Genomic DNA, 47,168 nt, shown 5'->3' with positions numbered 1-47,168 from the left:
AGGACAATGCTCATTTCATTAAAAACCCCCATATTTTTACCTATCTGCACAGGCAGCAATCGCTCAGAAGAACGCATAATTTGAGCTGTGTCACAGGGCAGATAAATGTCCTGAAACATAAACGGACCTGATTTGGTCAGGTCATAGTCCAAGCGTAAATTAGGACTCCTGGAACTTCGGAGATAATCTGAGGTTTCAGGGGTCTTTTTTGTTGCGGCAGTGAGAAACTATGCAAAAATCGACAAAATAGCCCCTTCTGGTTGGAAAAAAGGAAAAAGCTTGTGCTATAATAGGAAAAACAGCTTGTAAATGTAATGCCAGAATTTCCAAAGCAGGGAGATTCTGGCATTTAAAGACAAGGCAGGAATTGCAGATGGAGTTTGACATCCTTGGATTGATAACATACAATAAGAAAATGTGTAACGATTTATGCCAAAAATATATAGGTTTTGACAGGCAATTATACATGACGTAAAATCAAAAGATAAGGATAAATAGATATGGCACAGGTATCGTTTCAGGATGCAGGCGGCAGACTGTATAGTGAAATGCAGAAATGTATAATTTATATACAGAATCATCCGGATCAGGATATTACCATGGAAGATCTGGCAGGAAGAATGGCATATGCTCCGATACAGCTTTCTTACCTGTTTGATCTGTTTTTTGAAAAAAGTTTAGAAGAATGGGATATAGAGAAGATCAGAGCCTATCAGGGAAAAGGCAAAATACCATATGAACGAGTCATAGATAAGGAAAATACAGAAATTTGTTTTGTTCGAAGAAGAGAACAGAAAATAGTGGCAGAGTCCATCCTGTCCGAAACAGAAAAATCCCAAAAAGGTTCCTTTTTAGAGACAGCCATGGAAAAGGTTGAAGAACATGCCAAAGACAACTGGAGAAAGAGAACCAGTACAGAAGAGAGAATGCTGTTCTGGTGGCATGACAGTGAATATTGGTTTCACTTTCTTTCGGGAAGAGAGCAGTCAAAGAACGAAGGAAAAGAAAGAGGGGAAAGAGAAACATTTGAAGTGGTACTGGAGGCTTCGGATTATGCTGTATTTACCTGGAAAGAAAATTTCACAGGAAGAGCGGCAGAAAGCATGCTGAAAATGGTACTGAAATATGCCCTGTGTGACTGGGAAACAGAAAATCAGATATGGTATGACCAGAATAAAATTTATTTTATTTCGTATGAAAATGGAAAATATTATGTTTATATGCCTCTGCAAAAGAGGATACAGGAAAACTATAAGATAAAATCTACAAAACAGGAAAGAAAAATATATGGTCTGAATGAATGGATCGATTATATAGATGAACATATTAAGGAGGAACTGACGGCCAAAAATCTTGCGACCGTATTTGGGTATTCCGAACGTCATTTTCGCAATGTGTTTCAGATTTATTATGATATAAAATTAAATGATTATATACGCAGACGAAAATTATATTTTGCAGCACAGGAACTGAAAAAAGGGAAAAAACCGGAGACAGTGGCCAGACAGTATGCATTTAAAAGCAGCAGCAGATTCAGCAGAGCTTTTCATGAAGAATATGGTATGACGCCGGAAAAATATTATAAGGAAGAATTTCGAAATGAAGAGTGGATTCGCTACATAGATGAGCATATGAAAGAAGAGCTGACCGCAGAGCAGCTTGCAAAAGAGTTTCATTATTCAAAGGATCATTTTCGCAAGGAGTTTCAGGATGTCTTTGGAATGGGACCGATCACTTATATCACACAGCGAAAAGTACAGTTTGCTGCAAAAGCACTCAGAGAAGGAAAACTACCGGCGGAAGTTGGAAAAGAATATGGGTTCTGTTCGAGAAACGGGTTTGACAAAGCATTTCGCAGAGTGTTTTATACAAGTCCGGCGAAATACGCCAGAGCAGGAGCAAAGGTTGTCAATCTGGACCGCTATTATTCTGAATATAAAGATAAAATCAAAATTTCATATATAGATATGGATGAGATCAAGATGGCCGGATGGACCATCATTGCCAATCGGCGGGAGGCAGATATTCCGGCACAGCTGGCATTCTGGCTGGATGAGCATTCTCCGCAGTACCGGAAACTGAATGCATTGACAGGAGAAGAAAAAGGAAGAGATAAGATTGCATTGTGGTATCAGGAAAAGGAAAATATTGAATATATTCTGGGACCGATCGTAGAGTCCTTTGACAATCTTCCGGAAGATGCTTTTCAGGTAACGATCGCAGCCGGAAGATATGCTGTTTTTGAGTCAGATCAGGAGAACGATATGGAAAATCTTCCGGAGACGGTGCGTATGTTTGCAAGATGTGTGCTGTATGGCTGGATTCGGGAACACAGAGATGAGCTGTCTTTGCAGAGGCTTACCTTTGAACGGTATACCAGTCAGAAAATGTATCTTTATATTCCGGTCAGTGAAAAAGGGACCGGAGGAAACGAAAGAAAGGATGAGAAAAACTTTGAGAAACAGAGTGAAAAATAAAAAAAGAAGAATAGCTTATATACTTGTGGCTGCGGTACTGCTCTCTTCTTCTCTTGGTGTTTCTTATGCAAAGACAGATGAGATATGCCAGCAGGCAGAAACAGAAAACGAAAAGCAAAGCGAATCGCAGAAGGAAAGTGAATCTCAGAAAGAGACAGAAAGCGAAAAGCAGAGTGAATCACAGAAAGAAACAGAGAGCGAAAAGCAAACCGAATCGCAGAAAGAAACGGAGAGCGAAAAGCAAAGCGAATCCCAGAAAGAAACGGAAAGCGAAAAGCAGAGCGAGTCACAAAAAGAAACGGAGAGTGAGAAGCAAAGCGAATCCCAGAAAGAGTCTGAATCCGAAAAAGAGACAGAAACGAATCCAGGTGGGGAGAATCTTCCGGCGGAGCGAAGTACGGTGCTTTCTTCTGTGAGAAATTATCTTCTGACAAAAGATGCCAATCCGGATTTCAGCAGTATCTGGAATGTGATCGGACTGCAAAGAAGCGGATTATATGTTCCATGGTCTTATACAGCAACTTTTTATCAGAATGTGTATGCTTATTGTGAACAGAAAAACTGGAAACTTACGAGAACAAAATATTCTGACTATTCAAAGCTGATCATGGCACTGACTTCCATCGGCATCGATGCACAGAATGTCGGAGGACACAATTTATTCGACTATCTTTCAGACTATGAGAATGTCCGTATGCAGGGAATCAATGGACCAATCTGGGCACTGATCGCACTGAACTGCCATCCGTCTTATTCTATTCCAAAGAACAAAGATGCGGCGGTGCAGAATACGGAAGAAATGCTGCTTCAGGCAGTTCTGGGGGCACAGTGTGAGGATGGCGGATGGAATCTGGCAGGTGGTCAGGGAGATGCTGACATGACCGGTATGGCATTGCAGGCACTTTCCTTTTATTATGCAAAACGCACAGATGTAAATGCTGCGGTTGAAAGAGGACTTGCGTGGATTTCGAAAAATCAGCTGGAAAGCGGCGGGTTTGGCACGCAGGGAGTTGAGACTTCCGAGAGTGTGGCACAGATTCTGGTGGCACTTTCCGGACTCGGAATTGACGGAAGCAAGGATGCACGTTTTCTGAAAAACGGGAAAAGTCCGCTTTATGGATTATTCCAATACTATCTTCCGGAAGGCGGATTTATGCATGTTGCGGCAAATGCCGGAAACAATGGCGGCGGTATCGGCGGTATGCTTGACGGTATGGCGACGGAGCAAGGCTTTTATGCGACGGTTGCATACCAACGTTTGCTGGACGGACGCAGTTTTATTTATGATATGCACGATATAGAGCTGACACCTGGCAAAAAGGTGGAGACATCCCAGAATGGCGGGACAGACGAAACAAAAAAACAGGAAGAAACCGAAAAGAAAAACAATAATAAAAAAGATCACAAAACAGATCACAAGAAAAAAGACGATAAGAAAAATAAGAACAGTAAAAAAGAGACGGAAAAAAAGAATACGGAGAGTGAAAAGAAGCAGACAGGCTCTCCAAATGCTGCAAAAAGACCGTCCGGACAGACAAAAACACTTCCGTCTGTAAAGAAAACAAGCACATCCACGGAAAAAAGCAGCAGCACAGTCAAAAAGAAAAAAGCAACAACAAAAAAGAAAAAGAACAAAAAAGAGAGCGAAGATTCCGGATGGAGTTTTGACGGAGAAGACTATGTGCCGGAGCTGACAGCAGACGGCAAAGCAGAAGCAGAGACTGTGACACAGTCTGCGGAGAATGATCCGAAAACACAGGTTAGAACAATGGCACCGGCAGTATTGTCCGGAGCAGCACTTGTCATTGTTTTGGAGGCACTGGCATTTGGAATCTATCGCAAAAAGAAAGGAAGAAGACTAAGATGAAGACAAAGAAAAATATAAAAAGTATAGCAGCACTTTTTCTGTGTGTGATCCTGATGCTGACGGCAGGATGTGCAAAAGGAACAGAAAAGGGGCAGAGTGCAGGAACAACTTCAGGTAAAGCACTGGCTGAGATGAATGATATCCCGGCCGATGGCATCATCACAAAAGAGCAGTTCCAGAGCGTGGCCGGCAAAGAGCAGAAGATTCAGTTTAAAGGAACAACTGAAGATGGAATAACCTATGTCTGGACTTATGACTGTGCCAAAATCCAGAATCCGGAAGATCAGAATCTGAAGATAGATTTTACACAGGAAAATTTAGAGGAGATCAAGAAACAGGCAAACGATGCAAACGATGCCCTGCAGATGGCGATGCACGGCAAAGGAGTGATCTGTGTGCCGACACTGGAAGTGACTCTGCCGCAGAGCTGGGAATCCAATGCCGCTTATCTTGTCAAAGAACAGGACGGCAAGCTGGCCAAAATGAGTGACGTAACGGTGACAAATGACAAAGAAAGTACGACACTTGTGATGACGGTAACTTCTCTTGACGGAGACTGCTATGTGATCGGCGGTGTCACGGAAGAGCAGAATAAAGGAGCAGATGCAGCAAATCAGAGTTCCAAAAAGAAAGACGGAAAAGAGCAGAGCCAGGAAACACAGGAAGAATCAGAAAATGGTACAGACAGTGCGGATGCCGATGTAAGTGAAAATGCAGCCGATGAAAATGGTGAAAATCCGGCGGAAGAAAACAACGATGCCGGTCAGGATGCCGGAAATGATAAAAAAGAAAACGGACAGAAAGCAGATGCCAAGGATCCGGGCGGCGATGCAGCTGATCAGGAAGATACTGCATCAGCTTCCAATACCTGTACGATTTCCATCAGCTGTGCAACGATTTTGGACAATATGGACAATTTAAAGAGCAGCAAGGCAGAGTTTGTTCCGTCCGATGGCTGGATTTTGGCACCGACGGAAGTAGAATTTACCGAAGGCGAATCTGTGCATGATGTACTGCAGCGTGTCTGCAAAGAAGCGGGTATCCAGATGGAATCCAGCTTCACACCGGCCTATAATTCTGCTTATGTAGAAGGCATCAACAATCTGTATGAATTTGACTGCGGAGAACTTTCCGGATGGATGTTCAGCGTCAATGGCTGGTATCCAAACTACGGATGCAGCAAATATACCGTAAATGCAGGTGATGAGATCTGCTGGGTATATACCTGCGATCTCGGAAAAGATGTAGGCGATAATTCTATGTATTAGAGGGCAGATGCCGGAGGTAAATATGAAAGATACATTTTCTACATACCATCCGCTTCTGAACATGCTTTATTTTGTCGGAGTGATCGGAGTGACAGTATTTGTTGTTCATCCGGTCATTCTGGCAATTTCGCTGTTTGGAGGAATTGCATATTCCGTTTTGCTGAAAGGATGGAAAAAAACAGTTAAATTTAATTTGATCTTTTCGATACCGATGATGCTGATCGTGGCACTGATGAATCCGATGTTCAATCACTATGGTGTGACGATCATCGGTTATCTGCACAATGGCAATCCGTTTACACTGGAGAGCTGTGTGTATGGTCTGGTGATGGCGATGATGCTGGTGTGTACGATGATCTGGTTTTCCTGTTATACGATCGTAATGACATCGGACAAGTTTATCTATCTGTTCGGAAAGATCATACCGGCACTGTCCCTGGTGCTTTCGATGTGTCTGCGTTTTGTCCCGAAATTTATCAGAGAGGCAGGTGTGATATCAGATGGTCAGAAATGCATCGGACGAAGTACCGAAAACGGCAGTCTGGTAAAGCGTGCGAAACATGGGATCACGATATTTTCCATTCTGGTAACCTGGGCACTGGAAAATGCGATCGAGACTTCAGATTCTATGAAATGCCGCGGTTACGGTGAAAAAGGAAGAACGGCATTTTCTCTGTATCGATTTGATAAACGTGATATTCTCTGCCTTTTGTTTATGGGAGCAAGTTTCGCACTGACTCTGTTTGGATTTTCAAAAGGCTATACGTTCTGTCAGTATAACCCGAAAATTATTGTAAAGGGAATTCCTCTGACAGCAGGAAGCCTGCTGGTATATCTGGCATTTTTGCTGTTCTCCGTGCTTCCGGTGGTGCTGGAACTCTGGGATCGATATCAGTGGAAACAGAGACGTAAACAGGTAGAAAAAGCAGAGCAGGCCAATTATCGCCTGTGGGAAGTACAGGATTAGAAAAAGGAGATAGGCGATGTCAGAATCGATGGGAAAAGAAACGAAACAAAACAGCAGCAAAAGTGATAAGAAGAATATTAATCATATTGATAATAGTATAGAAAGCCAGACAGGTAGACCAGGTTCGATCCTGGAGATCAAAGATCTCTGTTTTGCTTATCCGGAAGAAGAAAAAAGAGCACTGAACCACATTTCCTTTCAGATAAAAGAAGGAGAATTTCTGGTGCTGTGCGGCAAGAGCGGATGCGGAAAAAGTACGCTGTTAAAACATATGAAGACACCGCTGACACCGCACGGAAAACGAAAAGGAGAAATTCTTTTTGACGGAAAAAATCTGCATGAGATGACAGGCAGGGAACAGAGTCAGAGAATCGGTTACGTTCTGCAAAACCCGGACAATCAGATCGTGACAGACAAAGTGTGGCATGAGCTGGCATTTGGACTGGAGAGTCTTGGATACAAAAGTGCAGAGATCCGTATCCGTGTGGCAGAAATGGCAAGTTATTTTGGAATCCAGGACTGGTTTTATAAAAATGTGGCAGAATTATCAGGCGGTCAGAAACAGCTTCTGAATCTGGCTTCCATTATGGCTATGCATCCGGATATTCTGATTCTGGATGAGCCGACTTCACAGCTCGATCCGATCGCTGCGTCCGATTTCCTGGGAACAGTAAAGAAGATCAACCGAGATCTCGGTACAACGATCCTGTTGACAGAGCACCGCCTGGAAGAAGTATTTCCGGCAGCAGACCGTGTTGTCGTGATGGAGGGCGGAGAAGTACTGTGCATGGGAACACCGGAAGAGATCGGGGAAGAATTAAAAAAACAGAACCACGAAATGTTTCTGGCAATGCCGGTTCCGATGCAGATTTATGCAAAAGTAAATTCCGGAAAGCATATGGAGTGTCCGATTACAGTCCGGGACGGAAGAAACTGGCTGAATGCGATCTGCAAAGAAAAACAGATCCGGCCGCAGGAGGCAGAATTTTTCGGAAAAGATGCGAAAGAAAAGTTGGCGAAAGAAGAAATCATTCTGGAGGCGAAAGATATCTGGTTCCGTTATGACAAAGACCAGCCGGATGTTGTAAAAGGACTCAATCTCTCACTGAAGCGAGGAGAGTTTTTTGCATTGCTCGGAGGAAATGGAACCGGAAAATCAACGACGCTTTCGATCATCAGCCGGCTTCGAAAGCCATACCGCGGAAAAGTGCTGCTGGAAGGAAAAGATATCCGCCGTTACAGTGAAAAGGAACTGTTTCGTGGCTTTTTGGGGGTTCTGCCGCAGAATCCGCAGTCTCTGTTTGTAAAAAAGACGGTGGAGCTGGAACTGTTCGAGATGGTGGGCGGAACAAAAGAAAAGAAAAATGAAGAGTATCACCTTGCCATGGAAAAATGCAAGGCAGTGGAAGGAATCGTCAAAGTAACGCATTTAGAAGGACTGCTGCACCGTCATCCATATGATTTAAGCGGCGGGGAACAGCAGAGACTGGCACTTGCGAAAATTCTGCTGCTGCGCCCGAAACTTCTTCTGATGGACGAACCGACCAAAGGCCTGGACAGTTATTTTAAGAAAGAGTTTGCAGAAATTTTGGATCTTCTGAAAAAGCAGGGTGTAACGATCTTTATGATCTCGCATGATATCGAGTTCTGTGCATCTTATGCGGACCGCTGCGGTCTGTTCTTTGACGGAAATATTGCGGCGAGCGGTACACCAAAATCTTTCTTTGCCGGAAATAACTTCTATACGACAGCGGCAAACAGGATGGCACGTAAATATTTTCCGATGGCAGTGACGGCAGCAGATGTTGCGGAAGCTCTTTTGGATGACAGCAGGTGTGTGTGATATGCAAAAAAAGATGAAAAATGAGAAGATACAGGGAGTGCAGGCCGGGAATATGGAAAGAGAACAGGAAACAAAAGAATTTCTGAAGCAGTTTTATGAATCGCCGGAAGCAGAGGAAGATACGATCGCAGCGAAGCTGAAACGCACCTTCGTGCCAAAAGGCAAAAAGACAAAAGCAATCGCAGATTTTGCCAAAGATCTGATGGGCGAAGGCGGAGCCGGTGATGTTGTGATCGATGATGATATGTTTGAGGCAGACACCGAAGGCTATAAACAACAGGAAAAGAAACGCCTGTCAAAACGGACCAGAGTCAGTCTGTTTTTGCTTCTGGTGGCAATCCCTCTTACCATTGCAGCCGGATTCTGGCTGACAGATCAAAGTGCACTGGCAGACTGGATCGATCGAGTGTTTGGTCCGAGAAAATATTATCTGATCAGCCTGGTGATCGTGCTTTATGCATTGCTGCCGTTTTTTATGGCATTTGAAGGAAGAAAACCGGAAGTCAGAGAACTGGTTGTGCTGGCAACCATGATCGCACTGGCCACTGCCGGAAGAGCGGCTTTCTTTATGACGCCGAGCTTTAAGCCGATCATCGCGATCGTGATCATATCGGCAATCGCCTTTGGAGCAGAGGCTGGCTTTTTGGTTGGATCGATGACCATGCTGGTCAGCAACTTCCTGTTCGGTCAGGGCCCATGGACGCCATGGCAGATGTTTGCCATGGGATTTATCGGATTTTTATCCGGTATCCTCTACCGACTGCGGATACTGCCGACAAAACGGCTGCAGCTGTCCGTATATGGCTTTCTGGTCACCTTTATGATCTACGGCGGGATCATGAACCCGGCGGCACTGTTTATGAGCGTATATCAATTCAGCTGGAGCGGACTGCTTGCGATCTATATCTCCGGTGTTCCGGTCGATCTGGTGCATGCAAGCTCAACCTTCTTGTTTTTGTGGATCGGGGCGAAGCCGTTGCTGGAGAAACTGCAGAGGATCAAGGTGAAGTATGGGTTGCTGTAGGAAAATCGAAAAACTCGCAATGGGAGCTTTACTACCATGTTTTACAGTTCTGAAAAAGTGTCAAAAAAATGTACAAATTCCATAATTTGCTAAAAAAACACACAAATCTGCAAAAATGTACAAAAAATGCACAAATTCGACAAGTTGTCTATTTTGAAAATTCATCCTGAGCGATACAATGGTGCAAAGGTTGAAAGAAAAATAAAAAGAACCTTGCAGAAAGCTTATATGGATGGAGGAAAAATGTATGTCATTTGCAGATTTTAAAGACAACACCATGAGAGCCGTTGTATCAAAAACGATTGATGGTGTATTGAAATACGTGAATAAACATGATGATCGAACAGAGGCATTACTCAAACTGACTGATCTTTCGGAAAAGCTGATGGGCGATAAATTTGAGAAAAAAGTATTTGACGGAGCAAGAAATCTGATCCATAATCCAGATGCAAAATGGATGAAATACACAAACAAAGTGCTTGATGAGATTGACCCGCATGTAGCGAAAATGCATGCCCTGAACCTTGGATATCAGGCAGGTTTTTATGGTTATTCCAAAACCTGTGAATTCGAGAAGGAACATGGATACCGCATCCCGTGGATTATTTTGATGGATCCGACCTCTGCCTGTAATATGCACTGTACCGGATGCTGGGCAGCGGAATATGGTCATCGCATGAGCCTTTCTTACGAAGATCTGGACAGCATCGTTACGCAGGGGGAAAAGCTGGGTATCTATTTTTACATGATGACAGGCGGGGAGCCGCTGATGAGGAAAAAAGATATCGTGAAACTGGCAGAGAAGCATAATAAGTGTATGTTCTATGCATTTACAAACGGAACGCTGATTGATGAGGAATTCTGTAAGGATATGCAGAGACTTGGAAATATTTCTCTGGCACTGAGCGTGGAAGGATTTGAGGAAGTCAACGATTCCAGACGCGGAAGCGGATGTTTTGAGAAAGTTATGCATGCAATGGATCTGCTCAAAGAGCATGGACTGATCTTTGGTACTTCTATCTGCTACACATCAAAGAACTACAAGACCGTTACCAGCGATGAATTCCTGGATATGCTGATTGACAAAGGTGTTCGCTATGCATGGTATTTCCATTATATGCCGGTCGGAAATGAAGCAGCAACAGATCTGCTTCTGACACCGGAGCAGAGAGAATATATGTACCACAGAATCCGTGAGATCCGAGGATTTGAAGGAGGCAAGCCAATCTTTGTATTTGACTTCCAGAATGACGGTGAGTTTGTCGGCGGATGTATCGCTGGCGGAAGATTCTACTGTCACATCAATCCAAACGGTGACGTAGAACCTTGCGTATTTATCCATTATTCCAATGCAAATATCCATGACAAACCGCTTCTGGAATGCTTAAGCCAGCCGCTGTTTCGTGCTTATCAGATGGGCCAGCCGTTTAATGAAAATGATCTGCGTCCATGTCCGATGCTGGAGAATCCGGAAGCACTGCAGAAGATCGTCCATGCAACCGATGCAAAGAGCACCGATATGCAGAGTCCGGAAACGGTAGAGAGCTTATGCGGAAAATGTGAAGCTTACGCAAAATGCTGGGCACCGGAAGCAGAAAAATTAAAAGAAGCAAATCCAAAGCAGATCACCAGAGAAAAAGGTACACTGCCGGAAGTATAAAAAAACAGAAGTTGATATATCAGAAAAAAGGATCGTCAGAAGCAGCTTCATTCAAACTTCCGTCCTCCTGTCCAGCAAGTGTACATAAAATTTCCAAAAATGAAGATAATGATTACTGTTCATAAAAGCCTGAATCAGGTTTGAGGTGACAAATATCATGTATGACAGGAGGAACTTATGGAGACAGAGATCAAAATGTTGAGTGACATTCACAAAAATGCAGACATGGGACAGGATACACTGCGTCATATTCTGGATGCGACAAAGGATGCGGAATTTTCGAAAACGGTCAGCAGGCAGATGCAGGAATATGAAAAAGCATTTCAGGTCAGTGGACAGATGCTGAAAGCACGCAATGCACCGGAAGAACAAAAAGAAGCTCCGATGATCTCCAAATGGATGGCTCACATGAATATCAACAGGAAAAGTATGCAGGATATGCAGACTTCAAAACTTGCGGAAATGCTGATCCAGGGCAGCACCATGGGCGTTACCAGCCTGACAAGACAGATCCGTGACTATGATGGAGAGGATACAGAAGTGCTGGATTTTGCAAAAAAACAGTTGAAGCGGGAAGAGAAAAATATTGATAAATTAAAAAAATTTTTGTAAAAACGTTGCAAAAGCCTCTTTACGTGTATGCCATTATGGTATATACTATGTTCTACATGTTGTTTGATGAAAAAACAAAATTTAGATAGATACACAACATATAGTAGGAGGAGACTTGGTGATGTACGTCATAAAGAAAGATGGAACACGGGAAGAATTCAATGTAGATAAGATCATAGCGGCAGTCAACAAATCAGCAGCCCGCATTTTGTATGAGTTTTCGACAGATGAGATCGCATTTATCTGTCAGTTTGCATATGACCGGGCGGAGTCCCTTAAAAAAGACGGGATCACGATCCAGGAGATGCACAACATTGTCGAAGGTGCTCTCGAGAGAGTCAATCCGGCAGTAGCCAAAAGCTATCGTGATTACCGCAACTACAAGCTGGATTTTATCCATATGATGGATGAGGTCTACACAAAGAGCCAGTCGATCCGTTACATCGGAGACAAGAGCAATGCCAACACGGACAGTGCCCTGGTAGCGACAAAGCGAAGCCTGATCTTTAACGAGCTGAATAAAGAGCTGTACCGCAAATTTTTTATGACACGTGATGAGCTTCAGGCGTGCAAAGACGGCTATATTTATATTCATGATCAGTCTGCGAGACTGGATACCATGAACTGCTGTCTGTTTGATGTGGCAGCTGTTCTGACTGGCGGATTTGAGATGGGAAATGTCTGGTACAACGAGCCGAAGACACTGGATACCGCCTTTGATGTGATCGGTGATATTATTTTGAGTACAGCGGCACAGCAGTACGGCGGATTTACCGTGCCGGAGATGGACAAGGTGCTTGCTCCGTATGCCGAGAAGAGCTACAAGAAATATAAAGAAGAATTTATCAAATATGCAGATCCGTTATGGAACGGCGTGGAAGAACGTGCCGAAGAATATGCGATCAACAAAGTGAGACGTGATTTTGATCAGGGATGGCAGGGTATTGAGTATAAGTTAAATACCGTCGGTTCCTCCAGAGGCGATTATCCGTTTGTGACCGTAACGATCGGACTTGGAACACAGCGTTTTGAAAAAATGTGCAACATTTCGCTTCTGAACGTCCATAAGGGCGGACAGGGAAGACCGGGCAACAAGAAACCGGTGCTGTTCCCGAAAATTGTCTTTCTTTATGACGAGAAACTGCACGGTGTAGGCGGAGAATGTGAAGATGTCTTTGAGGCCGGCGTGGCATGTTCTGCAAAGACCATGTATCCGGACTGGCTTTCCATGACCGGAAAAGGCTATATTTCCAGCATGTACAAACAGTACAAAAAAGTGATCAGCCCGATGGGATGCCGTGCATTCTTAAGTCCGTGGTACGAAAGAGGCGGTATGTATCCGGCAGACGACAAAGATGTGCCAGTATTTACCGGACGCTTCAACATCGGTGCTGTCAGCCTGCATCTCCCGATGATCCTTGCCAAAGCAAGATCCGAGAGCCGTGATTTTTACGAAGTGCTGGACTATTATCTGGAAATGATCCGCAATCTGCACAAACGTACTTACGAGTATCTGGGAGCGATGAAAGCATCCACAAACCCGCTGGCTTACTGCGAAGGCGGATTCTACGGCGGACATCTGAAACCGAACGAACGCATCAAAAAGCTGCTAAAGCCGATGACGGCATCCTTTGGTATCACCGCCCTGAATGAACTGCAGGAACTCTATAACGGAAAATCTATCACCGAAGACGGTGAGTTTGCTCTGGAAGTACTGGAATATATCAACAAGAAAGTTTCTGAATTCAAAGAAGAAGACGGCTGGCTGTATGCGATCTATGGCACACCGGCAGAGAGCCTGTGCGGACTTCAGGTCGAGCAGTTCCGCAAGAAATACGGCATCGTGGAGAATGTATCCGACCGTCCATACGTCAGCAACAGCTTCCACTGCCATGTAACCGAAGATATTACACCGATCGAAAAACAGGATCTGGAAGGTCGTTTCTGGGAACTGTGCAACGGAGGCAAGATCCAGTATGTACGTTATCCGATCGATTACAACGTACAGGCGATCAAGAGCCTGATCCGCCGTGCGATGGATCTGGGCTACTACGAAGGAGTCAACCTTTCTCTGGCCTACTGCGATGACTGCGGTCATCAGGAACTGGAGATGGATGTTTGCCCGAAATGCGGTTCCAAGAACCTCACGAAGATCGACCGTATGAATGGATATCTGTCCTACAGCCGCGTGCATGGCGATACCAGACTGAACGAGGCAAAGATGGCAGAGATCGCAGAACGTAAGAGTATGTAAAAATTAAGAAACAAAGATATGGATGAAAGATAGAAAAATCAAAAGATATCAATATAGGATATTGATAAAAATATAATAGAAGAGATAAATAAGACGCCATAATCGTCCGAAAACAATCCTCTGACACGCTGCGTTTCCTGTTCGGTTCGCTCGCCGGTTAGCCGCCCTTCGCCTAAACTCGCAGCTTCGCTGCTCAAACAGCGGCTCCCCTGGGCGGCAGCATCGCAAACCTCACGACGGAATCCTTGCTACCGTCAGAGCGATTTGTTTTCGGATGATTATGGCTGTTTTTATACCTGCTTAAAATTTCTGAAAATTTAAAGAGAAATATCGTAGTAAAAAATGATAGATGATTTGAATGAGAAAAATATTGAAAATATTATCAAAATATAATAAAATTCAGATATAAATAAACGCTGTGAAAGAAGATATTATCAGAGGTTAAGGTCAAAAGATGCCATATGAATTGTTTCATAGTGTTTGTATATTAAATTATATCATATATAGTGCGGCTTTCATTTTTGTAAGCGAAGAGCTGTAATTTGCATCAGTGACGAGATTTAAGGTTGGATTTCAGGAGGTGAGCGAATGAAAAAAGATAGAATTGTAGAAATTACAGGTCTGGCGATTTTGCTGATTCAGAGACTATACGGGAAAGACTATAAAAATGTGGTTATAACGTTCTATTTACTGTTTGTTATAGCGATTTTAGACCGTGAAATTACAGAAGAGAATATATTTGAGCTGGCTGTATGGACAATGGCTGAACTGGCAGTTGGAATTGCCATAGCGATATATCAGGAGATTATTTCAGTGATTGTAATGCTTCTAATCATGGGATTTTTTGTTTTACCGATGCTTGTCAAATTGTTTCGATTTTGGCAAGCAAAGAAGAACAAAACATAGTATTTTTAATAAAAGCAGAATGATCATAGAAAAGTATAATGTCTGGTGCGTATGGTGAGAGGAATTGTAGCGGAAGCAGTGAGAAGGTAGTTGTAGTGGAAATAATGGAAGTAGTGGTTTTTATATGCCGGACAGAAAAAAGTCAGGGTATTGTGACGGTAGCAAGTTTCCGTTGTGAGATTTGTGCCTAGTTTCCGCCGCCGAGCGGTGTCTGAGCCTCGAAGAGGCGAGTTCCAGCGAACGGCGGATCATAGACGGCACAAATCGAACAGGAAACGATGCGTGTCACAAGCCCTGACTTTTTACGTCCGGCATCTTACTCCTCTCCATTGAAGCAGTAGGTGCAGATATCACACGGTTTGATCCCGATTGACTTGATCAGGTCATCGAGTCTGTGATAACGCAGGCTGGTGAAATTCTGGATGCGGCAGATTTCATCGAGCATTGCCTGATAACGTTCGCTGTTCGGGTCTGCATATTCTTCCAGATATTTTTCTGCATCTTTTCCTTCGCGTTCCAGGATCACTCTTCTGGTGATCAGATCCAGCTCGGATTTGGAACGGGAGAAGTTCAGGAATTTACATCCGTAGAGCAGCGGAGGGCACGCCGGTCTGACGTGGACTTCTTTGGCTCCGCTCTGATACAGGAACTCGGTTGTCTCACGAAGCTGTGTACCGCGGACGATGGAGTCGTCGATCAGAAGCAGCTTTTTGTTTTTGATCAGGGCATGTACCGGGATCAGCTTCATGCGGGCGATCAGTTCTCTCTGACGCTGGTCTGTCGGCATAAAGGAACGCGGCCAGGTCGGTGTATATTTAATGAAAGGACGGGCGAACGGAACGCCGGATTCATTGGCATATCCGATAGCGTGTGCAATACCGGAGTCTGGGACACCGGCTACGATATCCGGATCTACTTTTCCTTTATCTCGTTTTGCCAGCAGTGCACCGCAGTTATAACGCATTTCTTCTACGTTTACGCCTTCGTAACTGGAAGTCGGATAACCATAGTAAACCCACAGGAAAGAACAGATTTTCATTTTCTTGCGAGGCGGAACGAGTGTTTCCACACTCTCCGGGGTGATGTATACAATCTCGCCGGGACCTAATTCTTTTACATCTGTGTAGCCAAGGTTAATGTAAGAAAAATTCTCGAAAGCCGCACAATAGGCACCTTCACGGTGTCCGATGACAAGTGGAGTTCTTCCGTAGATATCTCTGGCAGCATAAATGCCGTCTTTTGTCATGATCAGCAGTGTCAGGGAACCGTCAATGGCTTCCTGGGCATAGCGGATACCGTTCTCAAAGCTGTCCTGCTTGCAGATCAGTGCGGCAACGAGTTCCGTGGCATTGATCTGACCGCCGCTCATCTCCTGAAAATGTGAATGACCGTTTTCGTAAATCTTATTCAGAAGTTCGTCCGCATTGTTGATTTTTCCGACCGTTGTGATCGCAAAACTTCCAAGATGTGACTGGATCAGAAGCGGCTGCGGTTCGTAGTCAGAAATACAGCCAATGCCGAGATTTCCGGTCAGTTCTTCTACATCGCGTTCAAATTTTGTACGGAACGGGGAATTTTCGATGTTGTGGATCGAGCGGCAGAAACCGTCCGCCCCATGTGTAGCCATACCGCCGCGGCGTGTTCCTAAGTGAGAATGATAATCCACTCCGTAGAACAAGTCCATGATACAATCTGTTTTTGAAGCAACTCCAAATAGTCCTCCCATTATTGAATCTCCTTTGTCTGAGTCTGTCCGTTCAGAATCCCGAAATACGGGAAAATATTCCAAACAGCGTATTATATAATGTCATGATGCCGGAAGCAACAAAACGGATTCAAGAATGCCTTTGACATTCTTGCTGTGGCTTGCGGGCATCACGTAGAGTGTAACATAAAAAAATTCGGGTGTCAAAACACCCGAAAAATTTATTCCATTGTGCCTTTACGGTAAGCCTGAAGCAGCATTTTCAATCCTTTAATATCTTCCAGAATCTTTTTTCCGGTGTCGGTATTACGTACCATCAGCCGTTCTCGCTCCGTTTCGACCAGTTCAGATCTGGATTCGATGTCTTTATTTTCGGTCAGTGCGGCATAGACGCTCTGGAATGGCTGGTGGGATTTGATGCGGATACCGTGCGAATTGAAGATCAGCGTGTATCCGGCGATACCGGTTGTTTTGTGATAGCTTTTGCAGAATCCGCCGTCGATCACCATCAGACGGCCGTTTGCACGTACCGGGTGTTCCCCTCTGGAGGTGCGTACCGGGGTGTGTCCATTGATGATATGTGACCGATCAGAATAAAGATTAAATTCATGAAGGATCATATTGCAGATTTTTTCCTGCTCGTAGTACTGATAATAAGGGTTGGATGCCTCATGCCAGGTACTTTCGTCTTTTACATAAGTACGCTCAAACGTTTTGATATTTCTGCCGGACAACGGTGATTTTCTGCCGCACCAGAGATACCACATAAAATCCAGTTCTTTTTGTGTGGCATCTTTAGACCAGGCACGTCTGGCGATCCGTTCGGCATAATCCAGATAATCACGTCCGCGGTAACGTTTCTGGTGGAATACAACACCTTCAAGATTTCCGCTTTCATCGAGAGGTACACAGCCGTGGAAGAGCAGATTTCCATTAAAAATACGGTACATGCTGCCTTTCTGATAGAGAAAATCCATATGCTGACGCAGACGGACACTGCCGACAAATGCCATGCGAAGCCCTTCCATTACCTGCTTTTCTTCGGCGGTCAGTTCGTAAGAAACTTCTGGGTTGGAAGGACCAAAGGAAACCGTCGGAAAAGTTTCTTCGCAGATCTCGTAGTCTGTGCCAGCGATGCAGACGGTGTGATTTTGAACGTTGACCTGGTGGAGCAGCAGTTTGTCAGTCATCTGATAATCCGGGTTTCGAAGAATCACCTGCCCTTCCAATTTGAATAAAAGGACAGAAATGGCCTTTAATGCTGCTTCCATCGGCTCTGTATCCGGATAAAGCTTTTCAGCAAACAGCGTCAGATCACGCAGGCTGATACCGTAGCTGTTTTCCAGAATGCGGATGTTATGATATTTTAAATTGTTTCTTATGACGGTAGCGATACATGCCTCACTTCCGGCAGCGGCACCCATCCAGAGAATGTCGTGATTTCCCCATTCAATGTCCAGAGAGTGATAATTCATCAGAAGATCCATGATCCGGTCGGCACATGGCCCGCGGTCAAAAATGTCTCCGACAATGTGCAGATGATCGACGGCGAGGCGTTTGATCAGGGCGGCGAGCACTTCGATAAATGCATCGGCACTGTCAAGTTCCAGCAAAGTATCGATGATATTCTGATGATAGGCAACCTGATTGTCATCCTCATCCTTCTGCACATGGATCAGTTCATCCAGAATATAAGCGTACTCATCCGGCATCGCTTTACGCACTTTGGAACGCGTATATTTGGAGGAGAGAAGGCGGGCAATCTCGATCAACTCGCCGAGGATCACACGGTACCATTCTTCGTTGTTGCGGCTCTCTTTTTTCATCATCTCCAGCTTTTCGACTGGATAGTAGATCAGCGTGCAGATTTCTTCCCGGTCGATATCCGAGAGCGTTTCCTCGAAAAGCAGATCCACTTTCTCACGGATCACACCGGAACAGTTATTCAAAATATGGCAGAAAGCTTCATATTCTCCGTGCAGGTCGCTCATAAAATGCTCCGTGCCTTTTGGAAGACCGAGAATTGCTTTCAGATTGATGATCTCCCGACATACAGCCTGCTCCGTCGGATATTTTTCTGCAAGCAGTTCCAGATATTTTTCGTCTTTCATAGTTCAAATCTCCATATTAAAGATGATGCGGCATTATTTTTCTTTGCGTTCGTAATCTTTTAAGGAATCGATCGCCTGTCCGGACAGTGGAATCAGTGCGATCATATTGAAGATGGTCATCAGTCCGATGCCGACATCCCCGAGATCCCAGACAAAGGTATAGGCGGCAAGTCCGCCGATAAACAGCATGATAAGTGCCAGGATTTTGTAGGCGGTCTGTGACAGCCAGTTGTCCCCGAACAGGTAGGCAACGTTGGAACGTGCATAGAACAGAATGCCGATAAACGTTGAAAAGCTGAACAGAAACAGGATCACGGCGATAAAGATGACACCGAATTCTCCCAGGTGATACTGCATGGCACTCTGAAGCAGATCCATACCCTGAAGTCCGGCAATTTTATCGGCCGGAGCCAGCAGCATCAGTAGTGCAGAACAGGTACAGATCAGGATGGTATCGATAAAGACACCGAATGCCTGCATCAGACCTGCCTTTGCCGGATGGCTGACATCAGCGGCAGCGGCAGCACATGGAGCAGATCCGCTTCCGGCCTCATTCGAAAACAGACCGCGTTTGATCCCGTTCATCAGCACGGCACCGAATCCACCGGCAGCCACCTGACGAAGACCAAAAGCTTCTTCAAAAATCCGCTGGAACACAGAAGGGAGTGCACCGATATTTTTGATGATGACAAACAGTGTGATCAGGAGATAACAGCCGGCCATGATTGGAACAACGACATCCAGGACGTGAACGGTGGCATTTTTGCGAAGAACAACGATCGCAGCCACAACGACGAGGAAGATCGTGGTGTACAGTGGCGGAATGTGAAATGCATTCTTCATGGCAGAACTTACGGAGTTGCTGATAACCTGACTGATGCCGCACCAGCAGATCAGGCCAGAGATCGCAAACAGAACCGCGATCAGGCTGTAACGTTTCTCTTTTGCCGGTCCGTTCTGCTTTTTCTTTGTCATAAAATCGTGGATGTAGTAGGCCGGACCGCCGCGGTAGCCGCCGTAGAGCGGATCCTTCTGGCGGTAGATCTGAGCCAGTGTGCCCTCTGCAAAAGCAGTGGAGGAGCCAAGCAGAGCAAGAAGCCACATCCAGAATACCGCACCGGCACCGCCGGCAGAAATAGCAGCGACAACGCCGACCAGATTGCCCATGCCGACACGGGTGGCAGTGGCAACAATAAGAGCCTGAAATCCGGAAATACTGCCCGCCTGAGAATGTTCGTTTTTCTCCATGGCGATCTGGATCATATGCGGAAACTTGCGGATCAGGACAAACCTGGTGCGGATTGTAAAATAGATCCCTGCCGGAACCAGAAGAAGCACCAGAAGTGAGATGCCGATCGAACTGCCGCCCGGAAGCGGCAGCGTGATCAGATCACCCCATAAAAAATTGTAGACTGCGGTAATGATATTCATAATAAAAATCCCCCTGTAAAATCTTAGATGCCTGTAGCAGATATGAAATGATGTCGCCTTTGCAGGCGGCGAGCAACAAATTAATATCAGCAGCGGAATTCCATTGCTCCTCTGATATTCTTAAATTGTTGTCAAAATGACTAATAATGGTAGCATCTCGTGGTGAAATATAGTATACTTCACTTATATAGATTTGTAAAATGAATGATAATGATTTAAACCATCGAAAAAACCGATTAATCAGTGACAATGGAAAAAATATTGTTCCGCCTTTTGATACAAGGAGAGCCAATCATGGATATGAAAAACATTAACACCTTTATTTACACTGCCGAACTTGGCAGTTTCACAAAAGCCGCCGAGCTTTTGGGCTACTCACAGTCTACGGTCTCATTTCAGATCCGGCAGTTGGAGGAGGAGCTTGGCACCGTCCTTTTTGAGCGGATCAACCGCACAGTGACACTGACAGACCGGGGCAAGGAAATCCTGCGTTACGCCCATCGCATGAAGCAGCTTGCCGGTGAGATGCAGGAGATGGTGCAGCCAAAGCAGGAAGTGCGAGGACATCTGCGGATCGCCATGTCGGATTCGCTGTGCGAGGAAATTGCAGAAAAACTGTTTGTTCTTTTGCAGCGGAAGTACCCGGAGGTTACGATGAAAATCGTGATCGCCGGCACGGATGAGATGTTCCGACTTTTGAATCAGAATCAGGTGGATTTTGTATACACGCTGGACCGTCACATTTACCACAGTGATTATGTGATCGTCACAGAGAGCCAGGAAGCAGTGCATTTTGTGACAGGATATCAAAATAGCTTGAACGGAAAGAAGCAGATTCTGTTGCAGGAACTGATCTGCCAGCCGTTTATCCTCACGGAAAAAGAAATGAGCTACCGCAGGATGTTAAGTGAATATCTGGCGAGCTGTTCCCTGGAGATCCAGCCGGTTTTTGAGGTGGGAAATACAGAACTGATCTGCCGGATGCTGGAAAAGAACGCTTCCGCAATCTCGCTTCTGCCGGATTATGTGACAGAAAAGGCCGTACAGGAAAAAAGACTGGTGCGGCTGGATGTGAAAGATTTTCAGCTTGATATATGGAAACAGCTCTTATATCACAGAGATAAATGGATTTCGCCGCAGATGCAGGCATTTATGAATGTGATAAAAGAGGTACAGGCATAAAGAAATCAATATCTCAGAAGCCTTTGAAAGAACAGAAGATTTGCGGCAGAAAACAACTGCCGTGGATTTTTTCTTCTTTCTACACGAATCTGGTTTGAAAAACAGCAGATTCTATGATAAAATAGAATGCATAATTTGAGAACGTGACAGGGAGCATTGCAAAATGAAAAAGAAACTGGCCGTATTTTTTCCGGGGAGACGCTATGGCGTAGACTGCCCGCTGCTTTATTATGCAGAGTCGATCTGCCGGGAAAAGGGATACGATACACTGCTGATGCACTATTCGGAATACCGGGACAAAAAAGACATGATCACCATCGAAGAGAATATCAGACAGACGCTTTCTTATGTGCGTGGGCGGATCAAAGAAAAAGATCTTGCTTTGTACGATGAGATTCTTTTTGTGTCAAAAAGTCTGGGAACGGTATCTGCAGGATGGCTTGCGGATGCACTGGAAAAGGAAAAACGTGTAAAACCGGGAACGATCCGTCATATCTTTATGACACCGCTTGAGCAGACCTTTCCGTACATGCGAAAGGAAAACTGCATTGTGATAAGCGGGGAGCTGGATCACTATCTGGAACGGAAAAAATTAAAAAAATTCTGCAAAAAACATGAGGTTTTATGGTATTGTTTTCCGGATGTCGGACACAGTATGGAACATGAAAAAATAAAAGATACCCTGAAAACCATGAAGAAGATCATGAAGATCGTAGAGAATTATGTATGATACCAGGGGCAAAAGGTCAAAATCCACAGGAGCTTGCTCATAAGTTGATAGGTTTTGACCTCAACACCATATTTTAAAAGTACAATCTGGAGGAAACAGTATGAAAAAATATGACGTAATCATTATCGGAGCAGGTCCGGGAGGCATTTTTTCCGCGTACGAGCTTCTGAAAAATAACGAAAATCTGGAGATCGCCATTTTTGAGGAAGGACATGCACTGGAAAAAAGAAAATGTCCGATTGATGGCAAGAAGATCAAAAGCTGCATTCACTGCAAGAGCTGTTCGATCATGAGCGGATTCGGCGGTGCGGGAGCATTTTCCGATGGTAAATATAATATTACCAATGATTTTGGCGGCACACTTTATGAATATATCGGCAAAGAGAAAGCTCTGGAGCTGATGCAGTATGTCGATGAGATTAACATGGAGTACGGCGGTGAAGGCACCAGACTGTATTCAACAGCCGGAACGAAATTCAAAAAACTTTGTCTGCAGAACCGTCTGCAGCTTTTGAATGCATCCGTAAGACATCTGGGAACCGATGTCAATTACATTGTGCTGCAGAATATGTATGCATGGCTCAAAGACCGGGCAGATTTTTATTTTGACACGCCGGTGCAGCATATCGAAAAGAGGGAAGATGGCTATCAGGTCATCTGTGAAGAGGAAAATTATGCATGCGGAAAATGTGTGGTTTCTGTCGGACGAAGCGGAAGCAAATGGATGGAAAAGGTCTGTGAAGAGATGAGCATCCCGACCAGTTCCAACCGTGTGGACTTAGGTGTCCGTGTGGAGCTTCCGGCTGTGATCTTTTCCCATCTGACCGATGAGCTTTACGAGAGCAAGATTGTTTACCGTACAAAACAGTTCGAGGACAATGTGCGTACGTTCTGCATGAATCCATATGGCATCGTGGTAAGTGAAAATACAAACGGCATCGTGACCGTAAACGGACACAGCTACGAAGATCCGACCAAACAGACCGAAAATACCAACTTCGCACTGCTTGTATCCAAGCATTTTTCCGAGCCGTTCAAGGACAGCAACGGATACGGCGAGAGCATTGCCAGACTTTCCAATATGCTCGGCGGCGGTGTTATGGTCCAGCGGTTCGGTGATCTGGTACGCGGAAGAAGAAGTACCGTCAAGAGAGTGGAAGAGGGCATTGTAAGACCGACACTTTCCGCAACACCGGGAGATTTAAGTCTGGTGCTGCCGAAGCGTATCCTGGATGGCATCATTGAGATGATCTATGCACTGGACAAGATCGCACCGGGAACGGCAAACGATGACACACTGCTTTATGGTGTGGAAGTGAAATTTTATAATATGGAAGTACAGCTTGATGAGCATCTTGAAAGCATCCACAAAGGTCTCTATATCATCGGAGACGGCAGTGGGGTGACACATTCCCTTTCCCATGCATCCGCAAGCGGAGTTTACGTGGCAAGAGAGATTCTTGAATCCATGAGGAAGTAGCTGTTTATGCAGTAAATATGCGGATTCCGAATGTTTACAGGCACTCGTTTCGTGCAGAACGAAGCGGAGCATAGATTGCGGGAGTTACTTTGCAACGGAGCAATTCGCAGGCATCATGTGATCATAGGAACGGAAAAAGGAAAAGCAGTCAGGAAATGTATTGGAAACTAGAGGAATCACTGCATTACAGAAAACATTTTTAGAAAAATAAAAATTATAAACAATCCATAAACAAAAGATTAAAAAAGCATTGACATTGTTCAAATTTACTGCTATAGTAGAGATGTAATTAAAGAATTTGGTAGTTATGACAGGATTGTTACTGGTGATGCAGGCAAGACCCAAAGTTTCAGAGGAGAAGGATTCTGGATTCTTTGGGTCTTTTTGTTTGGGAGACACGTTATTACTATGAAAATCATCAAAGTTATTAATAACAATGTAGTAAGTGCTTTGGACAAAGACGCCGAGGAAGTCGTCATCATGGGAAAAGGTATCGGTTTCCATGCAAAGCCGGGACAGATTGTGAATGAGGAGCAGATTGAGAAGACGTTCCGACTGGAGGATAAGAAGTCAGCCGGGCAGTTCGCCAGGCTGGTGGAGAGGCTTCCGGTGGAATATCTCAAGTTATCCGACCAGATTATCACTTATGCCAAGAACAATATCGGGCTGAAGTTACACCAGAGTATTTATCTGACTCTGACAGATCATATCAGTTTCGCAATTGAACGGTATAAGAAAGGAATGCAGTTTGACAACCCGCTCAAGGTTGAGGTGAAGACCTTTTATCCGATCGAGTTTGGCGTTGGAAAGTATGCAATCCGCAAGGTCAGGGAAAAGCTTGATGTGGAGTTGAATGAGGATGAGGCCGCATCCGTCGCACTTCATATCGTAAATGCGGAATATGACACCGGTGTACGCAATACGATGAACATCACCTGTCTCATTCGCGACGTGGTCAATATCGTCAGTGAATATCTGAATATTGAACTGCAGGAAGAAAGCCTTCATTACGCCAGATTCATCACTCATCTGAAATTTCTTGGACAGCGCATTTTTACGGGGCAGATGCTCGGGGATGATGATAACGGTTTCGGAAAAGTGATCGCCGAAATGTACCCGGTTGAATATGCGTGCAGCGAGAAGATTGCGCATTATATAAAAATGCGCTATGATCACGAAATTACAGATGAGGAGACGGCTTATCTGGCCGTACATATCCGCAGAATCCAGCCGGAAAAAGAGCTGGAGGAGGATTCTCATTAAGTAAGAGAAGGAGGAAAAAAGTAATTATGATGAAATTCTTACAGAAATTAGGTAAAGCTTTGATGTTACCTGTTGCTTGCCTTCCTATCTGTGGTATCCTGATGGGTCTTGGATATGCTCTTTGCCCATCTACCATGCAGGGTGGTGACGTAGTAGGTATTGTAGAGCAGATTGGTTTCTATTTAGTTAAAGCAGGTGGAGCCCTGATTGATAACATGGCTATCCTGTTTGCAATCGGTATCGGTGTTGGTATGTCCGAAGACAATGACGGTACAGGTGGACTTGCAGCTCTGGCTTCCTGGCTGATGCTGACAACTCTGCTGTCTGTAGGTGCTGTATCTGTTATCAAAACTCTTGAAGAAGGTACAACCGCTTACATCGCATTCAGCAAAATTGCGAACCCGTTCATCGGTATCATCGCAGGTATTATCGGTTCTTCCTGCTACAATAAATTCAAAGGAACAAAGCTGCCGGATTGGCTGTCATTCTTCAGCGGCAAACGTTGCGTAGCTATCGTAGCAGGTGTTGTTTCTATCGTTGTATCCGTAGTTCTGCTGTTCGTATGGCCGGTACTGTTTGGCGTTCTGGTTGCACTGGGCGAAGGTATCGAAAAGATGGGAGCTGTAGGTGCTGGTATCTACGCATTCTTCAACCGTCTGCTGATCCCGTTCGGTCTGCATCACGCACTGAACAACGTATTCTGGTTTGATACCATCGGTCTTGGTGACCTGTCTCACTTCTGGGCTGGTGAAACATCTGCAGATGTTTCATGGAGCCTTGGTATGTACATGTCAGGATTCTTCCCATGTATGATGTTTGGTATCCCGGGTGCTGCTCTGGCTATGATTCATACAGCAAAAGCAAACAAGAAAAAAGTTGCAATCGGTCTTCTTTCTTCCGCAGCAATCGCAGCATTTGTTTGTGGTGTAACTGAGCCGTTCGAATTTGGTTTCATGTTCCTGGCTCCTGGACTGTATGTAGTATACGCTCTGCTGTACGCTATCTTCACAGTAATCACAGTTGTACTTGGATTCAGAGCTGGATTCAGTTTCTCCGCTGGTTTAACTGACCTGATCTTCTCTGCTTCCCTTCCGGCAGCAGCTAAGACATGGCTGATCATCCCTCTGGGTATTGCAGCATTTGTAGTATTCTACGTAGTATTCCGTTTCGCAATCACAAAATTCGACCTGAAAACACCGGGACGTGAAGATGATGATATCGACGAAGCTGAAAAGAGCATCAAACTGTCTAACAACAACTACACAGAAGTTGCAAAAGCAGTTCTGGCTGGATGCGGCGGTAAAGAAAACATTACTTCTATCGACAACTGCATCACAAGACTTCGTCTGGAAGTGAAAGATACTACAAAAGTAAACGAAAAAGCAATCAAAGCAGCTGGAGCAGCTGGTGTGATTCGCCCAGGCAAAACAAGTGTACAGGTTATCATCGGAACTCAGGTTCAGTTTGTAGCTGACGAGTTCAAGAAACTGTGCAAATAATAGCTTGATATAATGGTCTGAAATCTGACCTGCAAGGGGGACGCCGTAGTGGGTGTCCCCCTTTTGGTACTCGTGCCGTTAGAAGGAGGACATACATTGGAATATAAGATTAAGACGATTTCTTCGAAAGAAGAGATTGTGAACTGCAATCGTTTTGAGATCGACCATGTGCAGTGGAATCATGCGATCACACCTCCGAAAGCCTGTGGTTATATGGGGTATCTGAAGGGGGAAGGACTCTATGTGCAGATTTGCACAGAGGAGCATGATCCGCTTGCAAGATGCACAGAGCATCACGAAATGGTCTGCAAAGACAGTGCAGTGGAAGTGTTTCTGGCATTCGCAGAAAAAGGAAAGGAACTTACCAACAATGATATGTATCTGAACTTTGAAGTGAATGCAAACGGAGCCATGTATGCAAAATATGGCTTTGGCAGACAGGGAAGAGTGTTCCTTTCCGATGAAGTTTATAAGGAAACAGGCGTAAATTCCGTGATTGAAAAGGATCACTGGACAATGAGCCTGCTCATTCCGGAGAAGTTTCTGAAGGAAGTCTGCGATTATTTACCGGATGGCAGCGGCAAGGAGATATACTGTAATTTCTATAAAATTTCAGAAGATCCGGCTGTTGAACATTATATCAGCTTTTCACCAATTGACAGTGAGAAGCCAAACTTCCATCTTCCGGTCTTTTTTGCAAAAGCGGAAGTGGAATAAACCTGAAATCAGAAAGGAAGAGGGATATGGTTTTATATCAGGCAAAAGATTATAAGGACATGAGCAGAAAGGCAGCAAATATTATCTCTGCCCAGGTTATCATGAAACCGAACGCTGTTTTAGGTCTGGCAACAGGTTCTACACCGGTAGGTGCATACGAACAGCTGGTTGAATGGTACAACAAAGGTGACATCGATTTTTCACAGGTAACTTCTGTAAACCTGGACGAATACAAAGGACTTTCCGGAGACAATGATCAGAGCTACCGTTATTTCATGAACAAAAATCTGTTTGATCATGTAAATATCGACAAGGCACGTACCTTTGTACCGGATGGAACAGAACCGGACAGCAAAGTTGCATGTGCAAAATATAATGCGATCATCGACAGCGTTGGCGGCATCGACCTGCAGCTGCTTGGTATCGGCGGAAACGGACACATCGGATTTAACGAGCCGGGTTCAGCTTTCGAGAGCCTGACACACTGTGTAGCACTGAAAGAAGATACCATCAAAGCAAACGCAAGATTTTTTGAAACTATGGATGATGTGCCGAAATATGCATACACCATGGGTATCAAGAACATCATGTCAGCCAAGAAAGTTCTGCTGCTGGCAAGCGGAAAGAACAAAGCAAAGGCAGTTTATGAATCCTTCTTCGGACCGATCGTACCTGGCGTACCGGCTTCTGTACTGCAGCTTCACAACGATGTGATCGTAATTGCAGATGAAGAAGCACTGTCCCTGTGCAGAGAGAAGGGAGTGATCTAAATGATCATTAAAGGTGCATCCGTTTTTTGTGAAGACGGAACATTTCAGGTAAAAGATGTTTTTGTAGAAGATCATAAGATCGTGGCAACGGAAGCAGAAGTAAGCGATAAGACGGTGGTAGACGCAAACGGATACAAACTGATTCCTGGTCTTGTGGATGTACACAGCCATGGTGCATGCGGTCATGATTTCTGTGACTGCGACGTAGAAGGCGTAAAAGAGATTTTACGTTTTGAAAAAGCACATGGTATCACTTCTTACTGCCCGACATCCATGACACTTTCCAAAGAGATGCTGGTTGATATTTTTGCGACCGCAAAAGAAGCAGACGGCATCGCAGACGGAGCACGTGTCATTGGTATCAATATGGAAGGACCATTTATCGCACCGGAGAAAAAGGGAGCACAGAATGGTGCTTATATTCAGGCACCGTCCGCAGAGACGTTCCGTGCATGCCAGCAGGCAAGCGGCGGACTGATCAAACTGGTGACTCTGGCACCGGAGATGGAAGGTTCCGTAGAATTTATTAAGGAACTCAAAGATGAAGTGCATATTTCTGTTGGACATACAACCGCAGATTATGATACTGCAAAGGCAGCATTTGAGGCCGGTGCAGATCATGTAACACATCTGTACAATGCAATGCCGCCATTAAATCACAGAGCACCGGGTGTTATCGGAGCAGCTGCAGACAACGATCATGTATATGCCGAGCTGATCAGTGATGGTCTGCACATTCATGGCAGTGCGATCCGTGCAGCATTCCGTATGTTCGGACCGGAACGTATCGTTCTGATCAGTGATTCCATGATGGCATGCGGTATGGAAAATGGAGAATATGAACTGGGCGGTCAGAAAGTATTTATGAAAGACCGTAAAGCAACACTGGCAGACGGAACCATCGCAGGATCCGCAACCTGCCTGTACGACTGCATGAAGATTGCAATGTCTTTCGATATTCCGGAAGCAGATGCGATTTTTGCAGCGACAAGAAATCCGGCAAAGAGCATAGGTGTCTATGACAGAGTCGGTTCTATCAGTGTCGGAAAAGAGGCCGATATGCTGCTGGTAGATGACGAGTATCATTTAAAGCAAGTGTTTTAATAAGTATTGTAATTAGAGATAATTACAGAGATGCAGGATGGACCTGGGAAATCCATTCTGTAGGAGTGTGTGAAAAGGATAAGATAGAAAAAGCCTCCGCTCATCATAGGATGGGCGGAGGCTTTTGTTTTCGGCTTTATTTTGCAGAAATTTTTACTTTTTTTGAGAAAGAACCGTAAATGTTTTCCTTAGCTGTTTTTTTATAGGCACGTACCCGGTAGAAGCAGTCTTTTTTTGAAGCGAGAGAAAGTTTCAGTTTCAGGGTGCCGGTTCGTTTGATACGTTTGAACAGTTCCCATTTTTTGCCGGAAATCTGCCGGAAAACTTCATAGCCATCAGCACCGGGGACTTTTCTCCAGCTCAGAAGGTAGGTTTTGCTGCTCTTTTTTTTCAGGGAGCGTATCTGTGCTTTTTCCGGCTTCAGTGTCTGATTTTTCACCTGGGAATAAGGACTGTATACAATATCGTTGTAGCGGCTTCTGGCATAGGCACGTATCCGGTAGTAGTATTTCCTGCCGGGAACGACAGTATTGTCGGAATAAGAAGTCTTTTTCGTGTCAGCGATCAGTGTGTAGCCTTTCTTTCTGGAAGTGCTGCGGAAAATCTGATAGCCGTCTGCATACTGTACCGCATTCCAGGAAAGCCGTAAAGAAGAGCAGCGACTGCTTTTTATCTTGCGGATCGAGGATTTTGGAAGAGCAGAGACATTTGCCAGAATCTCGGTGGCAGCTTCCGTTGTATTTTCCGTAAATGCTTTGATGCGGTTATTGATCTGCTGATAACTGATATCCATCCAGCCATTGGCTTTTGTGCGGTAGTAGCTCTGGCCAATCTCAGCACTGGAAACGAAATGCAGGGATTCCAGAGAGCTGCTTTTGTCGATAAAGGCATACAGTGTCTGGTTGGTCGGCGATGCAAAGGAGATCACAACGGAAAATCGGTCACCCTGATTGAAGACGATCTCTGTATTTAAAGGAATCGTATAATAACCGCAGTAAGTGGTCACGCCGCTCTGTGCACGGTCGAGGACTGCGATGCCGCTTGTTGGGTCACCGGCTGTTGGATTTTTGTAGATCTGGATCGCATACTGGATATTTTCGGATGCCAGGGCAAAGGAAACGGATTTCAACTTTTCCTGTCCGTTCGGATTTCCACTTACAGTAAAAACATTGGAAAGGGAACTTCCGGATGGGATTGGCATGTATGTACAGGAAGCGGAACCGTCATATTGATAATTATGGGAATAATTATCGCTGTTTTCCATATCATAGGCGAATACCAGAGAATCCGAATCAGCGGTTGATCTCTTCTGGTGGTTCAGGCTGTTGTCCTGATAGGAAATATAAATATAGCCATCATTGCCGAAATCTTCGCCGTAGCTGTTTTTTGCAATCCAGGCACCTTTTTTGCTCGGACGTATGCCACTTGTGAAATTTGCCGTCGAATAATCATCATCCCAGCCGACGATCGTGAGCTGATGGTTTGTTCCGGTGTTGTTGTTGCAGTAATAAGCACCGGTAGACTTTGAATAATATTTTTTTAGGTTTACACAGAGCGGGGCGGATACCGAACCGTACTGCAGGATCAGACGTTTGATACTGGCAGTGTCAGAACCGTTTACATAGCGGACATTCTGAAGGTGGCCGACATCCTGGTAAGCCAGGCTGGAAGATGGGGTATAAAGCTGTTCATATGGATAAGAGGCAAGGGATTCCGCAGCAGCTCCGGTCCATTTGGAGAGTGCAAACATTGTACAGGCATCTGCACCGCCGACATCCATGTAATCTGGGTCTGCAAGGAGGGTACAGTCACCGGCGGTACCACCAAGAGCGTCTTCCTGAGTGTGAAAGAAAAAGTAGGCGAAATGGAATTCGGACAGATCAAAGCTGGTATCTTGCAGTCCTTTTCTGATCATGCTCGTCTCGCAGGCGGAAAGGGCGGAGAATGCCCAGCAGGTTCCGTAGGGATTCTGATCTTTGACCGGTGTCACCAGATCGTGCTCTGCCGCATTGTATCTGGAGGGCAGTACCGTCGCTCTTTTTGCGTTGTTTTCCAGAGTATCTGTCTGCAGATCACCTTCCACTGAAGTATCGGAGAGAAATTCATAAACCGGAACAGCCGGAAGTTGTGGGTGTAGGAGAGCTTCCCCGGCGTGGGCGCTGACCGGGGCAAATGTGATGCCAAGGGTCAGCAGAAATCCATGCAGGAAAAGAGAAGCCCGTTTATTGGAAGAGTTTTTCAGGGTAGATCCCTCCTTTTACGAGTGCCTGGATGGAGTCTGTGACATAAGCCTTGTCCTCGGCGTAAGTGACACCGAACCAGCGGTCACGTGTCTCCAGTACCTGCACATCAGCAAGTTGTTTTTTCAGCATGTCATCGACAACGGTCGGGATCAAATATTCGCATTTGAGATCGCCTTCTTTCTGGGCAGAAAGGAATGCTGCGAAATCCTGATCCAGATAATCGAGGATTTCCGGTGTAAATCCCCACATATTCATGGAAACATGACTGTTTGTATCAAGCGGTGCAAAACCGCCGTTTCCATCCGGAACACCGGCACCGTCTGCTGTTTTGGTGATATCGTGGGTCTCAACGATGGAAGTTAAAAGTTCTCTGTCATCTACCTGACAGATGCCGCGTGTGACGCCGCCGTTCTCACTTAAGGTATTTCCGAGGATAAAGCCTGCCATGCAAAAATGCAGCAGGTCATCCTGACTGTGCTCCTCTACCAGGAAATCATGCACTTTTTTAAAACCTTCTTTTCCATAGTAATCGTCTGCATTGATGACAGCAAACGGTGTGTCGATCACGCCCTTGCAGCACAGAAGAGCCTGGCCGGTGCCCCATGGTTTGGTGCGGCCGTCCGGAACGGAAAAACCGTCCGGCAGAGCGGACAGATCCTGAAAGGCATAAGATACGTCTGCGATTTCAGAGATGCGATCCCCGATGATGCGTCTGAAGTCCTCTTCGATATCCTTGCGGATGATAAATACGATTTTATTGAATCCTGCCTTTAAGGCATCATAGATAGAATAGTCCATGATGATCTCACCGGAAGGTCCGACCGGTGCCAGCTGTTTGATGCCGCCGCCAAAACGGCTTCCGATGCCTGCTGCCAGGATAACAAGTGTTGTTTCTTTCATAAATAATGCTCCTCTCAAGTCTTTTTTACGATAACAGTGGCTATATTATATCATAGAATGTCTGAAAAGCAAAGGAAAAAGCAAGGCTTTATTGGAAGCTTTGCCAAAAGGAGTTTTCCGGTTGAATATTGTTGCCCCAGATGGTATAATATAAAGAATCCGTATGGAAAATAAGAGAAACGAACTGACTGATGGAGGTAAAAAAGAACATGAGAACTTATCTTGTAACCGGAGGTGCCGGTTTTATTGGTTCTAATTATATTCACTATATGTTTAAAAAATACGGGGATGACATCCGTATTATCAACGTTGACAAGCTGACTTACGCAGGCAATCTGGAAAATTTAAGAGATGTGGAGAACCGTGACAATTATACATTTGTAAGAGCAGATATCTGCGACAGCGAGGCGATCAACAAGATCTTCGATGAAAATGACATTGACCGTGTGGTTCATTTCGCAGCAGAGAGCCATGTAGACCGAAGCATCCGCAACCCGGAAGTTTTTGTAAAGACAAACGTGCTTGGTACTCTGGTCATGCTCAATGCGGCAAAGGCAGCCTGGGAGCTTGAGGACGGCACATTCAAGGCAGACAAGAAATTTTTACATGTATCCACGGATGAAGTTTACGGTTCTCTGGAGAACGAGGGGGAATATTTCTACGAGACGACACCTTATGATCCTCACAGCCCGTATTCTGCAAGCAAGGCATCTTCGGATATGCTGGTAAAAGCCTATATGGATACTTACAAATTCCCGGCAAATATCACAAACTGCAGCAACAACTACGGACCGTATCAGTTCCCGGAGAAGCTGATCCCGCTGATCATCAACAATGCATTAAACGGCAGAAAGCTTCCGGTCTACGGCGACGGCAAAAATGTGCGTGACTGGCTGTATGTGGAAGACCATGCAAAGGGCATTGATATGGTTCAGGAACAGGGCCGTCTGTTTGAGACATACAACATCGGCGGACACAATGAAAAACAGAACATCGAGATCATCCATATCATTCTCGATACGTTAAACGAGATGCTTCCGGACGAAGACCCGAGAAAAGCACATATCAATGAAGAACTGATCACTTATGTGGAAGACCGCAAGGGCCATGACCGCAGATATGCGATCGCACCGGACAAGATCAAAGCTGAGATTGGCTGGTATCCGGAGACGATGTTTGCAGAAGGCATCAAGAAAACAATCAAATGGTATTTTGAACACGAAGACTGGATGGCAAATGTGACAAGCGGTGACTATCAGAAATATTACGAAGAGATGTACCGCAAATAAGAAAGGATCGATATATGAAGGGGATTATTTTAGCAGGCGGTTCCGGTACCAGACTGTACCCGCTGACCAAAGCGATTTCAAAACAGATCATGCCGGTTTATGATAAGCCGATGATCTACTATCCGTTGTCCACACTGATGCTGGCAGGGATCCGTGAGATCCTGATCATCTCTACAGAGCGTGATCTTCCGGTATTTAAAGAATTGTTTGGCACCGGTGAGCAGCTGGGGCTTCAGATGTCTTATGCTGTTCAGGACAAACCTCGGGGACTGGCAGATGCGTTTATTATCGGAGCCGATTTCATCGGAGATGACAGTGTGGCACTGGTGCTCGGTGATAATATTTTCTACGGACAGAGCTTTTCACAGGTTCTGATGCGTGCAGCCAAGATTGAAAAGGGAGCGACTATTTTCGGATATTATGTGCGTGACCCGAGAGAATATGGTGTCGTAGAGTTTGATGAGAACGGAAAGGCACTCTCCATCGAGGAGAAACCGGAGCATCCGAAGTCCAACTACGCTGTTCCGGGACTGTATTTCTATGATAATGATGTGGTAGAGATCGCAAAGAATGTCAAACCTTCCGCACGCGGTGAGATCGAGATCACCAGTATCAACAATGAATATTTAAGAAGAGGAACCCTGAAGGTGGAGACACTTGGCAGAGGTTTTGCATGGCTGGATACCGGCACACACGATGCACTGCTCGATGCGGCAGATTTCGTAGCTGCCTTCCAGAAGAGACAGGGACTTTATATTTCCTGCATCGAAGAAATTGCATATAAGAGAGGATTTATCACAAAAGAACAGCTCGTTGAGCTGGCACAGCCTCTGCTGAAGACTGCATATGGCCGGTATTTACTGGAAATTGCAGAGGGACTTTAGGAGGAAAAGGAATCTATGAAAGAAACCCGGTCACTGCCCGCAGAGCTTTTTGCGGGCAGAACACTGATTTTTCAGCTTGCGAAAAATGATTTTAAAAAGAAATACGCCGGTTCCTACCTGGGGATCGTCTGGGCGTTTGTACAGCCGGTTGTGACGGTCATGGTCTACTGGTTTGTTTTTGGTATGATAAGGAGTTCATCACCAAGACCGGTACCGTTCGTGCTGTGGCTGATCGCCGGACTGATTCCCTGGTTCTTTTTTCAGGACGGACTGATCAACGGAACGAATGCACTGCTGGAATACAATTATCTGGTCAAAAAGGTGGTATTTCGGATTGATATCCTGCCGATGGTCAAAGTTGTATCCGCTGTTTTTGTACACCTGTTTTTTATTCTGGTTGCTCTGATCCTGTACACGGCGATGGGATGTTATCCGACTGTTTATACGATCCAGGTGATTTATTATACGTTTTGTATCTTTGTGCTCGTGCTCGGGATCACTTATATGACCAGTTCGGTCGTTGTCTTTTTTCGTGACCTGACACAGGTGATCAACATTGCACTTCAGGTGGGAGTCTGGATGACTCCGATCATGTGGTCGATGGAGGATCTCGGCATTACCGGCATCCTTGCGTCCATCTTGAAATTAAATCCGATGTTTTATATTGTCCAGGGATATCGTGATGCCTTTATTTACAAGACATGGTTCTGGCAGCGTCCGGGCATGACTCTGTATTTCTGGGCATTTACTCTGGTGTTCTGGCTGATCGGCACGAGACTGTTCCGGAAGTTAAAGATACATTTTGCGGATGTTCTGTAAATTTATGAGGAATCGAAATCTATGAGTGAAATGGCAATTCAGGTAAAAGACCTGAGTAAAGTATATAAATTATATAACAAACCGTCTGACCGTCTGAAGGAGACGCTTGGATTTCATGTGGATGCGAGGGAGCATTATGCGTTGAAACATGTTAATTTTGAGATCAGAAAAGGCGAGACGGTCGGCATCATCGGGACGAACGGTTCCGGTAAATCGACGATTTTGAAGATCATCACCGGTGTTCTGAATCCGACCGGAGGCGAAGTGAACGTGGATGGACGTATCTCGGCACTTCTGGAGCTTGGAGCCGGATTCAACATGGAATATACCGGGATCGAGAATGTCTATCTGAACGGAACGATGCTTGGATTTACAAAAGAAGAGATCGATGAGCGACTGGACAATATTCTGGAGTTTGCGGATATCGGTGATTTTGTTAATCAGCCGGTCAAATCGTATTCAAGCGGTATGTTTGTGCGGCTGGCATTTGCCGTTGCCATCAATATCGATCCGGAGATTCTGATCGTGGATGAGGCACTGTCGGTCGGAGACGTTTTTTTCCAGGCAAAATGTTACCGCAAATTTGAGGATTTCAAAAAAGAAGGCAAGACGATCCTGTTTGTCAGCCACGACCTTGGAAGCATCACAAAATACTGTGACCGTGCGATCCTGCTCAACCAGGGCGAGAAGATCTTTGAGGGAACACCGAAAGAAGCGGTTGATATTTATAAGAAGGTTCTGGTGCATCAGTTTGATCCGTCTGAATTGGAGACAGACAGCCGGATGAACGATGTCGAGGATGTCAGTGCAAACTGGAAGGATTCGGTCGTGGTCAATCCGAAGCTGATCGAGTATGGAGAGAAGATTGCGGAGATCACAGACTATGCGATCCTCGATGACAAAGGGCTGATCACCAATACCCTGATGAAGGGCAGCACCTTTTCTGTTCGCATGAAGGTAGATTTCCACGAGGAGATCAAAGAGCCGATCTATGCGTTTACGATCAAGAATCTGCAGGGGATTGAGATTACCGGAACGAACACCATGTATGAAAAGGCAGATGTCAAAGGTAAAAAAGAGGGCGAGAGTCAGGAGATCACCTTCACGCAGAAACTGGATCTGCAGGGCGGAGAATATCTGATTTCTCTTGGATGTACCGGTTACCGCAACGGAGAGTTTGTGGTATTTCACAGATTGTATGATGTATGCAGCCTGACGGTGATCTCGGACCGCAATACCGTCGGTTATTACGATATGAATTCAAAAGTAACACTATCCTGAAGCGGGGGGAATTATGGCAAAGTTTAATCTGGATTATTACAGCGGAGAGAATTTTTACTCCGACGGAGATATTGAAAAGGAAATACTGAAGATCGTCAAAACACAGGGCAGTTACGAGAGTATGGAGAATGTTCCGTTTCCGGTACTTTATCATCTTTCCAGAGTCCGCGAGAACATCCTGAACTGGTATCCGTTTCAGGAGGATGCGACCTGTCTGGAGATTGGCTCCGGCTGCGGGGCGATCAGCGGCCTGCTCTGTGAGCGGATGAAAAAGGTCGTGTCGGTGGAGCTTTCCAAGCAGAGAGCGGACATCAACATGGCAAGGCATGAGCGTGTGCCGAATCTGGAGATCTGGGTCGGCAATTTAAATGATATGGTGTTCGGTGAGCAGTTTGATTACATCGTGCTCAACGGCGTGTTTGAGTATGCACCGGGCTTTACCGAGGGGGATCAGCCGTGCGAGACGTTTCTTAAGAATATCAAACGGCTGCTCAAGCCGGAGGGGATCCTGCTGATTGCAATCGAGAACCGCTTTGGACTCAAGTATTTTGCGGGTGCACCGGAAGATCATACCAACGGCTATTTTGACGGCATTGCCGGGTATCCGGACAATCATTCCGTGCGGACATTCTCCAAAGGAGAGTGGGAACGTCTGATGGAAGCCTGTGGTTTTTCTTATCACCGTTTTTATTATCCGTATCCGGATTACAAGTTTCCGCGGGAAGTCTTTACGGATGAGTCTTTAAAAGAGCAGAAATATGGTCTGCCGACCTGGAATTTCACAAAATACCGCATGGCACTGTTCCGGGAGGGACAGGTGGCGGAGACGATTCAGCAGGATGGCAGAATGGATTATTTTGCCAATTCTTTTCTGATCGAGATGAGCAGAAATCAGATCCGTGCTGATAAAAAAGTGCTTTATGCGAAGATGAGCACCGACCGCGATCGTCATTTCTCCATTGCTACCACGATTGAAGAGCAAAACGGAGAAAAAGTGGTTGTCAAGCAGCCGATGACAAACGAGGCAAAACGTCACCTGCAGAATATGCAGAACAAACAGAAAGATTACGGAAGCTGGAGCAGCCTTGGCGTAAAAGCAAAAGGCGATGCTGTCGTGACACCGTTTCTTCAGGAAAAAAGCCTTGGACAACAGGCAAAGCAGGCTATTTATGAACATAACGTGGAAAAAGTGAAAAATCTGATTTCCACGGTCAGTATGCTGTGTGAAAAAGAATCCGCAGCAACTGGGAACCGTCATATCGTAAGCCGGGAGATGTCCGGAAGAGAGCGGACGGAGTTTGCCCAGGTTTTTGGAACTTCACAGATCTGCCCGGAACTGCCGTGCATTGCCCCGGCGAACATCGATCTGATCCTCGACAATATTTTCGAAAAAGACGGAAAATACTTTGTCATTGACTGCGAATGGATCTTTGATTTTCCGGTTCCGGTGGCATTTATCATCTGGCGTGCCATCAATGAGCTGTACAGCAGCTATCCACAGCTGGAACAAGACTGCAAGATGCAGGAGCTTTTAGAAGAATATCAGATTACGCAGGAGATGTCCGAGACTTTCCACAAATGGGGCACCTATTTTGCAGAACACTACGTCGGAGCGAACCGCGTATTGCACTACAGCATCCCGGAGATCGGTATTTCTCTGGAAGAGTTCCGCAAACGCCACCAGGAGAAGGATCTGCTGAACTGCCAGCTCTTTGTGGACACCGGAAACGGGTTCCGGGAAGAGGAGAAAATCCAGGCGGAAACGGTTCTGCAGGACGGAGCGTTCCGCGTGACTTTTGATCTGAAAAATTTCAAGGACTGGAAGGCACTGCGTTTTGATCCGCTGGAAGGAAAACCATGTATCTGCCGGATCGACCATGCCGGAACCAATGCGAAGTTAAAAGCGGTCAACGCTTCCGGAAAAGTGGAGCATGGCGATCTGTTTTTAACGACCGATCCGGTTTATCTGGTCAAAATGGAAGAAAACAAGGATCAGGTAAAGATCAGCGGCATGATTGCGGTACTCTCCATGGAAGAGGCACTGGAGCGTGCAAACTGGCTGCTTGGTAAAAAAAATGGTCTTGCATTTTGGAGGAAATAAATGAAAAAAAGGACAGAGGCAGTAGATATTATTATACCGGTGTACAATGGTTACGATGATTTGCAGCTTTGTATGCCGAGTGTGTTAAAGCATACAGATCTTACGAAGCACCGGCTGATCCTGATCAACGACTGCAGTCCGGATGAACGGATCGCACCTTATCTGGATAGCTTTGCCGGGGAACATATTCTGGTGCTGCACAATGAAAAGAATATGGGGTTTTCCGCGAACGTCAATAAGGGAATGGCACAGTCAGAGGATCGAGATGTCCTTCTTTTAAATTCCGATACGATCGTTACTGCTGGGTGGCTGGACAAGATCATCGCCTGTGCATACCGGGAGGAGAGCATCGGAACGGTGACACCGCTCTCAAACAGTGCTACTTTATGTTCGGTTCCGGTCATGTGCCAGGACAATCCGATGCCGGAAAATGTCACGGTAGATGAATATGCCGGACTGATTGAAACGTGCAGCCTCAGACGTTATCCAAGGATCACCGTTGCGGTTGGTTTCTGTATGTATATCAAACGCAGTGTGATCGATGACATCGGTGTCTTTGACGCTGAAACGTTCGGCAGAGGCTACGGGGAGGAAAATGATTTCTGCAACCGTGCAGAGCAGGCAGGTTATCATCATGTAATGTGCGATGACACCTTTGTATACCATAAAGGGACCGCTTCGTTTGACACCGAAGAAAAGAAAAAGCTTCTTGAAGAACATGAGGCAATCTTAAATGACCGTTACGCTGCCCAGATGCGGATGAACCATCTGTACTGTATGGAAAATCCGGATCAGGAGATCCGCGACAATATCAATATGTATACAAAGCTGCACAACGGAAAGCAGAACATTCTCTATCTGCTGCATCTGGATTTCCAGGAAGGGGCATTCAACAACATCGGCGGCACACAGATTCATGTCAAAGAGCTGACGATGGCACTGCGGGATGAATACAATGTCTTCGTGGCGGCAAGAGATGAAGAATATTTAAGACTGACGATCTACACAGACAAAGATGTGGTCTCCCTGAAATTTGAAATTGGCGAAGCACCGAAGTTTCCGGTTTTCCGTGATGAAAAGATGCGAAAGATCTATGAACAGATCCTGCTGGCATTTGACATTGATATGGTGCATATCCAGCATTCGCAGGATCTTTCTCTGGAGCTTTATTTTGCGGCAGAGCGTTTTGGTATCCCGGTGATCGCAACCATTCATGATTTCTATTATGCCTGCCCGACGATCATTCTTCTGGATAACGAAAATCAGTTCTGTCAGAAAGAGGATGCAAAGCTTTCCTTTGAAGAGAGGCAGAAACGCTGCCGGGAATGTCTGCGTCAGAAAAAAGACATTGCAAGCCAGGTTGATTATCTTCGCATCTGGAGAAGGGAAAATAAAAAGGCACTTTCCATTTGCCGGAAACTGATCTTCCCATCCGAAAGTGCGAGGGATATTCTGCTTGAATATTTCCCTTCTCTGAAAGAAAAATGCATGGTCATCGAACACGGAGAAGACAAACTGGAGCGTGATATCATCCATGTGCCGTCTCCGGAGAAACATCAGAAGAGCGAACACCTGCACGTGAAGCTGGATCGTGTGCCGGGAGCCGATCAGGGGCTCAATGACATCAAAGGCTGGGCTTATCTGGAAGGCGTGCCAAACGAAGAGACGAAGATTTATGTGGAATTTACGGACAGCAAAGGCAAAAAGGACTGTTTTCTGGCAAACAAAGTACCAAGACCGGATATTGTCGATGCATTTGGTGCAACAGAAGCACTGATGTGCGGTCTGGATCTTCGTATCAGTACCAGAAAACTTGCCGACGGACCGGTGAAGATCCGTGTCTATGTCAAACATGACGGCGTGTTCTACACGGATAATCAAAGTACCAAAGGAGAATATCACCATCGCTTCGGAAAACGAGGAAGGCTCAATGTGGCATTCCTTGGAGGAATGGTTCCGCAGAAAGGAAGTCTGATGGCAAGAGAGCTGATTCCGATGGACAAAGGTGGGATCAACTGGTTTGTATTAGGTGCGATCGGTGATAAGAATATTCTGGAAATTTCACAGGAGAACTGTTTCTTCAGCTCCACTTACAAAAAAGAGGAACTTCCGCAGCTTCTTGAAGATAATGAGATTGATATTATCTGCATTCTGCCGATCTGGCCGGAGACATTCAGTTATACCGTCTCAGAAGCATGGCTTAATGGGATTCCGATCGTTGCAACCGACATCGGAGCAGTCGGGGAGCGTATCAGAAAGACAGGCGGCGGCTGGCTGGTGAAGCCGGATGCCAGCCCGGATGAGGTGATGCAGCTGTTGCATCATATCATCGATCATCCGGAAGAATATCAGGCAAAGAAAGAGATCGTGGATGATATGGAGATGAAAACGGTGGAGCAGATGTGCGAAGAGTACCGCAGCTTCTACCGGGAACTTCTGGAGTTTACGGAAAAAGAACTGCCGGAAGACAAGATCGACCGGGATTTCATTTTCCAGGGACTGGCTCTTGGCGATCCATCCATTGGCGGCAGCGGCAGCATCGCGGCGATGAACCGACTGAAAAACGAGAATGCGGCACTGAAAGCGTCGATCGAAGTAACAAAAGGAACGATTTCTTATAAAATGGCAAGGAAAATTTCGGATGCGAAAATACCATTTAAAGAGCAGATGAAACGATTCCTTCATCGAAAATAGAGCAGCAGAAAATGAGCAGTCGGAGGCCCGGTGGTTTCCGGCTGCTTTTTATAGAAAATGCTCACTTCCGGTAAAATGCAAAGGTGTGTTCTCCTGAGCCGACCGGAACACAGACGAAGCAGGCATCGGCACGTAAAACATCGGTCTTGATGCCGTCTACATAAGCTTTTACATTCTTGCTGTATGGGATTGGCAGAAAGAGAAAACCGGCATTTTCTGTCGTCACGGTACCGGAGATCTGGTCCTTTTCGGTATTCTCATCGAAAGCAATCTGAGCACCGGTGTAGGCGGATATGGTTTTGACGGAGCCAAGCAGTGCAAGGTCTGTGATCCGACAGCTTTCCTTTTCACAGGAAAAGTTTACCGAGTCGGACGAGATGGAAATGGCGATCTGCACGTTTTTCTTCTCGCCGGCCGTAAACGGGATCTGATATACCATGTCCGAATTCTGTGAGACGGTCAGCGTGCCGTCAGAATCAGCTGTCAGAGCAAAAACAAGATAAACTCGCTGGTAAAGTCTTGATGTGGCGGTATCAAGCTGGATAGCTGCCGGAGAGGAGGGATTTACCGTAAGATCCGTAAAGTCTCGGGAAATGCCGTCCAGGGTGCAGCTTTCCTGAAGTTTTGATGCCGGACGTATCTTCTTTCCGGTGATCTCTTTTGCAAGGGAAGCGGTCGCACTTTCCGAATCCGCAGTGTCGGAATCAGCAGTATCGGCATCCTCCGATCCTTCCCCTTCCAGCAGAACATTCTCCTGAAGGATCCGCTCCAGATCGAGGGAGACATCGCTGTTTAAGATGGAGGTATCTGCCGCACGCGTATAAAAACGTGCAAAAGAGGGCGGGTCCTGACGCTGGGCGGAAGCGGCATCGCCGAACTGCTCACTGTAATAGGAAACGGCGGTATCGTAAAAAGAATCTGCTTCTCCAAAAGAGATCAGACCCATGTGGCGTGCGGCCACAACCAGAAGCAGGCAGAGCAGGCCGCCAAGCAGTATGCCGAAAAAAAGCGAGAGCAAATGTCCGAGGACTTTGTTCTTTGCTTTTTTTGTGTTTTTATCCGAACTGGAATCTGTTTTATCTGAAATCATCGTTTTCACTTTGTCCTTTCTATATGATAAGCGTCTCAATAACTGGAAATCTTTATGAGTCATACGTGATTTTTTCGTGCTCTGCACTCCCAAAATCACGCAAACATTCGAAATTCGCTCATTTTTTTACAAAAAATGGCTGCTTTCTCATGTTTTAGCGGTCCTCATAGACACAAATACGTATGCAAGCATCCGTTTTGTGTCCATTTGTCCCTTGACTCATCATATCACATCTGCCGGAAATCCTGCAATCAAAAATGCGGGAGAAAATCCGACACTTGACAGAAAAGCTTCCTCTATACTATAGTGTACAAAGAGTCTTTTCAGGTGAAACAGAGAAAAAGTTAAGATAAATGCTCTAGATGGAAATGCTTTCCGGAAGAGCAGAAAAGTAAGAGAGGAAACGTATGGATTTTTCGAAACTGGCAAAAAGCCTGAATCCCTACACGATCAAAAAGGGATTTTCTTATTTGAAGCAGTATGGTTTTCAGGAATTTAAAGTGCGATTATCAGAGCGATTTGAAAAAGAAGAAGTCGATTATAATGAGTGGTGTAAGAATGATATTCTGACGGATGAGGAGCGAAAAGCACAGAGAGAACGGATCTGGGAGTATCCGCCGCTGATCAGTGTTGTGGTTCCGATTTACAAAACACCGGAAGTTTTCCTGCGGCAGATGATCGAATCGGTGACGGCACAGACCTATCCGCACTGGCAGCTGTGCATTGCAGACGGAAGTGGAGATACCGCAGGGACAAAACGGATCGTTGACAGTTATCTTTCTGATAAACGTATCAAATATAAGATCCTTGCGGAAAATCTGGGCATCGCAGACAACACGAATGCAGCGATGGAACTGGCGGACGGCGATTATATTGCTCTGTTTGACCATGATGATCTGCTTTCTGAAAATGCCCTCTATGAAGTGGCGGATCGGATCTGCAAAACAGGGGCGGAGATTGTTTACACAGATGAGGATAAGGTGACAAGTGATCTTTCCGAGCGTTATCAGCCAAATTTCAAGCCGGATTTCAATCTTGATCTGCTGCGTTCCAACAATTACATCTGCCATTTGCTGGTTGTGAAAAAGACACTGGTGCAGGAAGTGGGCGGTCAGAAAAATGAATTTGACGGAGCGCAGGATCACGAGTTTCTGTTCCGCTGCATTGAAAAAGCAAAAGGGATCGAGCATATTCCGAAGGTGCTGTACCACTGGCGGGTGCACAAGGCTTCCACAGCGGACAATCCGCTCAGCAAAAAGTATGCCTACGATGCCGGAAAACGGGCAGTGACAGAGCACATCCGCCGCTGCGGGGAAGAGGCAGAAGTGACTGATACGCTGTTCCCTGGATTTTACCGGGCGAAATATCAGGTGACGGGCGAACCGCTCGTCTCGATCATCATTCCGAACAAGGATGAAAAAGAGACACTCAAAAAGTGTCTGGATTCCATCAAAGAGAAATCAACCTATCGTAATTATGAGATCATTATTGTGGAGAATAACAGCACCGGGCAGGAGATTTTTGATTATTACAAAGAGATTGACGGCAGGGACGGCATCCGGGTCGTTTACTGGAAGTCGGGCTTTAATTATTCTGCTCTGAACAATTTCGGGTTTACATTTGCAAAAGGCGATTATATTCTCTGCCTGAATAACGATGTGACGGTGATCACACCGGACTGGCTGGAGCGGATGATCGGACAGTGTCAGCGAAAAGAGGTCGGCATTGTGGGAGTGAAACTGTATTATCCGGATGATACGATCCAGCATGCGGGCGTGATCATCGGTATTGGCGGCGTTGCCGGGGCGATGTTTGTCGGTATGGCAAGAGAACGCAGCGGTTATCTTAGAAAAGCAATCCTTCAGCAGGATTTAAGTGCCGTGACGGCGGCCTGCATGATGGTGGACCGCAAAGCATGGGAGGGGGCAGGCGGATTCAACGAAGACCTTGCCGTTGCATTCAATGACATTGATTTCTGCCTGAAGGTAAGAAGAGAAGGCTATCTTGTAGTTTATGAGCCGAATGTCGAGCTGTATCACTATGAATCCAAGAGCCGCGGCTACGAAGACACACCGGAAAAACAGAAACGTTTCTTAAGTGAAATTAACTATATGAAAGCACACTGGAGTGAGATCCTTACGAAGGGCGATCCTTATTACAACGAGAATTTCTCACTCAACACCTGCAATTATACACTGAGAAAGCGTTAGGAAGGAATGCATATGGCAGAAGTTACGGTAGTGATACCGAATTATAATGGAATCGGATATTTAAAGGACTGTCTGGATACATTAAGAGAGCAGACCTGTAAAAATTATGAGACAGTCCTTGTGGATAATGGTTCGACGGACGGAAGCCTTGCGTTTGTAAAAGAACATTATCCGTGGGTAAAGATCCTGGCACTTGACCGGAATTATGGTTTTTGCCATGCGGTCAATGCGGGAATCCGGGCAGCAGAGTCTTCTTATGTATTTCTTCTGAACAATGACACAAAGCTGCATGAAGACTGCATTGAGGAGCTGTTGATCATGATGCGGCAGCATCCGCACTGCTTTTCCTGCTCGTCAAGAATGATCAAAATGCACGAGCCGGACAAACTGGATGATGCCGGGGATTATTACTGTGCCCTTGGATGGGCATATGCACTTGGAAAAGACAGGCCGTGGAAAGATTATCTCAAGCCGAGAAAAGTGTTTGCAGCCTGTGGCGGAGCTTCCATGTACCGTAGAAGCGTATTTGAGAAGATCGGACGGTTTGATGAGGCACATTTTGCCTATCTGGAGGATATTGATGTCGGCTACCGTGCCCAGATCTATGGCTATGAGAACTGGTACTGCCCGCGGGCAGTCGTATGGCATGTCGGAAGCGGGACGAGCGGATCAAGATACAATGAGTTTAAAGTACGCCATTCTTCGAGAAACAATGTTTATATGATCTATAAAAATATGCCGTTTCTGCAGATCATACTGAATCTGCCGCTTCTGATTCCCGGGTTTGTGGTCAAGTGGCTGTTCTTTGTCCGGAAAGGCTTTGGGAAAGAATATGCAAACGGTATTTTTAACGGCATTGCCATGTCAGACAAAGAGAAAAAAGTTCCGTTTCAGAAGCGGCATCTGTGGAATTATGTGAGAATTCAGGTGCAGCTCTGGGTGAATGTCGTTCGAAGATTTGTGATGTAATAAAGATAAAAAATAGAAATACAAAACGTAAATTATTTGTAAAACGCTGCCAAAACGGGCAAAAAAGAATTGCCCTTTTTCGGCGTATGCGTTATGATAAGGCAAGCAAACAGGGAGAGGATAACCATGATCAAAGACAATCAAACGCTTCTGAACCGCATCCATGTGGTGGTAGACGCACTGGTGATCGCATGTACCTATATCGCAGCCTGGTTTATTCAGTTTGAGTTTTTCGCACCGGATGTTGCCGGAAAACTTCCGCTTGAGACGTATATGTCAGCCCTGGTCATTCTGATACCGGGGCTGCTGTTGCTCTATCATGCATTCAGCCTGTACACGCCAAAACGGGTGCAGGGACGAAGACTTGAGTTTGGCAACATCGTAAAGGCAAACACCATAGCACTGCTGCTGTTTTTTACGATTGCATATATGCAGCATGAAATCGACTTTTCCAGAAAGATGCTCTGCATTTTCTATGCACTGAACATCGTTGCGGAAACGTTGGTGCGGAATCTGATCCGCATGGTGCTGATGAGCCTTCGCAGACGCGGGCTGAACCAGAAACAGATCCTGCTTGTCGGCTACAGCCGGGCGGCAGAGCAGTATATCGACCGTATCATTGCGAATCCGCAGTGGGGTTACTGTGTCCGGGGCATCTTAGATGACAATGTGGCACGCGGGACGATGTACAAAGGCATCAAAGTGATCGGAAGGATCGAGAATCTGGTCGTGATCCTGCCGGAAAACTGTCTGGATGAGATTGCGATCACGCTGGGACTTGGGGAATACGAGAAACTGCAGCACATCGTTGCACTGTGCGAAAAGTCCGGAGTGCACACCAAATTTATCCCGGACTACAATAACATTATTCCGACCAGACCTTACACCGAGGATTTGCTCGGACTTCCGGTGATCAACATCCGTCATGTGCCGCTGACCAATACTTTCAACAGCATGGTCAAACGCAGCATCGATATTTTCGGGGCACTGGTGGCCATTATCCTGTTTTCACCAATCATGCTGATTTCTGCAATCCTGGTGAAAACAACTTCGAAAGGACCGCTGATCTTCAGGCAGGAACGTGTTGGACTGCACAATAAGCCGTTCTATATGTATAAATTCCGCTCGATGGCGGTGCAGGAGATAAAGGATGAAAAGGCAGCCTGGACGACAAAGAACGATCCGAGAGTGACAGGCATCGGCAAGATCATGCGAAAGACGAGTATTGATGAACTGCCGCAGCTGTTCAACGTCCTGAAAGGAGATATGAGTCTGGTCGGTCCGAGACCGGAGCGGCCTCAGTTTGTGGAGAAGTTCCGGGAGGAGATCCCACGTTATATGGTAAAACATCAGGTGCGTCCGGGGATGACCGGATGGGCACAGATAAACGGATACCGGGGAGATACATCCATCAAACGCAGGATCGAGTTTGACCTGTACTATATAGAGAACTGGACCGTGGGACTGGATATCAAGATTTTGATTCTTACAATTTTTAAGGGCTTTATCAACAAGAATGCATACTAGAAGGGGGATTTGAGATGGCAAGAAAAAGCAAAAGAGAGTCAGATGACCGCAGGTTTGATGACAGAGAGTACCGCCGGGATCCATATTACCGGGACGATTACCGCCGTCAGAGCAGGGGAAACTACCGCAGCGAAGAGAACAGAGGCTATCAGCAGGAAGAATACCGCCGGGATTACGGCAGACAGTATGACCGACGTTACGAGCAGGGATACCGTCAGGACGGATACGGAAGAGACGGCGGCTACCGTCAGGGTTATCCGGGCGGCGGCTATGACGACCGGTACTATGAAC

General features: G+C 45.7%; 33 protein-coding genes and 1 pseudogene. 28 read left to right on the top strand and 6 right to left on the bottom strand.

Annotated elements, in window-relative coordinates; translation table 11 throughout:
* Nucleotides 1-500 precede the first annotated feature (500 nt).
* From ACLTL4_RS03460 to ACLTL4_RS03415, 10 genes are all read left to right on the top strand, one after another.
* The gene (locus ACLTL4_RS03460) at nt 501-2,477 is read left to right on the top strand and encodes a helix-turn-helix domain-containing protein (protein ID WP_412290709.1); all 1,977 of its coding nucleotides are present in this window, start codon (nt 501-503) and stop codon (nt 2,475-2,477) included.
* Nucleotides 2,455-4,344 carry a hypothetical protein gene (locus tag ACLTL4_RS03455; RefSeq protein WP_412320234.1) on the top strand — a complete coding sequence of 630 codons (1,890 nt, stop codon included), beginning with the start codon at nt 2,455-2,457 and terminating at the stop codon, nt 4,342-4,344. The genes ACLTL4_RS03460 and ACLTL4_RS03455 overlap by 23 nt, the downstream gene beginning before the upstream one ends.
* Complete coding sequence (locus tag ACLTL4_RS03450) at nt 4,341-5,612, top strand: DUF4430 domain-containing protein (protein ID WP_412320233.1); 1,272 nt, start codon at nt 4,341-4,343, stop codon at nt 5,610-5,612. The genes ACLTL4_RS03455 and ACLTL4_RS03450 overlap by 4 nt, the downstream gene beginning before the upstream one ends.
* Nucleotides 5,613-5,634: 22 nt before the next feature.
* Nucleotides 5,635-6,579, top strand: a complete 945-nt coding sequence (locus ACLTL4_RS03445) for an energy-coupling factor transporter transmembrane component T (protein WP_022120004.1) — start codon at nt 5,635-5,637, stop codon at nt 6,577-6,579.
* 16 nt (nt 6,580-6,595) lie between these two features.
* Entirely contained in the window at nt 6,596-8,422 is a 1,827-nt protein-coding gene (locus tag ACLTL4_RS03440) for an ABC transporter ATP-binding protein (protein ID WP_412320232.1), read from the top strand.
* Nucleotide 8,423: 1 nt separating this feature from the next.
* The gene (locus ACLTL4_RS03435; RefSeq protein WP_243860795.1) at nt 8,424-9,446 is read left to right on the top strand and encodes an ECF transporter S component; all 1,023 of its coding nucleotides are present in this window, start codon (nt 8,424-8,426) and stop codon (nt 9,444-9,446) included.
* Between the two features lie 247 nt (nt 9,447-9,693).
* Nucleotides 9,694-11,106: a radical SAM protein gene (locus ACLTL4_RS03430; protein ID WP_022120001.1), complete on the top strand. Its 1,413-nt coding sequence runs from the start codon at nt 9,694-9,696 to the stop codon at nt 11,104-11,106.
* Between the two features lie 177 nt (nt 11,107-11,283).
* Nucleotides 11,284-11,718, top strand: coding sequence for a hypothetical protein (locus ACLTL4_RS03425; protein WP_412320231.1), 435 nt, complete (start codon nt 11,284-11,286; stop codon nt 11,716-11,718).
* Between the two features lie 118 nt (nt 11,719-11,836).
* Nucleotides 11,837-13,972, top strand: coding sequence for an anaerobic ribonucleoside-triphosphate reductase (gene nrdD / locus ACLTL4_RS03420; RefSeq protein WP_173865653.1), 2,136 nt, complete (start codon nt 11,837-11,839; stop codon nt 13,970-13,972).
* A 588-nt stretch (nt 13,973-14,560) separates the two neighbouring features.
* Nucleotides 14,561-14,878, top strand: a complete 318-nt coding sequence (locus tag ACLTL4_RS03415; RefSeq protein WP_412320230.1) for a hypothetical protein — start codon at nt 14,561-14,563, stop codon at nt 14,876-14,878.
* Nucleotides 14,879-15,194: 316 nt separating this feature from the next.
* Here ACLTL4_RS03415 and ACLTL4_RS03410 read toward each other — a convergent pair whose 3' ends face one another.
* The 3 genes from ACLTL4_RS03410 to ACLTL4_RS03400 all read right to left on the bottom strand — a co-directional run bounded on the left by ACLTL4_RS03410 (nt 15,195) and on the right by ACLTL4_RS03400 (nt 20,125).
* Nucleotides 15,195-16,604, bottom strand: coding sequence for an amidophosphoribosyltransferase (locus ACLTL4_RS03410; RefSeq protein ID WP_147632008.1), 1,410 nt, complete (start codon nt 16,602-16,604; stop codon nt 15,195-15,197).
* Between the two features lie 200 nt (nt 16,605-16,804).
* Nucleotides 16,805-18,694, bottom strand: coding sequence for a fructose-1,6-bisphosphatase (locus tag ACLTL4_RS03405; RefSeq protein ID WP_412320229.1), 1,890 nt, complete (start codon nt 18,692-18,694; stop codon nt 16,805-16,807).
* Nucleotides 18,695-18,727: 33 nt separating this feature from the next.
* On the bottom strand, nt 18,728-20,125 hold the full coding sequence (locus tag ACLTL4_RS03400; RefSeq protein ID WP_412320228.1) for an alanine/glycine:cation symporter family protein: 1,398 nt from the start codon (nt 20,123-20,125) through the stop codon (nt 18,728-18,730).
* A 294-nt stretch (nt 20,126-20,419) separates the two neighbouring features.
* On the opposite strand from ACLTL4_RS03400, the gene ACLTL4_RS03395 reads away from it, so the two are divergent.
* The 8 genes from ACLTL4_RS03395 to nagA all read left to right on the top strand — a co-directional run bounded on the left by ACLTL4_RS03395 (nt 20,420) and on the right by nagA (nt 28,870).
* Complete coding sequence (locus tag ACLTL4_RS03395; protein ID WP_173896790.1) at nt 20,420-21,307, top strand: LysR family transcriptional regulator; 888 nt, start codon at nt 20,420-20,422, stop codon at nt 21,305-21,307.
* A gap of 163 nt (nt 21,308-21,470) precedes the next feature.
* Nucleotides 21,471-22,037, top strand: a complete 567-nt coding sequence (locus tag ACLTL4_RS03390) for a hypothetical protein (RefSeq protein ID WP_412320227.1) — start codon at nt 21,471-21,473, stop codon at nt 22,035-22,037.
* A gap of 100 nt (nt 22,038-22,137) precedes the next feature.
* Nucleotides 22,138-23,517, top strand: coding sequence for an NAD(P)/FAD-dependent oxidoreductase (locus ACLTL4_RS03385; RefSeq protein ID WP_022119992.1), 1,380 nt, complete (start codon nt 22,138-22,140; stop codon nt 23,515-23,517).
* A gap of 408 nt (nt 23,518-23,925) precedes the next feature.
* Nucleotides 23,926-24,780 carry a BglG family transcription antiterminator LicT gene (licT, locus tag ACLTL4_RS03380; protein WP_412320226.1) on the top strand — a complete coding sequence of 285 codons (855 nt, stop codon included), beginning with the start codon at nt 23,926-23,928 and terminating at the stop codon, nt 24,778-24,780.
* A gap of 29 nt (nt 24,781-24,809) precedes the next feature.
* The gene (nagE, locus tag ACLTL4_RS03375) at nt 24,810-26,279 is read left to right on the top strand and encodes an N-acetylglucosamine-specific PTS transporter subunit IIBC (RefSeq protein ID WP_412320235.1); all 1,470 of its coding nucleotides are present in this window, start codon (nt 24,810-24,812) and stop codon (nt 26,277-26,279) included.
* 96 nt (nt 26,280-26,375) lie between these two features.
* Nucleotides 26,376-26,996, top strand: coding sequence for a carbohydrate-binding family 9-like protein (locus ACLTL4_RS03370; RefSeq protein WP_412320225.1), 621 nt, complete (start codon nt 26,376-26,378; stop codon nt 26,994-26,996).
* Between the two features lie 26 nt (nt 26,997-27,022).
* Nucleotides 27,023-27,766, top strand: a complete 744-nt coding sequence (gene nagB, locus ACLTL4_RS03365; RefSeq protein ID WP_022119988.1) for a glucosamine-6-phosphate deaminase — start codon at nt 27,023-27,025, stop codon at nt 27,764-27,766.
* Entirely contained in the window at nt 27,767-28,870 is a 1,104-nt protein-coding gene (gene nagA / locus ACLTL4_RS03360; RefSeq protein WP_215658916.1) for an N-acetylglucosamine-6-phosphate deacetylase, read from the top strand.
* Between the two features lie 136 nt (nt 28,871-29,006).
* Here the strand turns inward: nagA and ACLTL4_RS03355 are convergent, their stop codons facing one another.
* Complete coding sequence (locus tag ACLTL4_RS03355) at nt 29,007-30,953, bottom strand: lectin like domain-containing protein (protein WP_412290697.1); 1,947 nt, start codon at nt 30,951-30,953, stop codon at nt 29,007-29,009.
* A 139-nt stretch (nt 30,954-31,092) separates the two neighbouring features.
* Entirely contained in the window at nt 31,093-32,013 is a 921-nt protein-coding gene (locus ACLTL4_RS03350) for a nucleotidyltransferase family protein (RefSeq protein ID WP_173897408.1), read from the bottom strand.
* Nucleotides 32,014-32,222: 209 nt separating this feature from the next.
* Here ACLTL4_RS03350 and rfbB point away from each other — a divergent pair, with 209 nt between their 5' ends.
* Genes rfbB through ACLTL4_RS03320 form a run of 6 tightly spaced genes read left to right on the top strand, consistent with a single transcriptional unit; the run spans nt 32,223 to nt 41,081 of the window.
* Nucleotides 32,223-33,302 carry a dTDP-glucose 4,6-dehydratase gene (rfbB, locus tag ACLTL4_RS03345; protein ID WP_022119984.1) on the top strand — a complete coding sequence of 360 codons (1,080 nt, stop codon included), beginning with the start codon at nt 32,223-32,225 and terminating at the stop codon, nt 33,300-33,302.
* A 14-nt stretch (nt 33,303-33,316) separates the two neighbouring features.
* The gene (rfbA, locus tag ACLTL4_RS03340; protein WP_022119983.1) at nt 33,317-34,186 is read left to right on the top strand and encodes a glucose-1-phosphate thymidylyltransferase RfbA; all 870 of its coding nucleotides are present in this window, start codon (nt 33,317-33,319) and stop codon (nt 34,184-34,186) included.
* Nucleotides 34,187-34,201: 15 nt separating this feature from the next.
* The gene (locus tag ACLTL4_RS03335; RefSeq protein WP_412320224.1) at nt 34,202-35,005 is read left to right on the top strand and encodes an ABC transporter permease; all 804 of its coding nucleotides are present in this window, start codon (nt 34,202-34,204) and stop codon (nt 35,003-35,005) included.
* Nucleotides 35,006-35,026: 21 nt separating this feature from the next.
* Complete coding sequence (locus tag ACLTL4_RS03330; RefSeq protein ID WP_147632019.1) at nt 35,027-36,286, top strand: ABC transporter ATP-binding protein; 1,260 nt, start codon at nt 35,027-35,029, stop codon at nt 36,284-36,286.
* Between the two features lie 13 nt (nt 36,287-36,299).
* Entirely contained in the window at nt 36,300-38,387 is a 2,088-nt protein-coding gene (locus ACLTL4_RS03325; protein ID WP_412320223.1) for a class I SAM-dependent methyltransferase, read from the top strand.
* Nucleotides 38,388-41,081 (top strand): glycosyltransferase, encoded by a 2,694-nt coding sequence (locus ACLTL4_RS03320; protein ID WP_412320222.1) that lies wholly within the window; start codon nt 38,388-38,390, stop codon nt 41,079-41,081.
* Between the two features lie 61 nt (nt 41,082-41,142).
* Here the strand turns inward: ACLTL4_RS03320 and ACLTL4_RS03315 are convergent, their stop codons facing one another.
* The gene (locus tag ACLTL4_RS03315; protein ID WP_243871911.1) at nt 41,143-42,171 is read right to left on the bottom strand and encodes a YfhO family protein; all 1,029 of its coding nucleotides are present in this window, start codon (nt 42,169-42,171) and stop codon (nt 41,143-41,145) included.
* A gap of 407 nt (nt 42,172-42,578) precedes the next feature.
* Here ACLTL4_RS03315 and ACLTL4_RS03310 point away from each other — a divergent pair, with 407 nt between their 5' ends.
* The 4 genes and pseudogenes from ACLTL4_RS03310 to ACLTL4_RS03295 form a co-directional block, all read left to right on the top strand.
* The gene (locus ACLTL4_RS03310; protein WP_412320221.1) at nt 42,579-44,381 is read left to right on the top strand and encodes a glycosyltransferase; all 1,803 of its coding nucleotides are present in this window, start codon (nt 42,579-42,581) and stop codon (nt 44,379-44,381) included.
* 12 nt (nt 44,382-44,393) lie between these two features.
* Entirely contained in the window at nt 44,394-45,350 is a 957-nt protein-coding gene (locus tag ACLTL4_RS03305) for a glycosyltransferase family 2 protein (RefSeq protein WP_215658908.1), read from the top strand.
* A 126-nt stretch (nt 45,351-45,476) separates the two neighbouring features.
* A complete protein-coding gene (locus ACLTL4_RS03300; protein ID WP_147632058.1) occupies nt 45,477-46,877 on the top strand; it encodes an undecaprenyl-phosphate glucose phosphotransferase in 1,401 nt (466 codons plus the stop codon).
* Nucleotides 46,878-46,891: 14 nt separating this feature from the next.
* Nucleotides 46,892-47,168, top strand: a pseudogene (locus tag ACLTL4_RS03295) (hypothetical protein); the annotation flags it as partial.

This window comes from Hominisplanchenecus sp., from assembly GCF_046967715.1.
Taxonomy (GTDB): Bacteria; Bacillota; Clostridia; order Lachnospirales; family Lachnospiraceae; genus Hominisplanchenecus; species Hominisplanchenecus faecis.
This window is presented reverse-complemented; position numbering and strand designations above follow the sequence as displayed.

Bases quoted from the DNA above. Each gene is read 5' to 3' on its own strand.
- ACLTL4_RS03335 (WP_412320224.1), top strand. From the start codon at position 34,202: ATGAAAGAAACCCGGTCACTGCCCGCAGAGCTTTTTGCGGGCAGAACA.
- ACLTL4_RS03430 (WP_022120001.1), top strand. From the start codon at position 9,694: ATGTCATTTGCAGATTTTAAAGACAACACCATGAGAGCCGTTGTATCA.
- ACLTL4_RS03330 (WP_147632019.1), top strand. From the start codon at position 35,027: ATGAGTGAAATGGCAATTCAGGTAAAAGACCTGAGTAAAGTATATAAA.
- ACLTL4_RS03305 (WP_215658908.1), top strand. From the start codon at position 44,394: ATGGCAGAAGTTACGGTAGTGATACCGAATTATAATGGAATCGGATAT.
- rfbB (WP_022119984.1), top strand. From the start codon at position 32,223: ATGAGAACTTATCTTGTAACCGGAGGTGCCGGTTTTATTGGTTCTAAT.
- ACLTL4_RS03385 (WP_022119992.1), top strand. From the start codon at position 22,138: ATGAAAAAATATGACGTAATCATTATCGGAGCAGGTCCGGGAGGCATT.
- ACLTL4_RS03425 (WP_412320231.1), top strand. From the start codon at position 11,284: ATGGAGACAGAGATCAAAATGTTGAGTGACATTCACAAAAATGCAGAC.
- nagE (WP_412320235.1), top strand. From the start codon at position 24,810: ATGAAATTCTTACAGAAATTAGGTAAAGCTTTGATGTTACCTGTTGCT.
- ACLTL4_RS03460 (WP_412290709.1), top strand. From the start codon at position 501: ATGGCACAGGTATCGTTTCAGGATGCAGGCGGCAGACTGTATAGTGAA.
- rfbA (WP_022119983.1), top strand. From the start codon at position 33,317: ATGAAGGGGATTATTTTAGCAGGCGGTTCCGGTACCAGACTGTACCCG.
- ACLTL4_RS03390 (WP_412320227.1), top strand. From the start codon at position 21,471: ATGAAAAAGAAACTGGCCGTATTTTTTCCGGGGAGACGCTATGGCGTA.
- ACLTL4_RS03320 (WP_412320222.1), top strand. From the start codon at position 38,388: ATGAAAAAAAGGACAGAGGCAGTAGATATTATTATACCGGTGTACAAT.
- ACLTL4_RS03350 (WP_173897408.1), bottom strand. From the start codon at position 32,013: ATGAAAGAAACAACACTTGTTATCCTGGCAGCAGGCATCGGAAGCCGT.
- ACLTL4_RS03300 (WP_147632058.1), top strand. From the start codon at position 45,477: ATGATCAAAGACAATCAAACGCTTCTGAACCGCATCCATGTGGTGGTA.
- ACLTL4_RS03315 (WP_243871911.1), bottom strand. From the start codon at position 42,171: ATGATTTCAGATAAAACAGATTCCAGTTCGGATAAAAACACAAAAAAA.
- ACLTL4_RS03445 (WP_022120004.1), top strand. From the start codon at position 5,635: ATGAAAGATACATTTTCTACATACCATCCGCTTCTGAACATGCTTTAT.
- ACLTL4_RS03310 (WP_412320221.1), top strand. From the start codon at position 42,579: ATGGATTTTTCGAAACTGGCAAAAAGCCTGAATCCCTACACGATCAAA.
- ACLTL4_RS03400 (WP_412320228.1), bottom strand. From the start codon at position 20,125: ATGAATATCATTACCGCAGTCTACAATTTTTTATGGGGTGATCTGATC.
- ACLTL4_RS03415 (WP_412320230.1), top strand. From the start codon at position 14,561: ATGAAAAAAGATAGAATTGTAGAAATTACAGGTCTGGCGATTTTGCTG.
- ACLTL4_RS03325 (WP_412320223.1), top strand. From the start codon at position 36,300: ATGGCAAAGTTTAATCTGGATTATTACAGCGGAGAGAATTTTTACTCC.
- nagB (WP_022119988.1), top strand. From the start codon at position 27,023: ATGGTTTTATATCAGGCAAAAGATTATAAGGACATGAGCAGAAAGGCA.
- ACLTL4_RS03435 (WP_243860795.1), top strand. From the start codon at position 8,424: ATGCAAAAAAAGATGAAAAATGAGAAGATACAGGGAGTGCAGGCCGGG.
- ACLTL4_RS03405 (WP_412320229.1), bottom strand. From the start codon at position 18,694: ATGAAAGACGAAAAATATCTGGAACTGCTTGCAGAAAAATATCCGACG.
- ACLTL4_RS03395 (WP_173896790.1), top strand. From the start codon at position 20,420: ATGGATATGAAAAACATTAACACCTTTATTTACACTGCCGAACTTGGC.
- nagA (WP_215658916.1), top strand. From the start codon at position 27,767: ATGATCATTAAAGGTGCATCCGTTTTTTGTGAAGACGGAACATTTCAG.
- licT (WP_412320226.1), top strand. From the start codon at position 23,926: ATGAAAATCATCAAAGTTATTAATAACAATGTAGTAAGTGCTTTGGAC.
- ACLTL4_RS03440 (WP_412320232.1), top strand. From the start codon at position 6,596: ATGTCAGAATCGATGGGAAAAGAAACGAAACAAAACAGCAGCAAAAGT.
- ACLTL4_RS03450 (WP_412320233.1), top strand. From the start codon at position 4,341: ATGAAGACAAAGAAAAATATAAAAAGTATAGCAGCACTTTTTCTGTGT.
- ACLTL4_RS03410 (WP_147632008.1), bottom strand. From the start codon at position 16,604: ATGGGAGGACTATTTGGAGTTGCTTCAAAAACAGATTGTATCATGGAC.